This window comes from Comamonas sp. C24C (assembly GCF_053345995.1).
Map to the genome: position 1 here is coordinate 114,531 of NZ_JBKFBC010000014.1, position 41,379 is coordinate 155,909.

The 41,379-nt window shown below is 60.5% G+C and carries 44 protein-coding genes; 32 read left to right on the top strand and 12 right to left on the bottom strand.

Annotation, left to right across the window (positions count from 1 at the left end):
* Nucleotides 1–73: 73 nt before the first annotated feature.
* The 6 genes from ACLBXN_RS21975 to ACLBXN_RS22000 form a co-directional block, all read right to left on the bottom strand.
* Complete coding sequence (locus ACLBXN_RS21975; protein ID WP_003059178.1) at nucleotides 74–373, bottom strand: flagellar protein FliT; 300 nt, start codon at nucleotides 371–373, stop codon at nucleotides 74–76.
* 2 nt (nucleotides 374–375) lie between these two features.
* Nucleotides 376–780 carry a flagellar export chaperone FliS gene (gene fliS, locus ACLBXN_RS21980; RefSeq protein WP_447613561.1) on the bottom strand — a complete coding sequence of 135 codons (405 nt, stop codon included), beginning with the start codon at nucleotides 778–780 and terminating at the stop codon, nucleotides 376–378.
* 95 nt (nucleotides 781–875) lie between these two features.
* A complete protein-coding gene (gene fliD, locus ACLBXN_RS21985; RefSeq protein ID WP_447613562.1) occupies nucleotides 876–2,291 on the bottom strand; it encodes a flagellar filament capping protein FliD in 1,416 nt (471 codons plus the stop codon).
* Between the two features lie 166 nt (nucleotides 2,292–2,457).
* Nucleotides 2,458–3,327, bottom strand: coding sequence for a flagellin domain-containing protein (locus tag ACLBXN_RS21990; RefSeq protein ID WP_447613563.1), 870 nt, complete (start codon nucleotides 3,325–3,327; stop codon nucleotides 2,458–2,460).
* A 278-nt stretch (nucleotides 3,328–3,605) separates the two neighbouring features.
* Entirely contained in the window at nucleotides 3,606–4,457 is an 852-nt protein-coding gene (locus tag ACLBXN_RS21995; RefSeq protein WP_447613564.1) for a flagellin domain-containing protein, read from the bottom strand.
* 245 nt (nucleotides 4,458–4,702) lie between these two features.
* Nucleotides 4,703–7,507 carry an O-linked N-acetylglucosamine transferase family protein gene (locus ACLBXN_RS22000; protein ID WP_447613565.1) on the bottom strand — a complete coding sequence of 935 codons (2,805 nt, stop codon included), beginning with the start codon at nucleotides 7,505–7,507 and terminating at the stop codon, nucleotides 4,703–4,705.
* A 367-nt stretch (nucleotides 7,508–7,874) separates the two neighbouring features.
* On the opposite strand from ACLBXN_RS22000, the gene ACLBXN_RS22005 reads away from it, so the two are divergent.
* The 7 genes from ACLBXN_RS22005 to ACLBXN_RS22035 are packed head-to-tail and all read left to right on the top strand — an operon-like array spanning nucleotide 7,875 to nucleotide 13,940.
* Nucleotides 7,875–8,099 carry an acyl carrier protein gene (locus ACLBXN_RS22005; RefSeq protein WP_447613566.1) on the top strand — a complete coding sequence of 75 codons (225 nt, stop codon included), beginning with the start codon at nucleotides 7,875–7,877 and terminating at the stop codon, nucleotides 8,097–8,099.
* 5 nt (nucleotides 8,100–8,104) lie between these two features.
* Nucleotides 8,105–9,142 (top strand): ketoacyl-ACP synthase III, encoded by a 1,038-nt coding sequence (locus ACLBXN_RS22010; protein WP_447613567.1) that lies wholly within the window; start codon nucleotides 8,105–8,107, stop codon nucleotides 9,140–9,142.
* The gene (locus tag ACLBXN_RS22015; RefSeq protein WP_447613568.1) at nucleotides 9,139–9,900 is read left to right on the top strand and encodes an SDR family NAD(P)-dependent oxidoreductase; all 762 of its coding nucleotides are present in this window, start codon (nucleotides 9,139–9,141) and stop codon (nucleotides 9,898–9,900) included. Before ACLBXN_RS22010 ends, ACLBXN_RS22015 begins: the two co-directional genes overlap by 4 nt.
* The gene (locus ACLBXN_RS22020) at nucleotides 9,897–10,643 is read left to right on the top strand and encodes an SDR family NAD(P)-dependent oxidoreductase (protein WP_447613569.1); all 747 of its coding nucleotides are present in this window, start codon (nucleotides 9,897–9,899) and stop codon (nucleotides 10,641–10,643) included. Before ACLBXN_RS22015 ends, ACLBXN_RS22020 begins: the two co-directional genes overlap by 4 nt.
* A gap of 37 nt (nucleotides 10,644–10,680) precedes the next feature.
* Complete coding sequence (locus ACLBXN_RS22025) at nucleotides 10,681–11,826, top strand: aromatic ring-hydroxylating oxygenase subunit alpha (protein WP_447613570.1); 1,146 nt, start codon at nucleotides 10,681–10,683, stop codon at nucleotides 11,824–11,826.
* Nucleotides 11,816–12,439 carry a UDP-3-O-(3-hydroxymyristoyl)glucosamine N-acyltransferase gene (locus ACLBXN_RS22030; RefSeq protein WP_447613571.1) on the top strand — a complete coding sequence of 208 codons (624 nt, stop codon included), beginning with the start codon at nucleotides 11,816–11,818 and terminating at the stop codon, nucleotides 12,437–12,439. The genes ACLBXN_RS22025 and ACLBXN_RS22030 overlap by 11 nt, the downstream gene beginning before the upstream one ends.
* Entirely contained in the window at nucleotides 12,429–13,940 is a 1,512-nt protein-coding gene (locus ACLBXN_RS22035) for an FkbM family methyltransferase (RefSeq protein ID WP_447613572.1), read from the top strand. The genes ACLBXN_RS22030 and ACLBXN_RS22035 overlap by 11 nt, the downstream gene beginning before the upstream one ends.
* Before the next feature lie 66 nt (nucleotides 13,941–14,006).
* Here the strand turns inward: ACLBXN_RS22035 and ACLBXN_RS22040 are convergent, their stop codons facing one another.
* From ACLBXN_RS22040 to ACLBXN_RS22050, 3 genes are all read right to left on the bottom strand, one after another.
* Complete coding sequence (locus tag ACLBXN_RS22040; protein WP_447613573.1) at nucleotides 14,007–14,636, bottom strand: acetyltransferase; 630 nt, start codon at nucleotides 14,634–14,636, stop codon at nucleotides 14,007–14,009.
* A gap of 83 nt (nucleotides 14,637–14,719) precedes the next feature.
* Nucleotides 14,720–15,892 (bottom strand): DegT/DnrJ/EryC1/StrS family aminotransferase, encoded by a 1,173-nt coding sequence (locus ACLBXN_RS22045; RefSeq protein ID WP_447613575.1) that lies wholly within the window; start codon nucleotides 15,890–15,892, stop codon nucleotides 14,720–14,722.
* Nucleotides 15,889–17,538, bottom strand: coding sequence for an O-linked N-acetylglucosamine transferase, SPINDLY family protein (locus tag ACLBXN_RS22050; RefSeq protein ID WP_447613576.1), 1,650 nt, complete (start codon nucleotides 17,536–17,538; stop codon nucleotides 15,889–15,891). Before ACLBXN_RS22050 ends, ACLBXN_RS22045 begins: the two co-directional genes overlap by 4 nt.
* A gap of 312 nt (nucleotides 17,539–17,850) precedes the next feature.
* On the opposite strand from ACLBXN_RS22050, the gene motA reads away from it, so the two are divergent.
* The 4 genes from motA (at nucleotide 17,851) to ACLBXN_RS22070 (ending at nucleotide 20,895) form a co-directional block, all read left to right on the top strand.
* Nucleotides 17,851–18,711 (top strand): flagellar motor stator protein MotA, encoded by an 861-nt coding sequence (motA, locus tag ACLBXN_RS22055; protein ID WP_003059167.1) that lies wholly within the window; start codon nucleotides 17,851–17,853, stop codon nucleotides 18,709–18,711.
* A gap of 42 nt (nucleotides 18,712–18,753) precedes the next feature.
* A complete protein-coding gene (gene motB / locus ACLBXN_RS22060) occupies nucleotides 18,754–19,815 on the top strand; it encodes a flagellar motor protein MotB (RefSeq protein ID WP_447613577.1) in 1,062 nt (353 codons plus the stop codon).
* A 72-nt stretch (nucleotides 19,816–19,887) separates the two neighbouring features.
* The gene (gene cheY / locus ACLBXN_RS22065) at nucleotides 19,888–20,274 is read left to right on the top strand and encodes a chemotaxis response regulator CheY (protein ID WP_003059161.1); all 387 of its coding nucleotides are present in this window, start codon (nucleotides 19,888–19,890) and stop codon (nucleotides 20,272–20,274) included.
* 3 nt (nucleotides 20,275–20,277) lie between these two features.
* The gene (locus ACLBXN_RS22070; protein WP_447613578.1) at nucleotides 20,278–20,895 is read left to right on the top strand and encodes a protein phosphatase CheZ; all 618 of its coding nucleotides are present in this window, start codon (nucleotides 20,278–20,280) and stop codon (nucleotides 20,893–20,895) included.
* A 198-nt stretch (nucleotides 20,896–21,093) separates the two neighbouring features.
* On the opposite strand, the gene fliE is transcribed toward ACLBXN_RS22070, so the two are convergent.
* The gene (gene fliE, locus ACLBXN_RS22075) at nucleotides 21,094–21,402 is read right to left on the bottom strand and encodes a flagellar hook-basal body complex protein FliE (RefSeq protein WP_003059156.1); all 309 of its coding nucleotides are present in this window, start codon (nucleotides 21,400–21,402) and stop codon (nucleotides 21,094–21,096) included.
* 173 nt (nucleotides 21,403–21,575) lie between these two features.
* Between fliE and fliF the strand changes: the two genes are divergently transcribed.
* The 13 genes from fliF (at nucleotide 21,576) to fliR (ending at nucleotide 32,927) form a co-directional block, all read left to right on the top strand.
* A complete protein-coding gene (gene fliF / locus ACLBXN_RS22080; protein ID WP_447613579.1) occupies nucleotides 21,576–23,282 on the top strand; it encodes a flagellar basal-body MS-ring/collar protein FliF in 1,707 nt (568 codons plus the stop codon).
* Between the two features lie 135 nt (nucleotides 23,283–23,417).
* Complete coding sequence (fliG, locus tag ACLBXN_RS22085) at nucleotides 23,418–24,413, top strand: flagellar motor switch protein FliG (protein WP_003059149.1); 996 nt, start codon at nucleotides 23,418–23,420, stop codon at nucleotides 24,411–24,413.
* The gene (locus ACLBXN_RS22090; RefSeq protein ID WP_447613581.1) at nucleotides 24,406–25,233 is read left to right on the top strand and encodes a FliH/SctL family protein; all 828 of its coding nucleotides are present in this window, start codon (nucleotides 24,406–24,408) and stop codon (nucleotides 25,231–25,233) included. Before fliG ends, ACLBXN_RS22090 begins: the two co-directional genes overlap by 8 nt.
* The gene (gene fliI, locus ACLBXN_RS22095; RefSeq protein WP_447613582.1) at nucleotides 25,230–26,618 is read left to right on the top strand and encodes a flagellar protein export ATPase FliI; all 1,389 of its coding nucleotides are present in this window, start codon (nucleotides 25,230–25,232) and stop codon (nucleotides 26,616–26,618) included. Before ACLBXN_RS22090 ends, fliI begins: the two co-directional genes overlap by 4 nt.
* Before the next feature lie 33 nt (nucleotides 26,619–26,651).
* Nucleotides 26,652–27,116: a flagellar export protein FliJ gene (fliJ, locus tag ACLBXN_RS22100; protein WP_043006453.1), complete on the top strand. Its 465-nt coding sequence runs from the start codon at nucleotides 26,652–26,654 to the stop codon at nucleotides 27,114–27,116.
* 2 nt (nucleotides 27,117–27,118) lie between these two features.
* Nucleotides 27,119–28,435, top strand: a complete 1,317-nt coding sequence (locus ACLBXN_RS22105) for a flagellar hook-length control protein FliK (RefSeq protein ID WP_447613583.1) — start codon at nucleotides 27,119–27,121, stop codon at nucleotides 28,433–28,435.
* Between the two features lie 189 nt (nucleotides 28,436–28,624).
* A complete protein-coding gene (locus ACLBXN_RS22110) occupies nucleotides 28,625–29,179 on the top strand; it encodes a flagellar basal body-associated FliL family protein (protein ID WP_003059136.1) in 555 nt (184 codons plus the stop codon).
* Between the two features lie 15 nt (nucleotides 29,180–29,194).
* Nucleotides 29,195–30,199: a flagellar motor switch protein FliM gene (gene fliM, locus ACLBXN_RS22115; RefSeq protein WP_003065459.1), complete on the top strand. Its 1,005-nt coding sequence runs from the start codon at nucleotides 29,195–29,197 to the stop codon at nucleotides 30,197–30,199.
* The gene (fliN, locus tag ACLBXN_RS22120) at nucleotides 30,189–30,623 is read left to right on the top strand and encodes a flagellar motor switch protein FliN (protein ID WP_003059131.1); all 435 of its coding nucleotides are present in this window, start codon (nucleotides 30,189–30,191) and stop codon (nucleotides 30,621–30,623) included. The genes fliM and fliN overlap by 11 nt, the downstream gene beginning before the upstream one ends.
* A 34-nt stretch (nucleotides 30,624–30,657) precedes the next feature.
* Nucleotides 30,658–31,047 carry a flagellar biosynthetic protein FliO gene (locus ACLBXN_RS22125; RefSeq protein WP_043370718.1) on the top strand — a complete coding sequence of 130 codons (390 nt, stop codon included), beginning with the start codon at nucleotides 30,658–30,660 and terminating at the stop codon, nucleotides 31,045–31,047.
* Nucleotides 31,040–31,789, top strand: coding sequence for a flagellar type III secretion system pore protein FliP (fliP, locus tag ACLBXN_RS22130; protein WP_447613584.1), 750 nt, complete (start codon nucleotides 31,040–31,042; stop codon nucleotides 31,787–31,789). Before ACLBXN_RS22125 ends, fliP begins: the two co-directional genes overlap by 8 nt.
* Nucleotides 31,790–31,896: 107 nt before the next feature.
* Nucleotides 31,897–32,166 carry a flagellar biosynthesis protein FliQ gene (gene fliQ, locus ACLBXN_RS22135; protein WP_003059126.1) on the top strand — a complete coding sequence of 90 codons (270 nt, stop codon included), beginning with the start codon at nucleotides 31,897–31,899 and terminating at the stop codon, nucleotides 32,164–32,166.
* Nucleotides 32,163–32,927, top strand: coding sequence for a flagellar biosynthetic protein FliR (fliR, locus tag ACLBXN_RS22140; protein ID WP_447613585.1), 765 nt, complete (start codon nucleotides 32,163–32,165; stop codon nucleotides 32,925–32,927). Before fliQ ends, fliR begins: the two co-directional genes overlap by 4 nt.
* Before the next feature lie 79 nt (nucleotides 32,928–33,006).
* Here fliR and ACLBXN_RS22145 read toward each other — a convergent pair whose 3' ends face one another.
* Together ACLBXN_RS22145 and ACLBXN_RS22150 are read right to left on the bottom strand one after the other, a co-directional pair.
* Nucleotides 33,007–33,645: a response regulator gene (locus ACLBXN_RS22145; RefSeq protein WP_003059124.1), complete on the bottom strand. Its 639-nt coding sequence runs from the start codon at nucleotides 33,643–33,645 to the stop codon at nucleotides 33,007–33,009.
* Between the two features lie 55 nt (nucleotides 33,646–33,700).
* Complete coding sequence (locus ACLBXN_RS22150; RefSeq protein ID WP_447613586.1) at nucleotides 33,701–34,822, bottom strand: ATP-binding protein; 1,122 nt, start codon at nucleotides 34,820–34,822, stop codon at nucleotides 33,701–33,703.
* Between ACLBXN_RS22150 and ACLBXN_RS22155 the strand changes: the two genes are divergently transcribed.
* The 8 genes from ACLBXN_RS22155 to ACLBXN_RS22190 are packed head-to-tail and all read left to right on the top strand — an operon-like array spanning nucleotide 34,748 to nucleotide 41,361.
* Nucleotides 34,748–34,939, top strand: a complete 192-nt coding sequence (locus ACLBXN_RS22155; RefSeq protein ID WP_167010837.1) for a hypothetical protein — start codon at nucleotides 34,748–34,750, stop codon at nucleotides 34,937–34,939. The two genes, ACLBXN_RS22150 and ACLBXN_RS22155, sit on opposite strands and share 75 nt — an antisense overlap.
* Before the next feature lie 2 nt (nucleotides 34,940–34,941).
* Nucleotides 34,942–35,391, top strand: a complete 450-nt coding sequence (locus ACLBXN_RS22160) for a hypothetical protein (protein WP_003059122.1) — start codon at nucleotides 34,942–34,944, stop codon at nucleotides 35,389–35,391.
* A gap of 42 nt (nucleotides 35,392–35,433) precedes the next feature.
* Complete coding sequence (locus tag ACLBXN_RS22165) at nucleotides 35,434–35,796, top strand: response regulator (RefSeq protein WP_003059121.1); 363 nt, start codon at nucleotides 35,434–35,436, stop codon at nucleotides 35,794–35,796.
* A gap of 32 nt (nucleotides 35,797–35,828) precedes the next feature.
* Nucleotides 35,829–38,021 carry a chemotaxis protein CheW gene (locus ACLBXN_RS22170; protein WP_447613587.1) on the top strand — a complete coding sequence of 731 codons (2,193 nt, stop codon included), beginning with the start codon at nucleotides 35,829–35,831 and terminating at the stop codon, nucleotides 38,019–38,021.
* Between the two features lie 34 nt (nucleotides 38,022–38,055).
* On the top strand, nucleotides 38,056–38,544 hold the full coding sequence (locus ACLBXN_RS22175; RefSeq protein ID WP_003059117.1) for a chemotaxis protein CheW: 489 nt from the start codon (nucleotides 38,056–38,058) through the stop codon (nucleotides 38,542–38,544).
* Between the two features lie 17 nt (nucleotides 38,545–38,561).
* Complete coding sequence (locus tag ACLBXN_RS22180; RefSeq protein ID WP_043006446.1) at nucleotides 38,562–39,476, top strand: CheR family methyltransferase; 915 nt, start codon at nucleotides 38,562–38,564, stop codon at nucleotides 39,474–39,476.
* 24 nt (nucleotides 39,477–39,500) lie between these two features.
* Complete coding sequence (gene cheD, locus ACLBXN_RS22185) at nucleotides 39,501–40,232, top strand: chemoreceptor glutamine deamidase CheD (protein ID WP_012836880.1); 732 nt, start codon at nucleotides 39,501–39,503, stop codon at nucleotides 40,230–40,232.
* A gap of 13 nt (nucleotides 40,233–40,245) precedes the next feature.
* Nucleotides 40,246–41,361 carry a protein-glutamate methylesterase/protein-glutamine glutaminase gene (locus ACLBXN_RS22190; protein ID WP_447613588.1) on the top strand — a complete coding sequence of 372 codons (1,116 nt, stop codon included), beginning with the start codon at nucleotides 40,246–40,248 and terminating at the stop codon, nucleotides 41,359–41,361.
* The last annotated feature ends 18 nt before the right edge of the window (nucleotides 41,362–41,379 follow it).

Sequence of the window (41,379 nt, forward strand, 5' to 3'; positions counted from 1 at the left end):
GTCTGATCGTCGCTGCAAGCAAAAAAGCCCTGTTGCATCGCTGCAGCAGGGCTTTGTTTGAGTAGCTATGCAATCAGTGCATCACATGCGGCTGGCCGTCGAACATATGTTCGAAGCTGGCCAGCCAGGGCTCGGCAAGCACGCGAATCTGGGCATCGTTGCGCAAGATGCGTTGCATGATGCGCGCCTTTTCCTTGCGCAGTTCGGGCGCCAGCTTTTCGTCACGCGAACGAAAGCGCAGCTGCTCGATCAGCACGGCACAAGTGCCCTCATAGCGCGCAACACCGTCCCAGTCCTTGGCCTGAGCGGCCTGCAGCATCTTGGCGCTGCTTTCCTCAATGGCGCGGTAGAAGTCGATCAATGTGTGCTCCATTTTTATTCTTGGGCAGTTTGCCCCATTTCACGCCAAGCCTGAGCTACGGGAGTAATGACTTTCTGCGCTGCATCCAGCAGGCTAGGATCGTTGCGCAGATTGGCCATGGTGATCTGTGTGATGCTGTAGTCATACAGAGATGCCAAGTTCTGAGCGATATCGCTGCCCTGGTTGAAGTTCAGAGAAGCTTTCAGGCCTTCTTCAAGAATTCGGACTGCCTTGCCTATTTGCAGCCCTTTTTCCTCAATTTCACCGCGCAGCATGGCGCCCTTGGCAGCATTCAGTGCAGCTTCCAGTGCGTCGAACAATAATTGGATCAATTGATGGGGCGATGCCCCATCCACTGAGGAGTGAACGCCAACCTGGGCGTAGGCGCTTGCAGCACGGCGGTTGAGCGATGTGTACATGTTCGTTTCCTTGATGTCTTGTTCTTCGGCTGCAATGCTCGAAAATTGAGAGTCACTGGGCGTCGGTTACAGAGACGTGGCCTTCGCTGCTCCCCTTATTTATTCCACTGGGCAACCTGCTGGTTCATGTAGGCGCTTAGTGACGAATAACCGCCTATCTTGGCGTCCAGCGACGCGTATTGAGCGCGCAGGCGCTTTTCCAGTGCGTCGGCCTGGTCGTTGACCCGATCCTGGGACTTGCCGTTGTCCGTCTTGAGGGCTTGCAGGCTTTTGCTTTTGGTGTCGAAGGTTCCATCGAATTCCAGGGCCTGGCGAGTGAAGTCCTTCATGCGAGCGGCCAGGCCTTGCGTATTGGGCTGACCATCGGTACCCACCGTGGCGAAAAGCTTGCTCATGGACTCGGGGTCTTTGAGTGCAGCCTCCAGCTTGGTCTTGTCGCTGGCGGTTGTACCGAATGCCAGCTTGCCGCCCTTCTGGATCTGAATGCCCATGTCCGACAAGCGCTTGAGGGTATCTGCCCCGCCCTCGATAGAGCCCGAGACTACGCTGCGCAGACTGTTGGTCATACCCACTGTCGTGGAGTCACCCTGCAATACGCCAGCCGCCTTGGTTTCGGAGTCATACTTCGTCGAACTCGACAATGCGTCATTGAGCGCGTTGTAAGCGTCCATGAAGGCCTGTACCTTCTTTTTCATCGTGTCGGTGTCCGAAGATACCGTCACAGTGACAGGCGACGTTGTCACCTGATTCACCGTGATATTCAGGCCTGGCAAGGTGTCCTTGAATTCATTGGTGGTTGACTGCACCTTGATGCCGTTGACATCAATCAGGGCGTTCTGGGCATACTGCACGACGGAGCCAGATGTCGCAGCACCATTGAAGTTCAGTGCCGAAAGACTGGCATCTCCACTGGCTGCGACCGTGAAGCCTGCATCTGCGCCTGTGCTGCGCGAGCGCAGCACAAGGCGCTCTCCCTGGGCGTCCTTGAGGACGGAGGCTACAACGCCCGCGCCCTTGCTATTGATGGCCTGAACAACGTCCTCTAGCTTGGCACCAGCTGAGATGTCGATCTCCAGCGGTGTGCCGGGATTGTTGAACTGGGTTCCGTCTTCGTTCCAGGTGCCCATGGTGATGGTGAGCTTGCCTGCGCCGAATTGGGTTCCCGTGGACATGATGCCTGTTGCCACCGATTGACTGCGTGCCAATTTTTCTACCGAAATCACCGAGGACCCAGGCAGTGCGTTGGAGTCTGTCACCGAAACTCCAACGGCCGTATTGGTCGTCGTGGCATTGGTTACACGCCAGGTATCCGCATCGGCCAGCGCTGTGGATGCATCCTGGAGTGTGGACATCAGCGACTTGATTTGCCCAAAGGTCGATATCTTGGAGTCTAGAACGGACGCCTTTTGCTGAAGCGGAACCAGCGACTGCCTTTGCAGAGCCACCAGCTTGGCGATCATTGTCTCGTCTAGGCCGCTGCCGCTGATGCCGGCTGAGCTCAAGGTGGCCATGACCAACCCTTTCTAAGTACTGAATAGCCCGCGCCAAAGCGCAGGAATGCCTTCACGATCACACACCGAATGCCTCAAAGCATTCCCCCGGTATCTTATCGACCGGATAATCCGAATCTTGAGGCTGGTGGGCTGCAGTTTGAGCAGTCCACCAGCCTCTGGTTGATTACTGGATCAGCTTAAGCACCGATTGGGGCAGCTGGTTGGCCTGGGCCACCATCGCTGTACCGGCCTGCTGCAGGATTTGCGTGCGGCTCAGGTTGGCTGTTTCCGCAGCGAAATCGGCATCCATGATGCGTGAGCGGGCGGCTGCTGTGTTCTCTGCAGCAACCTGCAGGTTGGAAATCACGGCCTCAAAGCGGTTTTGTGCGGCACCGAAGGTGGCACGCGTGTTGTTGACCAGGTCCAGCGCGGTATCAATGGCAGCCATGGACAGGCGTGCATCAGGGGCGGAGCTACCGGCGCCCAGCAGTGACCCCAGTGAGCCGCCCAGAGTGGGAGGTGGCCCAGCTTGGATGTCCAGGCCGCCAGCAGCCCCCGTCAGGTTCACCGCAGAGATCGTAATCTGATTGTCGGCTCCGGTATTGGCGCCAACCTGGAATACCGTGGGATTGTCATTGTCCAGCAACTGACGGCCGTTGAAGCTGGTGCTGCCGACGATACGGGCAATTTCCTGGGCCAGTTGCTGGAATTCTTTGTCCAGCGAACTGCGGTCCGTCGTGCCATTGGTGTCGTTGGCTGCCTGCACGGACAACTCGCGCATGCGCTGCAGATTGTCACTGAGCTTGCCCAGCGCGCCCTCAGCAGTCTGGGCCATGGAGATGCCGTCATTGGCATTGCGCATGGCCACATTCATGCCACGTACCTGGGCGTTCATGCGTTCGGCAATGGCTAGGCCCGCCGCATCGTCCTTGGCGCTGTTGACGCGCAGGCCCGAGGACAGACGCTGCATGGTCGTGCTCAGGGAGGATTGCGACGTGTTGAGATTGCGCTGGGCGTTAAGCGAAACAAGATTGGTATTGATGATGGATGCCATGGGCAGCTCCTCGTTAGGCATGAACAATGGCTAACCGTTCGGCGACCTCGAGTCGACAAACGACAGAAAGCACGCCAGGACTTCCAGCTCTGCCTATCTGATGCCAACGATTGTGCGGAAAATCCTTTGCGTCAAAGCGCTGATAAAGCCCATGATGGGGCGCTATTTCGCTGTTCGAACGCTGTGGTTTATCGTCGTTTTGTCCATAAAAAAAGCCCCAGGCTGAGCCTGGGGCTTGGTGCGAGGGCCGGCTTTTCGGGCTTGGCGCTTCCGTGCGATCAGCGCAGCAGAGCCAGGACGCCTTGAGGCAGCTGGTTTGCCTGGGCCACCATCGCTGTGCCGGCCTGTTGCAGGATCTGCGAGCGGCTCAGGTTGGCAGTTTCCGACGCGAAGTCGGCGTCCATGATGCGGCTACGGGCAGATGCCGTGTTCTCGGAGGCCACTTGCAGGTTCGAGACCACGGCCTCGAAGCGGTTCTGTGTGGCACCCAGCACGGCGCGCTCGGAGTTGACCGTATCCAGGGCAGTGTCCAGGTTGCTGATCACGGTGGCCAGGGCGGTAGCGTCCAGGGCCGTGGTGGCGTTGGAGCCGATCGAGGCGCTGGTGATGCCCGTGATGTCGGTGTTCGTGCCCAGGTTGCTTGTGGTGACGGTGATGGAGTCGTTGGCCGAAGTGTTGGCGCCGACCTGGAAGTTGATGGCACCGGCATCGGTGCTCAGGATCTTCTTGCCGTTGAAGTCGGCGCCCTTGATCACACGGTCGATTTCCTTGCCCAGCTCGACGAATTCCTTGTTCAGCGAAACCTGGTCTTTGGCGCCATTGGTGCCATTGCGAGCCTGCACAGCCAGTTCACGCATGCGCTGCAGAGCGTCGGTAACCTTGGACAGGGCGCCTTCAGCTGTCTGGGCCATCGACACGCCGTCGTTGGCGTTGCGCACGGCTACGTTCATGCCGCGAACTTGAGCGTTCATGCGCTCGGCGATGGCCAGGCCGGCAGCGTCGTCCTTGGCGCTGTTAACACGCAGGCCGGAGGACAGGCGCTGCATGGTGGTGGACAGCGAGCTTTGCGAGGTAGCCAAGTTGCGCTGGGCGTTCAGCGATTGGACGTTGGTGTTGATAGACATGGCCATGGTGACAACTCCTAATAAAGTCAATACGTCGCCGCCACGGTGTCCTCACGTCTCGCAAGGCGGGCGGCGGCGGCCCAATCCGACCAGTAGCCGTTCTTTCATCGATTTGCACGGCTTCTGGTGGGCTCAGGACTTTTGTCCCTCTGCTGAGTTGGTTTTCGGAGCCATGGCTGTGAACTTTAGGGGTGTTTGCAAGTTTTTTTGCAGCACGCGATGTTCTTCATGTCTATGAGACTTGGGGTTTGTTACAAAGTCGTTGCGGCAGGAAAGCTCATACCCAGCTCCTCGCGAGTGACGCGCAAGTCTGCAGGCTTCAGTCCTTTGCAGAAGCGGTACCAAGCTTGACGCATTCCCATCGCAACGGAGCGCGCCACAATAATTGCTTGCTGGGGCTCCTGAGCTTGCAGGCGAGACCTCAATGCTTGGCGTATTTCCTGCAGTTGTGGCAGATGTTCCTGCCAATAGGCAGCCAGGTCCAGCAACTGGGCGCGGCTCTCTGCGGCAAAGCCCTCGGCCAGTCCTAGCCGTGCCAGCACCTCTGCCGACTGCCTGCCAGCCAGCAACTCGCCCATCAGCGTCAGCGTGGGAACCCCCATCCAGAGCGCGTGGTTGGTGACCACTCCGCCTGTAAATGGCAAAGTGTCCAGGCAGATGTCTATCTCATGGTGTGCGCGGAGATAATGGTCGAATCCCATATGGGCCACATAATCGACACGGGAGTCATGGACTCCCTCCTGGTCTAGCCAGGCACGAAGATGTTGCGGTGCCTCCGTGTCAGGGCAAGCGCCTATGCGCAATCGGGCTGTCGGCAATCTGCGCATCACCTCGCCCCAGACGGATACGACCTCGCGGTTGATTTTGGACAGGCGGTTGAAGGACCCGAAGGTCAGGTGGCCTTTGCGAAGAGCGGGGAGCGGAGCTACTGGCTCACTGTGAATTCCGCCATCGAAGACATAGGCCAGGGGCACGCACAGCAGATTCTCGGTCAGCTGTATCTTGAGCAATGCCTCATCGAGCATTTGGTCGCTGAGGACAATATAGTCCATGGTTTGCAGGCCGGTGCTGCCCGGATTGCCGATCCAGGTCATTTGCAGGGGGGCCGGTCGTACGGCGAATGCATCGAGCCTGTGGCCGTGCGTATGGCCACTCAGATCGATCAGGATGTCGATGCCGTCAGCCCTCACTAGGCTCGACAGCGAATGTGTATTCATGTCTCGAATCCCACGCCAGAGATGAAACAGACCCTGAAACTCCTTGGTAACTTCGTCGTGAATCTCGTTATTGCAATAGGCAATGCACACCAGGTCGTCGTGCTGGGCCAGCTCTCGCATCACGGGAAGAAAGAACTTGGCTGCCGCATGGTTGCGTAGGTCGCCGGACACGAAGCCCACTCGAAGTGTCTTGCTGGGGACCTGGGGGTTTTCATGACCGGTGTTCTGCGGATCACCGGCGCGTCGTTGCATCAATGCCCCATATTCACGATTCGCTTTACCTACCGAGGTTGCGCTGCTCAGGGGTGAATGAAGCATGGCGAACAGGCGCGCACTGTGAGCGGGCTCGTAGTCCGGGTGCAGCTTCACCAGCTCATCGAGCTGCTGCATGTGACGCTCCGCGTCACCGCAGCGCTCCCAGTAGGCCGCGCGCTGGAACATCAGTTCACGGTTTCCAGGCAGCAGATCCTGTGCTTCGTTCAGGGCGAGATTCAGCCCGGATAGTTCCCGCGTTTCCAGAAGTACCTGGCAGCGAAGCATGTGAGCGCGGGCGCTATCAGGCTGTATGCGTAGCGCGTGCTCAAGTAGCTCCAGAGCCTGCTTCCACTTCTTCTGGGCCAATAGTGTGAAAGCGGTCTCGCAATAAAGCACTGCTTTGTTGGGCTGTAGGTGCAGGGTCTTGCGTAGGCAGGTTTCTGCTTCTGCCAGTCTCCCCCCACCGCACAGCAGCAAGGCCAAGTTCAGCAGCAGCTCCAGGTTGTCGGGCTCGACCTGTAGCCCCATCCGGTAGGCTGTCTCGGCCTGCAACGTCCAGCCTGCTTCGTTCAGCACCTGACCGCTGGCTAGGCACAGCCGTAGATCCTGGGGGCGTTGCTGCATGAGCAGAACCAGAAACTGTGAGCACTCCTGCATCCTGCCAGTCTTTTGCAACACTGCAGTCAAACGCGACAGACTGTCCGTCTCATCAGGGTCTAGCAGTAGCGCATTGACATAGCAGGGGAGGCTGTCTTCGAGGCGATCCTGGGCACACAGGGCGTCGCCCAGATGGCCGAAGGCCTGAGCCCAGTGCGGTTGCAGCGTCAGCGCGGTGCGCAGCGCCTGCTCTGCCTCTGTTGCATGGCCGGCTTGCAGACAGATGCCGCCGAGGTTGAACTGTACCTCTCCGTCACGCGGCAGCAGATCTGCAGCTTGACGCGCGGCATGTAAAGCGGCATCGATGCTGCCATTGGCATGATCGGCCGCAGCTTTGAGTTTCCAAATCAGGCCGATCTTGGGGTGCTGGCGTACCATCGACCCTGCAAGTTGGCTGGCCTCAGCGTACTCGCGCCGAGAAAACAGCTGCATCAGCAGCCGCAGCTGTGCCTCGGGTACCCGGCCCAGGCTCTCGGAGGACGCTGGCCCGGCTTGCGAGGAGACCGGCTCCAGCGGCCAGCGCGCGGCCTGCTCCTCCAGAAACGCTGCAGCCTGTGCCCCCTGCACCAGGGCGACATCCTTCTCCAGTTGCTCTAGTGCGACCTCCTGCATGCCGTTGGACCGTGCCACATTGATCAGCGAGCTCGCCATGTCCAGCAAGCCCTCGCGGATCAGCATGTGGATATACAGGCGCCAATAGCCAAGGTCTGTTGGCTTGGCGCCGATGGCGGCCTCCAGGTAGGGAAGGGCCTCGGCGCTGCGCAACCGATGCAGGCCGAGCAGAAGTCCCAGGCCGTGCATAGCCTCCGCGTGGGCGGGGTCGTGTTTGAGTACCTGGGCATAGACCTCACTGGCTTCATCGAACTGCCACTGATCATGCAGTTGCTGGGCATGGATTAGCAACTCATTCAGATTCATCTTGCTCATGGGGGTGTGTGTTTATGCAGAGCGGCCAATGCGGCGCGCAAATGCTCTCCATGTTGTGGCTGTTGCGGTCTGGATAAGCTCGAGATAAGCAGGGAAAACACGGATTTTCTTCTTGTTTATCCCGATTGATGTGTCTCATGCTACGTAGGTATCGATTTGCCCTTTGCGGGAACCAACTACACTTGCTACCCGCTCCGCCTGCCAGCAAAGGAACTGGTACGGATTTCGAGTCCAGTTCCTTGGTTCGACATTCGAGCGGCTCTGCGAAAATTCACCGGCTCCACTCATTCACAGGCTGAATGTAACGAATTGCTTTTAAATTGCCTGCTTAGGCAGATTACGCAGTTATCTGACAGGTACTATTCACATGCCATCCACTGATCAATTCATTCAAGACTTTCTGGCTGCGGTCGACTTCCAGGAAGCCGTCGAAGTAACTCCCGACACCGAGCTCAAGAGCTTGCCCGAGTGGGACTCTCTGGCCGCCCTGGGCGTGATCGTCATGTTCGACGTTGACTACGGCAAGACCATCACGGGCGACGATCTCAAGAACTGCGCCACCATCGCCGATCTCTACAAGCTGCTGGGATAAACACCATGGCGCTGTCCACTCTGCACAACGTCCGCTTTGCGGGCATGGCCAGTTGCGTGCCCAAGCGCGTGCTCTCCAACCTGGAGGACTGCCCGCCATCGCAACGCTCCGAACGGGAACGTCTGGTGCGCAATATCGGCATTCAGACGCGGCGCATTTGTCCCGAGTGGCAATGCTTTTCAGACCTGGCCCTGGTGGCCACGGAAAAGCTGCTGGATGACCTGCAGTGGCAGCGCGACGAAATCGATGCACTGATCGTCGTCACCCAATCGCCCGACTACCTGATTCCCTCCACCGCCATCATCCTGCAGGACCGCCTGGGCCTGCCGCATAGCACGATTGCATTCGATGTGAACCTGGGTTGCTCGGGCTACCCGTTCGGCCTGCACCTGCTGGGCAGCATGATTGCAGCCGGTGGAGTGAAAAAGGGTTTGCTGCTGGTGGGTGACAAATCCGCTACCGTCATGGACCCCTTATTCTCTGACGCCGGCACGGCAACAGCGCTGGAGTTCGATGCCAGCGCCCCCCCCATGTATTTCGACCTCAACAGCGACGGCAGTGGCTACAAGGCCATCATGCTGCCAGCTGGAGGCCACCGCGAACCCTACGGTGTGGAACATGTGATATCCAAACGAGACGAACACGGCCACCTGCGTTCGCCCGCCGACCTTATACTCGATGGTCCGGCTGTGCTGAGCTTTTCCACCCAGCGCATCCCCCCCGCCGTTGAGCGACTGCTCGGCTACGCCCAGGTGGACAAGGAACAGGTCGATCACTTCATCTTCCACCAGGCCAACCGGATGATCAACGAGACAATTCGCAAGAAGCTGGGATTGCCCGTCGAAAAAGTCCCCAGCACGCTGCATGACTTTGGCAATACCAGCGGCGCTTCACTACCAGTCACGGTGAGCGCGCGACTGCACGAGCAGCTGAATGGGGACAAGGCCCGGTTGCTGCTCAGTGGCTTCGGCATAGGGCTCTCCTGGGGAACTGCCATCGTGAATGTGGACCAGGCATGCTTTCCCGCGATGACCGAAGCATGACTTGCACGGACCCCTTTTCATTGGCCGGCAAGCGTATCCTCATCACGGGCGCTTCATCGGGTATCGGCCAGCAGACGGCCATCTCCTGCGCAAGCCAGGGCGCTCAACTGGTCATTACGGGACGCAATGCTGAGCGCCTCGCCCACACCGCGAGCCAGCTCGCTGACAGAGGCCATATCAGCGTGGTTGCCGATCTCACCCAGTCTCAGGACATCAGCGCCTTGGCCTCTCAGGCAGGACAGATCGATGGCCTAGTCCACGCTGCCGGCATCTCGAAGCTGGTGCCGCTGCGCATGGTCAAGCAAGCGCACTTGGACGAAATGTTCGCTCACAACACCTACGCGCCCATCCTGCTGACGAAGGAACTGCTGGCCAAACGCCTGATCCGGTCCCATGGTTCCATCGTGTTCATCAGCGCCGTGGCATCTCATATCGGCCCGCTGGCCAGCAGCGCGTACTCTGCCAGCAAGGCGGCTTTGCTTGGTGCCATGCGCTCTTTGGGCCTGGAAGTGGCCAAACAAGGAATCCGCGCCAATTGCCTCGCGCCGGGCTATGTGCGTACGCCGATGCTCAACGGGCTGGCGGCGGGCGGCGTGGATACCGAGGAATATGCCAACCTGGCTCCGCTGGGCATGGGTGAGCCGCAGGACGTGGCACTCGCAGCGGTTTTTTACCTGTCCGATGCCAGCAGATGGATCACCCGAAACTACTTCACCATTGACGGCGGCCTGACGGTCCCCATGGATGTCTTTGCATGACGAAATCTGCGCACGACCCATTTTCGTTAAAGGGCAAGACCGTATTGGTCACCGGCGCTTCGTCAGGCTTGGGCAGGCAGATCGCCATTTCCTGTGCCCGCCGCGGTGCCCAAATCATCGCCACGGGGCGTGACCGACAGCGCCTGCAGGACAGCTTTGACCTTCTCGAGGGCACCGGACACCAGCAGATCGAGGCCAACCTGACCGATGCCCAAGAAAGAATCGCCCTGGCAAAGGCAACGCCCCGTATTGACGGCCTGGTGCACTGCGCAGGTCGCCAGATGCTCAGCCCCCTACGCCAGTTGCAGGAATCCCTCATGACGGAGATGTATGCCATACATTTCCTTGCGCCCGTCATGTTGACCCAGCAGTTGCTGATCACAAACAAGCTGGCGCCCGGGGCCTCCATCATCTTCATGCTCTCGACGTCCGCCCACATCGGCACACGTGGTGTAGGCCCTTATTCCGCGATGAAGTCGGGGCTGCTGGGCATTATCCGCTGCCTGGCTGTGGAGCAGGCGCGGCACCGGATGCGTGTCAACGGCATCTCTCCCTCAGTGGTGCCGACTCCCATGTGGGGCGATGCAGGCCAAAACGAGCAGTTGAAGGCACAGGAGGCGCGGCACCCCTTGGGACTCGGCACACCCGAGGATGTGGCACATGCCGCCATCTACTTGTTATCGGATGCCAGCCGCTGGGTGACGGGCACCAGCCTGGTCATGGACGGCGGCGTGGTGCTGTAGATAAACCTTCTTAGCTCTCCCCAAAAAAGGATGCGTCATGCGCTCACGCATGCATCCCAGGTATTACCTGGACACAAATATATTCGAACGCGAGCAACGCAAAATTTTCCGCAAGCTCTGGCTCTTCGCGGGACTAAAGACTCTGCTGATTCAGCACAACGCCTTTATCACCCGCAAGATCGCCGGCTTGCCTGTGGTGATCCAGAACTTTCACGGTGAGCTTCGGGCCTTCGAGAATGTCTGCCTGCACCGCAGTGCCTTGATACAGACCGAGCCGGTGGGCCGCAGGCCCCTAGTATGCGCCTACCACGCCTGGCGTTACGACGAGCATGGCCAAGTGGCACACATCCCCGATGCCGACACCTTGTACCGCCTGAATCCAGAGGAAAAATGCGGACTCAAGCTGAGACGGCTGGCATTGCGCTCCATAGGCAATCTGCTGTTCATCAATCTGGATGCCTCACCTTTGCCCCTGGAAGAGCAGTTTTCCGCGGATTTCATTGCGCTTCTCGAAAGCAGCTCCAACGCCTACGACACGGAAGTCATGGTCACGACTTGGCGCGGCAACTACAACTGGAAGCTTGCATACGAGAATCTACGTGACGCAAATCACCCTCGGTTTGTTCACCCCAAAAGTCTTGCCAAAGTTGTCGATTTTCAACCAAATGTGGATGAGAGATTACTCGAAGAATCATCTCAACCTCTTCAGGATTGCAATAACACTGCTTTACGAAAAGAGCTGAGTCGCTTAAGTTACGGAGGCATAGATGCCATGATAGAAAATATGCATCATTTCTCCTGGCACGATATGGTGGAGCGCTGGGGCGACAAGAATGCCTATTACAATTGGCTCGCCTACCCCAATCTTCACATTGCCAGCGGCAACGGTGGCCACTCATTCACCATTGAACACCATATCCCAATATCTCCTGGCTGTACGGATATGGAGGTCTATCGCTTCACTGCAAAAAAACGACAACCGTTTTCATTCTCCAGCGCCGTGCTGCTCGCCGAGATGCACGGCAGCAAGCAAGTAGTGGGTGAAGATATTGAGGTCATGGAGATGGTGCAGTCCGCACTGCATCCCGAAGCCCCATCACCCACACAAGGTGCATACGAAAGCATGAACCGACTGGTTGAGCGATGGTATAGCAATCTGATGGAGACCGACCATGAAGTGTAAATGGATCATAGGAGCGGGCGCTCCATTAGAAATGGCATACGATATCTGCCGCCAAATCCATCCCGATTTGCATACTGAGAAAATAACCATATCTCAGAATACCAACTACACTTTCAATCTGGACGCACTTGATACGCTTCAGCCAGAGTCGGGAACGGCTTTCGTTGCATTCGATGAGCGCTTTGGCAACTTCAAGCGGATGGAGCTCATGGCGGCAGTCATGGAGCGCGGGCTTTCCCTCCCCCCGCTGATCAGCCCCCGCGCCATGCTTTCCTCAGGCGTGAAGATAGGACCCAACTCGTTGGTTGGAGATGGCACCATTGTGGGTTACGGATGCCGCATTGATTATAACAGCGTCATTCTACCCGGCGTGCATATTGGCCATAGCACTCATATCCGGCCATCCTGTTGGCTGGAAACGGGCGTGAGCGTTGGGAATAATATCCAAATCGGGGCACATTGCACACTGCGCAACGGTGCAATTCTTGCACATGGAATTAAGATAGGCCGTAGTTGCGAATTGGGCTGGCCCCAACGCTATGCCAAAGATATTAGCGCAAAAACCATTTTTGATAATCGCTACGATTCGCCGATTCATACGTATGGAAACTAAATACCTTTTGAGCAATAGAAACGCTCAGCTTTTGCAAAAAATAAATCAAATCGCGGCTCTGACAACAAAATCAAATTCCAATCGCGTAAATGATTTTGACTTTGGTCAACGTCCTGTCTTCTTGCTGGCACCCATGTCATATACAGGCATGCAACATGGTCGGCAACTTGCCGCGAGGCTGAAAAATGTCGTCGCCGCCGTGGACGATCAAACCCTTGAATCAGAAATTCATGGCGCCCCGCGCTGGACAAGTCAAGAATTTCTACAACGAATTCAGAAGTATCCGGACGCCATAGGCATTGACTTCTCTTGCAGCCCTCGCGGACAAGATTTTGTAAAAAAACTGTGTGAATCTGCAGGTATAGAAAAATTTTCCGTCTCCGACCCTGAACCTCCTGTCATTGAAAATTTAGAAAATCGTACTCTAATTTTCATGTCACCTCTCTCGTTTCTTGCAGGAATGCATGCTAAGAATATTGCAGTCCAAAACGGAAACGTAATAGCATCCATTGCCGACAATAGCGATCTTGCAATGATTGATGGTGTTCCGCGTTACGGGAGCGGTCGCCTCAAGGATATTGCAAAAGAGAATCAAAATATTCTTGCCATCGATTTTTCATGTACCCCAAAAGAAAGAGGGTTGGCAGAAAAAATATGCAAACAGGCAGGCATTGAATTGGTAGATGCATGCCTTGCCATTGCACATTACGGCCTGCATTCCGTTTATGAGCCGGCACGGATCTATCGTCAACGCACCTTGTCCCGGTTGAATGATTTTTTGCAATTGGCAGACCGCTTCGAGGACGAATTTAGCAAATTCACCCTTTACAGCAATCTCCTGTTTCGATTGACTTATGACCGAATTTACCTACAGTTGATCTGGTCCACACCAGAAAATGAGTATTTCTCCAGTCATGGAGATGCGAGCACCTTCCAGGTAGGTTCGCGCGAGCATTTTTGCGATTGCGGAGCCTTTCAAGGTCCTATTGTTGAGAAATTTCTTAACGCAACTGGCCACCAATATGCGAGCATTAGCGCATTCGAGCCAGACACTATCAATTTCAAAAAACTTCAAGAGATTTCCTCGTCTGCCCACAATTTTCAAGGCTTCAACAAAGCCGTCTCCAATAAGAGAGACGTATTGCGTTTCAAGCAAACGGGTACTGTATCCAGTCATGCCAGTCCAGATGGCGATATTATCGTAAATACGACCCGACTGGATGACGAACTGGAAACTCTGACACTACTCAAACTGGATATCGAAGGCTATGAAGCCAAAGCGCTGGAGGGGGCATCCAGACTGATAAAGACCCAAAGGCCACGTATAGCGGCCTGCGTTTACCATTATGCACTTGACCTATTGGATGTTTTTGAAAAAATAGATAAACTTGCCGAAGATTATCATTTCAGACTACGCCAACACTCGGCAGCATATTACTATGATCTGGTTCTTTATGCATCCCCGGTGCCAGGGAGTGAGCCACCAGAATGGGCAAAATAAAAAAGACCCGATAATGGGTCTTTTTTATAGTCTTCAATCAAGAATTGAACGATTCAATATCTAATTCTATCGAAATTCAAATCGCTTCGCAGGATTCCCAAAGACTGTCACGCCTGCAGGCACATTCCCAATCACAACGCTGCCCGCGCCAATCACAGCACCATCTCCTATCTTCACCTTGGGCAAGATCGTGGCATGAGGGTGTATGGTCACGTTTTCACCAATTTGAGCCCCTCCACCAACAAATACAAAACTGGCGATTGATGAGTACGATCCGACACTCACATCATATCCTACAATTGTATTGGCCAGAACAATGACAAAATCACCAAGCCGGGCATCCGCCCCCAAAGATACATCATGTTCGAAAAGACAACCCATGCCCATTTGCGAGCGCTCTGACATGTGCAACTTTGGCAAGAGATTCATGAAATAAGCGCCCTGCTCTAATAATGGACGGGAATACTTCCGTCGCTCCACAGGATTTCCCAGCGCGCAAATGAACATTTGCGAAGGCTCACCACGAAAGGTCATGGGATCACCAACAATTGGTAGGTCGGGAACCTGCATCAACCCAGGGCGCCCATCAAGAAATCCCTTAACAATCCAATCCCTACCATGGGCTACATCGCCACGTGCCGTGGACGCCATATTGCGGCCAAATCCGCCCGCATTGATGATGTAAACGTCTTTCATTTCAGCGCTTTCACTCTAAGAACTATCCAGGGAACGCAGTGTAAAAGCTCGGGCGGTTCACCTTTTGGACCCTCGCGCAGGCATCATGCGCTGCAGCTCGTCCATTGCGCCACGGCCGCAAACACGCGCTGTTGCTGGTCGCCGGTCATGTCCAGAAAGAAGGGCAGGCCCAGCAGAGTCCGGGACAGTCCCTCTGACTGTGGCGTAGGCAGAATTTCGCAATGCGGCCGCAGGGCAGGCATATCCTGCAGCAGCGGCTGATACCAGCGACGCGTCATGATGCGCTGCGCCTGGCAGGCATGCTCCAAGGCCATGCGCGCGGATTCGTCGGGCAGATGAGCGCAGAGCAGGGTGGGAGCCATCAATGGACCACCGACATCGCAGGGCACCTGAAAGGACACGCCAAGCCCGGCTTCCCTGCCCATTTGAATGATCTCGCGCACTAGGCTCGCATGCAGCCTGCGCCTTTCCAAGGCATGCTCTTCCCACACCTGCAGCGATGCCAGGCCGATGGCCGCATGGTATTCGCTCATCTTGGCATTGGTCCCTACGCTGGCCAGTGATCCCAGAGGCAGGTCGGCCCGGGGGTCCAGGTTGATGCCGAAATTCGAAAGCTGGCGCACGCGCGCGGCCAGGCCGGGCCGTGTGGAGACGACCAGGCCGCCCTCGCCTGCGGGCAGGCTCTTGGTGGTGTGCAGGCTGAAGACCAGGGTGCCCTGGGTGCCCTGCAGCCACTGGCTGCCATAGGCCGCAGCCGCGTCTATGACCACGGGCAGGCCGGTGTCCTGTTCGAATTGCTGCCAGGCCTGCATGTCATGAGGCATGCCGAAGGTCGCAACAGGCAGCACGGCGTCCACGGGGATCACGGCGCAGGCAGCCCGCGCAATGTCGGGCGTGAGCAGCCAGCAATCGGGATCCACGTCGGCCAGCACGGGGACATGGCCGGCCCGAACGACGGCCGTGGCCGTGGCCACGAAGGTGAATGCAGGCAGCAGCACGCGTGATCCCGGCGCCAGGTCCAGCGCCTGGAGCACCAGTTCCAGCCCCAGTGTTGCGTTGGACACGGTGGTCAGACCATCCATGGGCATATCGAACCGTCGCGCGAACTCGGATTCCAGCTCACGGACCAAGGGGCCGAAGTTGGAATAATGCCGCGCTGCATGCATGCGCTCCAGCCAGGGCATCAGCACCTGGGGCGAAGGCATATCGGGCACCAGCAGCGGCACCCATTCCTGCGAGACGTGATCGCCGTTCATGCCTGCGCTTCCGCTTGCGCCTGCATGGCCTCCAGGTCGGTATCGACCGTGAGGATGCGCTGGTCGCCGCGCAGCCAGTTGAGCCACATGAGGCGGTAGGCCTTCTCCAGCTCCTGGGTCCGCGCGGGATAGTCCATGAGAATGCTGCTTTCCAGCTTGGCGCGCGCCGCCAGGCGCTGCTGCTGTAGGCACTCGGGGTCGGCCATCAGATCGAGCGCGGCTTGCACATAGCCGTCCACGTCGTTGGCGATCACACCGCCAAAGCCCAGCCCCTGCAGCGTGCGCGCGGTCGCCGCATCCACGGCGCGCTCGGCATCCAGGGCCACGATGCTCAGGCCCATCCACAGCGCATGCAGGGTCGTCGTGCCACCCGATACGGGCGAAGTATCCAGTGCCACGTCGGCGATATGCCCTAGTTCCATGAAGCGGTCCAGCGACTGCTGGTGCAGCACGGACACGCGGTCCAGCGGCATTCCTGCGGCTTCCACCCGCGGCTGCATGTGGGCTTGCGCGGCATCTGGGTCCTGCTCCTTGACCATGATGATCAGACGCGCGTCCTGGCGTTCGTGCAGGATGCGGGCCCAGACTGCCAGCATCTCGTCGGTGATCTTGGCGGAGTTGTTCAGGGAGATCAGTGTGGGAAAGCCATTGCGCAGCATGGGCGGCTCTTCGCAAAGTGGCGAGTACTCCGGAGGCGCATAGCTGGCCATACAGGCCAGTTGAAACAGGTTCTCGGAGTAATACGGAGCATGACTGGGCGGCGCGATACCTGCATCCACCAGTCGGTAGTCCATGGCCTTCATCCCCAGTGTATGCATATAGCCCAGCCAGGTCACCTGCATGGGTGCGGCGCGGCGGGCGAAGACTTCCAGGCGGTGGCCCAGGGTGAATCCGGAAAGGTCTACCAGCACGTCGATTCCGTCGGCGCGGATTTGTTCGTAGAGCTGGTCGTCGGTCTGGTCGACTGCATCGTGCCAGTGCGGCACCAGGGCGCGTAGCTTCTCGGTCATCTTGTCGGGGCGGCCGCTGGAATAGACGTGGATTTCGACGTTGTCGGGGTTGTGGTGTTCCAGCACGGGCCGCATGAAGAAGGCCACCGAGTGCTGGCGGAAGTCGGCCGTGACATAGCCGACCTTGAGCTTCTTGCGCGGATTCCGGTCACGCGGGGGCAGTGGCTTGGCGTTGCGGGTCAGCGGGTCGGCAAAGCGCCGGCTCCAGTCGCGCGCTACTTCCAGGGATTTGAGCGGGTCGCTGCTGGTGTGGGAGTGGATGTAGGCCCGCGTCATCCAGTGCGTATTCTCGTTCTTGGCATGTCTGCAGGCGGCATCAATGAGGTTACAGGCCTCTTGGCGGCGCCCCGTGCTGAACATGGCAAGGGACAGTAAACGCTGGGCATTGGGCATGCGCGGCTCGATCTCCAGCGCCATCTGCAACGCATCGATGGCCTGAGGCCAGATGCTCATGCGGATATAGACGAATCCAATATGCAGCCAAACCTGGGAGTTGCGGGAATCCTGCGTCACTAACTGCGCAAGGGCCGAGAGAGCTTCCAGAAAGCGAGCCTGATCGACCATGCCGCGAATGCAGGACAGCTCCGTAGCCAGATTTCGAGATGGCAGGGGATCTGAATTGATGGCAGGGGACATGCTGGTGACTTGGTTGCGTGGAGAGAATTGGGGGGCTACAGCTAGCTGACCAGCCTGGGAGTGCGCTGGATGGCTTTTGCCGACAGTAGCGATATGAGCTTGCGCAAGCGTTTGGCTGATCGCCTTGGTCGATGGATGCTGAAATGTCCCTCAAGAGGATTGTGGATTGGCCGATATCTTGGGTTGTGCCCTCTTTTGAAGATGTTAATTGCTTGCTGCTCCCAATGAGCATGTCTCATTCCAGAAAGAAGAGCGTATTTCTAAGTCTGTTCTGACTTTTTTAGTTGAACGGATCTGACAGAATTTTTCGTCATGCTTGTCCTCATCGGTTATATCGTCGCCTTCGGCTGCATCTTCGGCATGTATGTGCTGCACGGCGGCAGCGTGGGCGTTCTTGTCAAGGCGCTGCCGTTCGAGATGGTGACCATTGGCGGTGGCGCCCTGGGCGCTTTTATTGTCAGCAACCAGCCCAAGGTGCTCAAGGCCACGGCCAAGGCGATCCCTTCGGCGCTCAAGCCCTCGCGCTATAACAAGGCGCGCTATATGGAAGTGATGGCGCTTCTGTATGAGCTGCTTCAGAAGGCGCGCAAGGAAGGCCTGATGTCGATCGAGTCCGATGTGGAAGATCCGCAGTCCTCGACAGTGTTCCAGAACTATCCGCAGCTGATGGCCGACCACCATGTCGTCGAGTTCCTGACCGACTATCTGCGCATGATGGTGTCGGGCAATCTCAACTCGCATGAGATCGAGGCGCTGATGGACAGCGAAATCGAAGCCCATCATGCCGAGGCCCATGCGCCGGTGATGGCACTGAATCGTCTGGCGGGCGCGTTGCCGGCCTTCGGCATTATTGCGGCCGTGCTGGGTGTGGTGAACACCATGGCTTTCGTGGGGCAGCCCCCGGCGGTGCTGGGCGGCATGATTGCCTCGGCGCTGGTGGGTACCTTCCTCGGGATCTTGCTGGCCTATGCGCTGGTGGAGCCCATGGCTGCGCTACTGGAGCAGCGTGCTCAGGATGCGGCCAAGGAGTTCGAGTGCATCAAGGCGACGCTGCTGGCCAGCATGCAGGGCTACAACCCGGGCACGGCCATCGAGTTCGGCCGCAAGGTGCTGTTCTCCACCGAGCGCCCAGGCTTTCTGGAGCTGGAGTCGCACGTCAAGGGCAAGAAGTGATGAGTGCGCCCTCTCGCCAGGATGTTGTGATGGAGCGCTGCCATGGCTGACAAGAAGTTGCAGCCCATCATCATCAAGCGCGTCAAGAAGACCGCCCATGCCCACCATGGTGGCGCCTGGAAGATTGCCTATGCCGACTTTGTGACGGCGATGATGGCCTTCTTCTTGCTGATGTGGCTGCTGGGCTCGACCGCTCAGGGCGAGCTGCAGGGGATTGCCGCGTATTTCAATTCACCACTGAAGGTGGCCATGTCGGGTGGCAGTGGTGCGGGCAACAGCTCAAGCATCGTGCCGGGCGGCGGCAACGACCTCTCCAAGGTGCACGGCCAGGTGCGTCGTTCCGAGTCCGAAGACAATGCCAACCGCCGCTCCAGCCAGACCATGGGGCGGGCCGATGAGTCCGCGCGCGACGCCCAGCGTCTGCATGCGCTCAAGGCCAAGGTGGACACCATGATTGCCAACAATGCGCGCCTGAACGAGTTTCGCTCGCAGATTCGCACGGAGATTACGCATGACGGCCTGATGATTCAGATCGTCGATGATCAGAACCGACCCATGTTCGACAGCGGCAGTGCCGTGGTCAAGCCTTATATGCGCGACATCCTGCGCGAGATCGGTGCGGCTATGGGCAATGCCGAAAATCGCATCAGTCTCTCGGGTCACACTGATGCCGCACCCTACGGCAATGCCGATCGCGGCTACAGCAACTGGGAGCTGTCGGCCGACCGCGCCAACGCATCGCGCCGGGAACTGGTGGCGGCCGGCATGCCGCTGGACAAGCTGGCGCGCGTGGTGGGCATGTCCAGCAGCGATCTGCTGCTGCCCGAGGAGCCGCGTGCCGCACAGAACCGCCGCATCACGATTACCGTGCTGACCAAGGAGGCCGAACGCCGCGTGCTGGGCAACGACAAGGAGCGCAGCATGGAGCGCGTGGCCAGTGCCGAAGAGGCGGCCAGCACGATCAACCAACCCAAGGCCCGTCGCGCAGCTCCCAGCGCTGTCGACAGGCAGTCTCTGGATGCCAAGGAAGAGTTTGTTGTAACAAACCCTGAAGTTGCTACCGAGGCTGTCGAAAAGCCTGACAATGCACGTCCAGCGCCATGAGGTTGACAAATTGTTACCATCACGGCGTGAAAACTTGTTCCCACGCACCTATTCCGACCGAAAGGGCCTCTCGTGGCTAATGCCCTGCGATTTTTGATTGTTGACGACTTCTCCACCATGCGCCGCATCGTGCGCAATCTGCTCAAGGAGAGTGGCTTTGCCGATGCCGATGAGGCCGAAGATGGTGTGGTGGCCATTACCAAGCTGCGTGCTAGCAAGTTCGACTTTGTGGTGACCGACATCAATATGCCGAACATGAACGGCTTTCAACTGCTGACCGAAATCAAGCAGGATGAAAAGCTCAAGCATCTGCCGGTGCTGATGGTGACCGCCGAAGCCCGCAAGGAAGATATCGTGGCTGCCGCCCAGGGTGGTGCGGCCGGCTATATCGTCAAGCCCTTCACCAAGGCCACGCTGGAAGAGAAGGTCAATCTCATCATCAAGAAACTCGACCTCTGAGCCATGAGTAGCGACCAGGCTTCCGCCAACGTCCACTACAAGATTGGCGTGCTCACGCGCCAGTTGCATAACTCGCTCAACGAGTTGGGCTATGCGGATCGTTTGCGCGGCAGTGCAGGGGAGCTGCCCGATGCGCAAAGCCGCCTGTCCTATATCGCCCGTCTGACGGGCGAAGCTGCCAACAAGGTGCTGGGCCAGGTCGAGGTGACGCAGAACCGCCAGGATGCGCTGGCCGAGCGCACCCGTGCCATGCGTGCAGAACTCATCAAGGATCCCGTGGCCGCAGTGGCCAGGGGTCGCGTGATGAATTACCTGCAGGAAGTGGAAGAGGGTACGGAGCAGACCAATAGCCATCTGACCGAGATCATGATGGCGCAGGACTTTCACGACCTCACCGGTCAGGTGATCGCGCGCGTGGTGGCCCTGGCAGCCGATCTGGAGTCGCAGCTGCTGGAGCTGCTGATCCAGACCTCGCCGGATGTTGCGCAGGCTCCTGTCCTGGCGCCTGTGGAAGCCTTGCAGCCCAAGCTGGCAGGCCCGGTGGTGGATCCGGAGAAGACGGCAGACGTGGTGACCTCGCAGTCCCAGGTGGATGATCTGCTGGCCAGTCTTGGCTTTTAAAAAAATATAGCTACCTGCGCTTCATAGATAAGCGCTTGCGCCCGAAAAGCCTGATCTTTTGAATGGATCGGGCTTTTTTATTGGGCGCTGCCAGGCGGGCAGGGTGGGCAGGGCGCAAAAAGCCCGCATGTCATCACAACATGCGGGCAAGCCTTGGAGGGCAATCTGCCTTTTGAGCGATGTGTGGCGTCGCGCCGGTCACACCTGCATATTCATCACGTCGGAGTAGGCCTGCACCAGGCGGTTGCGCACATGCAGCGTGGCCTGGAAGCCGATCTGCGACTTTTGCATGGCCACCATGGTCTGCTCCAGGCTGACCGCGGGGTTTTCCAGCTGTACTTCGCGCTGCAGCTGGCTGGAATGGTTTTGAGCGGAGCTCACCGATTGCAGTGCATTTTGCAAAGCCTGGCCAAAGCCGCCGGCCACGGGCGCGGTGCCGGCGCTGCCGACCTTGGTGAGCTGGTTGCCCAGTTGGGCGGGATTGATTGCTGGGATCTTCAGGTCCATATCTTTATCCAACAGGCTTGGTGAGTTGGAGGTGATCGTAGGTTTTTCGCTTGATCGCAGACGGGCAATAAGTGGGTGAATCGGCTCGCTTATCGGAGGAACGCCTTGGGCCCGAGTCCGAATAATCCACTGGACGCTAGACCTCGTGTGGGGTCTGACACCATGGAATCAAGATGTCTGCTGTAGCTGAAGTACCTGTCCCCAATGCCGTGCCCGGTGCCACGTATGCACCCCGCCCTGCGCTCGCGCAGCGCTGGAGTGCGCTCGACCGTGGCCAACGTCTTCGCTGGGGCGCGCTGGCGGCCCTGGTCGCCGTCGGTCTGGTGGCGGCGGCGGTGTTCTATCGCCAGCCCGATTACAAGCTGCTGTTCTCCAACGTCAGCGACAAGGATGGCGGAGCCATCGTGGCGCAGCTGACGCAGATGAACGTGCCCTACAAGTACAGCGAGGGCGGCGGCGCCATCCTCATCCCTGCGGACCGTGTGCACGATGTGCGCCTGAAGCTGGCCACGCAAGGCCTGCCCAAGGGCTCGGTGACGGGCTTCGAGCTGATGGAGAACAGCAAGTTCGGCATCACCCAGTTTCAGGAGCGCCTCAACTTCCAGCGCGGCCTGGAAGGTGAACTGACCCGCTCCATCCTGGCGCTCAATGCCGTGCAAAGTGCCCGCGTGCACCTAGCCTTGCCCAATCAGAACGGATTTTTTCGCGAGCAGCAAAAGCCCTCGGCTTCCGTGCTGCTGAGTTTGCACCCCGGCCGCATGCTGGACCGTGCGCAGATCGCGGGCATCGTGCATCTGGTCGCATCCAGCGTTCCCGAGATGGAGCCTTCGGCCGTGAGCGTGGTGGACGACACCGGCAAGCTGCTGTCGCAGTCGCCTGACGGCAATGCCGGCGGCGTGGACATGCAGCAATTCCTCTACACCCAGCAGGTGGAGCAGCAATATGTGCGCCGCATTCTGGACATTCTGGAACCCGTGGTCGGCAAGAACAATGTGAAGGCCCAGGTTTCGGCCGAGCTGGACTTCAGCCAGACCGAATCGACGTCCGAGCAGCATCGCCCCAATCAGTCCACCGACGGCGGTGCTGTGCGCAGCCAGCAGGTGATGGAAACCAATGGCGAGAAGACGGCCACTCCACCTACCGGCGTGCCTGGCGCGACCAGCAACCAGCCACCTCAGAACTCTACGGCGCCCATCAACGGTGCCAATCCTGCGCCGCAGGCCGCTGGTGCCGGCCAGGGCAACGCCCAGGGCAACAAACGCGAGTCCATCACCAATTACGAAGTCGACAAGACCGTCAAGGTCACACGTGGCAGCACCGGCACCGTCAAGCGCCTGACAGCTGCGGTGGTGGTCAATGCACCGCTGGCCGCTGCGGCTGGCACCGATGCGGCGACAGCGGCAACGGCAGCTGCAGTCAGCTCCGGCCTGCGTCCCCTGACGGCCCAGCAGCAGGAGCAGTTGCTCACGCTGGTGCGTGAAACCGTGGGCTATAGCGCCGATCGCGGCGACTCGGTGAATCTGGTCAGCGCTCCTTTCATGGACAGCGGTGCCGCGCCTGCCGAGCTGCCGATGTGGAAGGACCCCGAGATTCAGGCCATGGCCAAGAGCCTGGGTGTACCGATTGCGCTGGCGCTGTTTGGTGCCCTGGTACTGCTGGGCCTGGTGCGCCCCTTGCTCAAGGGACGCAATACCAGCCCCGGCGGCCAGCTCAATGCCATTGAAGCCGAGGCGCTGGATCGCCCCGCTCTGCCAGCACCTGCGAAGGAGCTGTCGCCGACCAAGGAGCAGGAACGACTGGATCAGGCCCGTCATCTGGCCAAGCAGAACCCGATCGCGGTGGCGAACATCGTGAAGACATGGATTAACGGTGAGGGGTGACGAAGTCACCCCATGAGGCGCGTTGCGCCTTCCCCCTCTCTCTTTGGGAGGGGGACGATGCCCTCGCTGCGGGGGCGGCCCTTGCTCGGCATCCCTGGCATGGGACGGTTGAATAACTAGTAGAGAGTTTTGAATATGGACGATAGAGGTCTGAACGACGCTGCCATCTTGCTGGTCTCCCTCGGTGAGGAAGAGGCGGCCGAGGTGTTCAAGCACCTCACGCCCAAGGAAGTGCAGAAGCTGGGCGAGACGATTGCCCGCATGCGCGGCGTGACGCGGGAAAAGGTGGATTTCGTGATCGACCGCTTCACCAGCGATGCTGCGTCGCAGAGTCTGCTGGTCGACGATGCCAGCGACTATGTGCGCTCGGTGCTCAAGCGTGCCCTGGGCGATGACAAGGCGGCGCTGCTGATCGACCGCATCATGCAGGGCGGCGATATCTCGGGCATTGAAAGCCTGAAGTGGATGGACCCGCTGTCGGTGGCCGAGCTGCTGCGCGGCGAGCATCCGCAGATCGTGGCCGCGATTCTGGTGCACCTGGAGTATGAGCAGGCTGCGGCGGTGCTGATGCAGTTCCCCGATCGGGCACGCAGCGAGGTCATGCTGCGCGTGGCCACGCTGGAAGGCATTCAGCCCACGGCACTCAAGGACTTGAATGAAGTGCTGTTCAAGGTGCTGGCGGGTGGCGACAAGGTGCGCAAGACCTCGCTGGGCGGCGTCAAGACCGCAGCCGAAATGCTCAATCAGATGGGCGGCAATGCCGATGTGGCGGTGCTCGATACCATCCGCAACTACGACCCCGAGCTGGCGCAGAAGATCATGGACAAGATGTTCGTCTTCGACGACCTGGTCAAGCTCGACGACCGCTCGGTGCAGCTGGTGCTGCGCGAGGTGGTGTCCGAGACGCTGATCGTGGCGCTCAAGGGCGGTTCCATGGAGGTGCGCGACAAGATTCTGGCCAACATGTCCATGCGTGCGGCCGAATCGCTGCGCGAGGACCTGGAAGGCCGCGGCCCCATGCGTCTGTCCGAAGTGGAAGCACAGCAGAAGGAAATTCTCAAGGTCGTGCGTCGTCTGGTCGAGGAAGGCCAGGTAACCATCGGCAGCGGCCCGGAGGACAGCTATGTCTAAGGGCCAGCCTCCGCGCTCGCACTCGCGCTTTATCCCGCAGGAAGAGATCGACGACAGCACCGTGGTGCAATGGCGCTTCGGTGCGGTGGACGCGCAAAGCGGTGGTGTCTTTGCGCCCGCCCAGCCGGCGGCCTTCATCCCGGCGGGGACAGAGCAATTCAACGGCTTTTCCCCCTCTATTTCCCACCAGCCGCAGCCACAGCCAGAAGCGCAGGCTGTGGAGTCGGTGGAGCCAGCCGCCCCGGCTTTCGACGAGGAGCAGCTGCAGCAGATGCTGGAGCAGGCACGCGCCGAGGGCCATGCACAGGGCCTGGCCGAAGGCCGCACCCAGACCCAGCAGCAATGGCAGCAGCACCTGGACGACCATATCAATGGAGCGGGCCGCGAGAGCGTGCAACGTGTCGACGGCGTGTTGCAAGGTCTGGACGACAGCTTCAAGCAGCTGCAGTCGGGCATGGCCCAGGAGCTGCTGAACCTGGCTTGCGACATCGCACGTCAGGTGGTGCGCCAGGAGCTGCGCAGCCAGCCCCAGGCCTTGCTGCCCGTGATTCGCGAAGCACTGGACATGCTGGTCGAGGAGAGCCGCCCGGTGACCGTGCGTCTGAACCCTGCCGATTTCGAGCTGCTCGACGAAGCCCTGCGTGCCGAGCATGGTGCGCACAGCCGCATCCAGTGGCTGGGCGATGCCTCGATTGCCCAGGGCGATGTCAAGGTGGAGTCGGGCGGTGCCGAGATCGACGGCGGCCTGGACAAGCGCTGGCGCCGTGCCGTGGCGGCTCTGGGCCTGGTCTCCACCTGGTATGACGGAGACAAGGCATGAACCCCTGGCAGCAGTTCATGAGTCAGGCGCGTGCACGCTATGCCGAGCCGGTGCCGCTGGAATGCCAGGGTCATCTCACACGCTTGACCGGCATGGTGCTGGAGGCCTCGGGCCTGCGCGTGCCCGTGGGGGCGCAGTGCCATATTCATCAGCGTGGGCAGGAGCCGGTGCTGGCCGAGGTGGTCGGCTTTGCCGGCGAGCGCGCCTTTCTGATGCCTGCGGGCGATATTCAGGGGCTGTCCAGCGGTGCCATGGTGACGCCGGCAGCCCCCTTTGTTTCCGTACCCCAGCTGGGCGTGGTGGAGACCGAGAAAGTCAGCCAGACAGTGGGCGTGCTGCGCCTGCCCATGGGGGATGGCTTGCTGGGACGGGTGGTGGATTCGCAAGGCATTCCGCTGGACCATGGGGGCGAGCTGGGTAGCGTGGTGCCCGAGGTGCTGGATCGCAACCCCATCAACGCCATGGACCGGGACCCCGTGCGCGAGTCGCTGGATACCGGTGTCAAGGCGCTGAATTCGCTGCTGACCGTGGGGCGCGGCCAACGTCTGGGCCTGTTTGCGGGCTCGGGTGTGGGCAAGTCCGTGCTGCTGGGCATGATGGCGCGTTACACCCAGGCCGATGTGATCGTGGTGGGCCTGATCGGCGAGCGTGGCCGCGAGGTCAAGGAGTTCGTCGAGGACATCCTGGGCGCCCAGGACCGCAGCCGTGCCGTGGTCGTGGCCGCTCCCGCCGATGCGCCGCCGCTGCTGCGCATGCAGGGTGCCAGCTACGCCACGGCGATTGCCGAACATTTCCGCGACAAGGGCAAGCATGTGTTGCTGCTCATGGATTCGCTGACCCGCTATGCCATGGCCCAGCGCGAAATCGCCCTGGCCATCGGCGAGCCGCCGGCGACCAAGGGCTATCCGCCGTCCTGCTTTGCCAAGCTGCCTGCGCTGGTGGAGCGCAGCGGCAACGGCCTGCACGGCGTGGGCTCGATCACGGCCTTCTACACCGTGCTGTCCGAAGGAGACGATCAGCAGGATCCGATTGCCGATGCGGCCCGCGCCATTCTCGATGGCCACGTCGTGCTCTCGCGGGCGCTGGCCGAGACCGGACATTACCCGGCCATCGACATCGAACAGTCGGCTTCGCGCGTCATGCACAACGTGGTCTCGCGCGAGCATTTCGAGCTGGCACGTCGCTTTCGCGCCGTTTATTCGCGCTATCAGAAGGGGCGCGATCTGGTGCAGGTCGGCGCCTATGTCCCAGGCTCCGATCCGCAGCTGGACGAGGCAATTGCGCTGCAGCCCGCCATGACCGGGTTTCTGCAGCAAAGCATGTTTGAAAGCTCCAGCATGGAGCAAAGCCTGGCCGGCATGGCGCAAGCCATGCAGCGGGGCTGAGACTAAACGGGTTAGCCAGAGGGAGAGTCGCAGATGTCGTCCTTGAATGCCTTGAACGTCGCCATTGAAGCCGCAGAACGCAAGCGCGATGCGGCCCGCACCGCCCTGCAGGAGCGCCAGCGCGCTCAGCAGGCGGCGCAGGCCCAGATGGATCAGCTGCAGGGCTATGTCCTGGAGATGCAGGCGCGCTGGGGGGCCCAGGAAGGGCTGGCCGTGCAGCCAGAAGTCATGCATCACCAGTACCAGTTCATGGAGCGCCTGCAGCACGCCATCGGCTTGCAGACCCGTGTGGTGGCCGATCAGGACATTCGGCTGGAGACTGCTCGTCAGGCCCTGCTGGCGGCCGAGCTGCGCGTGACCAGTCTGCAGAAAGTGGTGCAGGCCCGCCGCCGCGATGTGGCACTGGCCCAGATGCGCCGCGAGCAAAAAGATACCGACGAACGCGCCACCATGGCCTTTTTTCGACGCAGCTTCGGCCTGCAACTTCAGGAGGCCTGAGCATGGCGGAAACCAGAATTGATGGCCCACGCGGCGGCGAAGCGCGCACCGGCAAGGCCATGGCACAGTCCATGAGCTCGGCCAAAAGCGCTACGGCCGCGGCAGGCGAGCCTGGCCAGGGCTTTTCATCGCTGCTGGCATCGCTGGACGGAATCGTGGCTGTCGGCCTGCCGCAGACAGCGCTGCAGCCTGCCGAAGTGCCCGACGTGAAGCTGGCGCCAGGCGAGCAGGATGCGCTGCTGATCGCTCAAGGCCATGCACCGTGGATGAGCCTGGTAGGGCAGACCGCCCAGCTGGATGGGCAGGGGGACGCCGATTTGCGCCAAGGCGTGGCCACCGACTTTCTTTCAGGCAGAGGCCATGCCGCGCAACTGGCCCATCGCCAGGCTTTGCAGCCCGGGTCCGAGCAGGCACATGCCGCATTCATGGGCAAGGATTTACATTCAAATCAGTCTCAAACGTATACGGTGCAAGCGCAAGCAGCTATGAATTCTGATGAGGCTGCCTTGCAGCCGCAGCAGAATTCAGCCGCGCAGGGGCAGGACGGCGAGCACAGCGCACTGGCTTCGGTGACTGAAGAGGCGCCTGCTGCGCGCATCGAGCCTGCCGTGCACAAGGCGCAGGCAGTGCCGCAGCAAGGCATCAGCCTGCAGGGCATGACGGCCGTGCAGCCGCAGGCCCTGGAAGGTCTCAAGGATTTGCTGCGTGCGGCCCGCTCGCCCCAGCAGGATGAAGCTGCGCCACAGGGCAAGACGGCAGCAGTGCAGGGCGGGGCCGACTTGCAGGCCGCAGCCGCCGCCGTCGGGGCAGCCATGGGGGCGGCGAGCGCCGGCATGCAGGGCGGCGGCCAGAACAGCTCTGACTTCGGCCAGAGCCTGGCAGGGCAGGATGCCGCACCTACAGAGCGCGAGCAGGAGGTGTCCGAGCAGGTTGCCTTCTGGGTGCATCAGAAAACGCAGAATGCTGCGCTGTCTATCCAGCATGAGGGCAAGGCTATTCAGGTCCAGGTGCAGCTGAAAGGCCAGGAGGCGCATGTGCGCTTTGCCGCGGGCGATGAGCAGGCACGTCAGCTGCTGGCCGACGGTCAGGCTCAGCTACGCGAGCTTTTGCAGGCCCAGGGGCTGAATCTGAGCGGCGTCAGCGTGGATGCGGGCGGTGCCGGCGCCCGGCCCGGGGGCGACAGCCAGGGCGAGGACGCCCAGCGCGGCCAGGCCAGGGTTTCCCGGGTCTCGGTCAATGCTGCCGAACTGCCCATGGGCGCGGCCAGCGCACGCAATGGCGCGCGGCCGCTGCAGTCCGGTGTAGACCTTTTCGTGTAAATGATCAGAGTCGGTTCACGGAAACAGTGAGCCGGACATGGTGCGAAACCCGGAATGAAGCCGGGTTTCGCGCTTTTATTCGGGCAATGGTCGACAGGGCGGGCGGCGAATAATTCAGGCGTGGATCTTCCGTGTCGCGGCAATGGCTGCGGGGTGGATGCAGTCCCCCACTCTTGAGGAATACCCGCCGTGTCAGCCAATCCCAATGCCGCCCCTGTCGCACCTGCTCCTGCCAAAAGCAAGAAGCTGATCGTCATCGTGGCCATCGTTGCCGTGCTGGCCATTGTGGCTGCCGCGGCCTATGTGCTGATGATGCAGCGCCAGCACAGCAGCGCCGATGGCGAAGAAGAAGTCAGCGCCAAAGCCACAGTGCCCACTTTCCTGCCGCTGGACAATATGGTGGCCAATCTGGCCGATCCCGGTGGCGACCGCTTTGTGCAGCTGGGCATCACGCTGGAGCTGTCCGACGAAAAGACGGCTTCCACCGTCAAGCAATACCTGCCCAGCATCCGCAACGGCATTCTGATGCTGGTGTCCCAGCGCACGGCCGACGAGCTGCTGGCGCGCGAGGGCAAGGAAAAGCTGGCCGCCGACATCCTGACCGAGGTCTCGGCGCCGCTGGGCTTCGGCCCGAGCGCCAAGAAGCGCTCGCGTGACGACGAGGACGCCGACGAAGACAGCCCGCGTGCCAATCGTAAGGGGCCTGTGCGTCGCGTGCTGTTCTCCAGCTTCATCATTCAGTAAGCAGGGAGGGAGTGCATGAGCGATTCTTTTCTCTCCCAGGAAGAGGTTGATGCTCTTCTTGAAGGCGTTACGGGCGAAAGCCAGCGTTCCGAAGTGGTGGAGGTCGATCTCGGCCAGGTCCGCAGCTACGACATCTCCAGCCAGGAACGCATCGTGCGTGGGCGCATGCCCACCATGGAAATTGTCAACGAGCGCTTTGCCCGCAACTTCCGCATCGGCCTGTTCAACTTCATCCGCCGCAGCCCCGAGGTTTCCGTCGGCACGGTGACGGTGCAGCGCTACAGCGCCTTCCTGCGCGAGTTGGCCGTTCCCACCAATTTCAACATCATGGCCATTCGCCCGCTGCGCGGCAATGGACTGATCGTCTGCGACCCCTCACTGGTGTTCGGCGTGATCGACACGCTGTACGGCGGCACGGGTCGCCTGCAGACCCGCATCGAGGGGCGCGACTTCTCGACCACCGAGCAGCGCGTGATCAACCGCATGGTCAATGTGATCTGCGAGGAATACAAAAAAGCCTGGCATGGCATCTATCCGCTGGAGCTGGCCTATCAGCGCTCGGAAATGCAGCCGCAGTTCGCCAACATCGCCACACCCAGCGAAATCGTGGTCTCCACGGCCTTTCAGCTGGAAATCGGCGATATCTCGGGCTCCATCCACATCTGCATGCCTTATGCGACGCTGGAGCCGATTCGCGACGTGCTGTATTCGTCGACTCAGGGCGATGCCATCGAAGTGGACCGCCGCTGGGTCAAGGTGCTGACGCGAGAGATTCAGGCCGCCGAGGTCACGCTGGTGGCCGAGCTGGCACGTGCCGATGCCACGGTGGAGCAGCTGCTGGCCATGCGCCCGGGTGACTTTATCGAGCTCGACCGCGAGCCGCTGATTCGCGCCTCCATTGGTGGGGTGCCGGTTTTCGAGTGCCAGTACGGCACGCACAACGACAAATATGCAATCCGCGTGGAACGCAGCCTGCGCGGCGGCGAGACCAGCTGGATGGGAGAGAAGCATGGCAATTGACGACAACAACAAGCCCGCGGGTGACGATCCGTTCTCCGGCTGGGCCGAGGCGCTGGAAGAACAGCGTCAGCATGACCAGGCCGTCGAAGGCCCCGACCTGTCCGACCAGGGCGGGCCGCTGGCTGGCGACGCCGCTCGCAGCTATGGCGATGTGCCGGTGCACGATATCAACATGGTGCTGGACATTCCGGTTCAGCTGTCCGTGGAGCTGGGCCGCACCAAGGTGCCCATCAAATACATTCTGCAACTGGCTCAGGGCTCGGTGGTGGAGCTCGATGCTCTGGCCGGCGAACCCATGGATGTGCTGGTCAACGGCTACCTGATCGCCCAAGGCGAGGTGGTGGTGGTCAACGACAAGTTCGGTATCCGTCTGACGGACGTGGTGACACCGTCCGAGCGTCTGCGCCGGGTCAGCCGTGGTTGAGAACACGGCCAACTCTGCGGCTGCGGCCCCCTCCATGTGGCCCACGCTGCTGCTGGTCGTCCTGTTCGTGGCGGTCATGGCGGCATTGCCCTGGCTAGTGCGCCGTCTGCAGCAGAAAAACCTCCTGCCGCGCGGCATGGGCATGGCCCGTGGAGCCTCTGCCGTGCCGGCGCAGGTGCTGGGAACGCTGGCCATTGGCCCGCAGCAGCGGGTACTGACCGTGCAGCTGGGTGAAGGGGAGCAGGCCGTGCGCCTGGTGCTGGGCGTGACGGCGCAGCAGATTCAATGCCTGCATGTGCTGCAAGACCCGTCCGCGACTTTGCAATCGGCTCCTGCAGCCCATTCACCTGCCGTCTCATCGTTCACCGACTCGCTGATGCGCGCGCAGGCCGATGAAGCGGCCCGGAATTCTGGAAATGTCTAAATTCGTCTCTCGTGCTGCTGCAGCTGTTCTGCTGGCGATGCCCCTGATGGCAGCCGCCCAGGGCGCGCCCGCCAGTCTGCCGCTGCTGGTAGGCCAGGGCGCGGGTGGCAACAGCTATTCGGTGCCCATCCAGACATTGCTGTTCTTCACGGCGCTGTCCTTTCTGCCCGCCATCCTGCTGCTGATGACGGGTTTCACCCGCATCGTCATCGTGCTGAGCCTGCTGCGCCAGGCGCTGGGCACGCAGTCTGCGCCGCCCAATCAGGTGGTGATCGGCCTGTCGCTGTTTCTCACCATGTTCGTGATGGGACCCACGCTGGACAAGGTCTATCAGGACGCCTATCTGCCCTATACGCAGAACAGCATCAGTTTTGAGCAGGCCATGGAAAAGGCCGAAGCCCCGATGCGCGGCTTCATGCTCAAGCAGACGCGCCAGTCGGACTTTGCGCTGTTCAAACGCCTGGCCAAGCTGGATGCGAATGTCACGGCGGAAACCGCTCCTCTGCGGGTGCTGGTGCCGGCCTTTGTGACCAGCGAGCTGAAGACGGCCTTCCAGATTGGCTTCATGATCTTCATTCCGTTTCTGATCATCGACATGGTGGTGTCTTCCATTCTCATGTCGCTGGGCATGATGATGCTCTCGCCCGTGCTGGTGGCCCTGCCGTTCAAGCTCATGCTGTTTGTGCTGGCCGATGGCTGGAACCTGATCATCGGCTCCCTGGCGGCAAGCTTTGCTACATGAGATACCGTCCTGAGGCGCTTGCCTAGGCAGCCCTTCCTCGGTGTCTCGCACATTGAGCCGAGGCGCTTGCAAGCGTATTGGATTCGTTGAATTTTTAAGAGAACGTCATGACCTCTCAGTTTGTTCTGACCTTTGGCCGCGAGGCGCTGACCCTGCTGCTCATGATTTCCATGCCGGTGCTGGGCGTGGTCATGGGCGTGGGCCTGCTGGTGAGCGTCTTTCAGGCCGTGACCCAGGTGCATGAGGCGACCTTGGCCTTTGTGCCCAAGCTCATTGCCGCCGTGCTGGTGTTTGCCGTGGCCGGGCCGTGGATGCTGTCCACGCTGGTGGATTTCATTCGTCGCACCATAGAGAGCATTCCAGGTTCGGTGGGATGATTTCCTTTAGCGAAGCCCAGATCGCCGCCTGGCTCTCGCCGCTGATCTGGCCGTTTGTGCGCGTGCTGGCGCTGTTCACCGCGGCACCTGTGTTTTCCCAGAAAGCCATTCCCATGCGACTCAAGGTCGGGCTGGCTTTCCTCGTTGCGCTTTGCGCGCAGCCCGTGCTGGGCGAGCAGACGGTGGTCAGCATTGCCTCGGCCCAGGCGCTGGGCACGCTGGTGCAGCAGGTGGTGGTTGGGCTGTCCGTGGGCTTTGCCGTGCGTCTGGTAATGGCTGCCATCGAAGTCGCCGGTGAAGTGGTGGGTCTGCAGATGGGCTTGAACTTCGCGTCCTTCTTCGACCCGACCAGCAATGCCCAGCTCAGCGCTGTGGCGCGTTTCCTGGTGCAGATCGCCACCTTGCTGTTCATCGTCATCAACGGCCATCTGCTGGTGCTGATGGCGGTTCTCAAGAGCTTCGAGGCTTTTCCCGTCGATGGCAACTTCCTGCAGGCCATCTCCCAGATGCGGATTCACGAGATGGGCGGCGCCATTTTCTCCAGCGCTTTCTGGATTGCCCTGCCCATGATTGCCATGCTGCTCTTCGTCAACCTGGTGCTGGGCATCATCTCCCGGGTTGCGCCGCAGATGAATATCTATGCCGTGGGCTTCCCGGTCACCTTGACCGTGGGGTTGCTGGGCCTGACTGCGACCCTGCCTTTGCTGGAGCAGCCCCTGGTGGCCCTGCTGCAAAAGGGCATGGCAGTCTTTGGGGTCTAAGGCGATCGACTATTCTTTTTATAGCGTGATGCGCTTTTTGGGAAAACGCTGAAGCCGGGTTTGGCTTTCGGCCAGCAGCTCAGGGCGTATCGATCAGCCCATTCTTGATGGCATAGGCGGTCAGTTCCGCATTGCTGCCCATGCCCAGCTTCTCCAGCACGCGTGCCCGGTACACGCTCACCGTCTTGGGGCTGAGCATCAGCTCCTGTGCAATCTCGGTCTGGCGCTGACCGCTGGCAATCTTCAGCAGCGTTTGCATCTCGCGCTCGGACAGGGTTTCATGCGGCACGGGGGCGGCAGGCTGGGCCAGACTGTCGGCCAGCATCTGGGCCACCTCGGCTGTCAGGTATTTGCGTCCGCTGTGGACGGTGCGCACGGCGTCGATCAGCAGCACCGGATCTCCCGCCTTGTTGGCATAGCCGGCCGCGCCGGCCTTGATGCTGCGCAAGGCGTACTGGTCTTCGGGATACATGGAGACCATGATGACGCGGATCTGCGGGTGCGTTTCGCGCACGCTGGCCAGTACTTCCAGGCCGCTGCGGCCCGGCATATTGATGTCCAGCAGCAGCACATCGCAGGTGGCATCGCGCAGTTGCTCACGCAGCTCGGCATAGCTGCCGGCTTCTGCAGTGACGCTGATGTCCGTCGCCTCTGCCAGGGTGTCGCGTATGCCCCGGCGCAAAATGGCATGGTCGTCGCACAGCACCACGTGAATCAAGGTCGCTCTCCCAGGAAGTCAGATGGCAGACCGGGCAAGCGCGTGATTGGGCGGCTCATGCCTGGGTCTCTGCCAGAGGAATGGTGAGAATGATAGAGGTTCCTCGGCCGGGGTGGCTGCTTACATCCAGCCAGCCCTGAATAGTTCGCGCGCGCTCACTTAGTCCGCGAAGGCCGAAGGAATGCGGTTTGTTGCGCTCATCCTGGCTCAGGCCTATGCCGTTGTCTGTTACTTCCAGTGTCAAAAAACCCTCGTGGTCGGACAAATCCAGGGTCACCTGGCTGGCTTGTGCGTATTTGCTGATATTGGTCAAGGATTCTTGTGCCGTACGGTAGACCACAACCTGCTGTGCAGCCGCTATTTCCATATGCTCGCGGCTGGTGTGCAGCTGGGCGGGTATGCCGGTGCGGCGCTCGAAGTCCTGGGCCAGCCACTGCACGGCTGCCACCAGTCCCTGGTCCAGCACGGGCGGGCGCAGGTTCTGCATGATGCGCTGGCTGGCGCCCAGTGCGTGCTCCAGCATCTCCAGCGCCGATCTGGCATGCTCGCGCTGCTTGCCTTCGGGGCTGTTGCGGATCAGCCAGGCCAGATCGAACTTGACGGCAGTGAGCGAGCCGCCGATGTCGTCGTGAATCTCGCGCGAGATATTGGCGCGCTCCTGCTCGATGCTGGTGTGCAGGTGTTCGGTCAACTCGGCCAGGCGCTTTTCCGACTCGGCCAGCTGCAGCGCGGCACGGCGGCGGGCCAGTCGCGCCTCATGGACTTCCATGGCGCGCTTGATGACATGGGGCAGGCTGTTGATCTGATCCTTGAGCAGATAGTCGCTGATCCCCAGGCGCATGATGTCCACTGCGGCGGACTCGCCGATGGCCCCCGACAGCAGCACGAAAGGGGGGGCGTCGGCACGGTTTCGCACCAGGTCCCAGACGTCGAGCGCCGTGAAGCCGGGCAGATGATAGTCCGCCAGTATCAGGTCGAATTCCTGCGTCTCCAGGGCGTCGCTGACCTCCTGCAGACTGTCCACGGCCGTGAGCGTGCAGGGTAGCTGACCGCGCTTGAGGCTCAGGCGTGCCAGCGCCTGATCTGCGACAGAGTCTTCAATATGGAGGATTTTCAAGGTCTGATTCCGGAATTGAATATCGCCAAGGAGGCTATCATTGGATACATTTTGGAACATCGAGGGCTGTTGTCGTCAGGTCGTGGCAGTGTGGTCACGGGAGACGGACTGCTGATCGGTTCATTTCGTGGAGCATGGCGGCAGGGCCGTCATGATGGTTTTACGCAGTTGGAGTAACAATGCAGACGATGCAAAACCCTTCGGGTGTGCCTGCAGTTGCCGTGCCGGTGATGGTGGCTGCGGAGCTGCAGGATGCCTTGCTGGTCACGCTGCGTGATCTGCAGCGTCTTGAAGGGCTGCTGGACCATGCCACGCACAATCTGCTGGAGCGCTTCGAGCAAGTCAATGGGCAATTGTCGCAGCCGGCCTTGCCTGATTCCACTGCGCTGGCAACAGCACGTGAGTCGTTGCGCCTGGCTGTGACCGAGCTTCAGTTTCACGACATGTCGTCTCAGCTGATTGCCCATATGGCACACACCTTGCAAGCCTGTGCTTTCAGGCTCGGGGCTGCCGCCATGGGTAGGGACGAGGACGAGGCGGAGTCCGCCATCAGTCTGCCAAACCTGCCCGAAAAGCCCAATCCCGTCACGCAAAGCGAGATGGATGCCGGCTCCGTGGAGCTGTTTTGAACTTCTACCCTGTTTTCCGTTGCCCGTCTGTTGGAGCTGTACATGCGATCGATTCTGGCTGTTGATGATTCCCCCTCGATGCGAAAGATGGTGTCTTTCACATTGAGCAGTGCTGGTTTTAAGGTGGTGGAAGCCGTCGACGGTGTGGATGCGCTGGAAAAAGCACAGGCGCAGAACATCGATCTGGTGCTGGCCGACCAGAACATGCCGCGTCTGGACGGTATCGGCCTTACACGCAAACTGCGTGAAAACCCGAAGTTCAAGGGCACGCCCATACTCATACTGACCACGGAATCCAGCGATCTGATGAAGCAGGCGGGCCGCGCTGCAGGTGCCACAGGCTGGCTGGTCAAGCCCTTCGATCCCAATCGATTGATCGAAGTTATTCAAAAAGTGCTGCGTTAAGCCGATAACAACGAATCACAGCAGGAAACACCATGGCGGATACACACCAGGATGGCGCAGGTTCGGGCGCAGACTTCGACCTTAGCCAGTTCTATCAAATCTTTTTCGAGGAAGCCAGCGAGAACCTCGACCAGATGGAGCAGATGCTGCTCAGCCTGGACCTTTCGGCCGCCAATGATGAAGAGCTCAACGGTATCTTCCGCTGCGCCCACTCCATCAAGGGCGGTGCGGCGACCTTTGGCTTTTCGGATGTGACCGAGCTCACGCACCGCATGGAATCCCTGCTGGATCGCCTGCGCCGCCACGAAATCACGCCCATCCCCGAGATGGTCGATGTGCTGCTGGAGTCGGCGGACGCCAGCCGCAGCCTGCTGGCACGTCACCAGTCGGGCGACGAGGGCGAGCCGGTTTCCACGGCGGAGCTCGTGGTGCGCATCGAGGCCCTGGCCCAGGGTCTGACCGAAATTCCCCAGGTCAACCGCGGCGCAGCGGCTGCCGAGCCGGTGCAGCAGGCGGCCGCGGCCGTTGCGCAGCCACCTGCTCAGGCGCCGGCCCCGGTCGCTGCCCAGGCGGTGGAGCCGGGCCCTGCGATCGGTACCGAGCCGCCCGAGGGCGCGCGCGAGCTGACGATCGAGATCGGCCCGCTGTCCCGGCTGGAGCTGGGCGACGCCATCAAGGAGCTGTTTCGCGACATTCCGGGTCTGGGCACGATCCAGGACCAGGCCAGCGCCAAGGCCGATCACCGTCTGTTCAAGGTCAGAACGGTGTCCACCGATGACGAGCTGCGCGATCTGTTTGTCTTCCACGTCTCCAAGGAGCAGGTGCAGATCAGCGAGGCGACTCTGCCGCAGTCCGCGGCCGAGCCCGTGGTCGAGCCGGAAGCCGTGGTGGATGAAGAGGCCGCCATGCCGCCCCACAATCTGCCGGCCGAAGAAGCCTACGGCTTTTTTGCGGGTGCTCCGGGAAGCCCCGAGGCTCAGCAAAATCAGGAGCATGGCGCGCTTGCCGGCGCTGGAGGTGTAGCGCAAAAGGCCGCACCCAAGGCTGCCGCAGCGCATATGGAGTCCACCAGCATCCGTGTGGATGTGAAGAAGGTGGACCAGCTCATCAATCTGGTGGGCGAGCTGGTCATCACCCAGGCCATGCTGGCGCAGAACAGCCAGGGTCTGGACCCGACGACCTATCAGCAGCTGCTGGCCGGTCTGGCCGACCTGGATCGCAACACGCGTGACCTGCAAGAGTCCGTGATGTCGATCCGCATGATTCCCATGTCCACCGTGTTCAGCCGCTTTCCGCGCATGCTGCGCGATCTGGCGGGCAAGCTGGGCAAGAAGATCGATCTGGTTACGCTGGGTGAGGCCACCGAGCTGGACAAGGGACTGGTCGAAAAGATTACCGATCCGCTGACCCATCTGGTGCGCAACAGCGTGGACCACGGCATCGAGATGCCGGAGGACCGTATCGCCGCAGGCAAGTCCGAACATGGCACGCTGACGCTGGCGGCATCCCACCAGGGCGGCTCCATCGTCATCGAGGTGCGCGACGACGGCAAGGGCATGAATCGCGAGAGGATTCTGAACAAGGCCCGCGAGCGCGGCATGGATGTCTCCGACAGCATGCCCGACAGCGAGGTCTGGCAGCTGATCTTTGCGCCGGGCTTCTCGACGGCCGATGTGGTCACCGATGTCTCGGGCCGCGGCGTGGGCATGGACGTGGTCAAGCGAAACATCACCTCGCTGGGCGGCACGGTGGAGATCGAGTCCGTCGCCGGCGTGGGCATGAAGGTGGCGGTGCGTCTGCCGCTGACGCTGGCCATCATGGACGGCATGTCCGTCGGTGTGGGCGAAGAGGTCTATATCCTGCCGCTGTCCTCGGTGGTCGAGTCCTTCCAGGTCAAGGCCGACGATGTCAATACCGTCGCCAATGGCACCCAGCTGGTCAAGGTGCGCGACGAATACATGCCGGTGATTGCGCTGGAGCGCACTTTCAAGGTGCCGCGCGCCGACGAAAGCCAGACCAGCAACATCATGGTGGTCGTCGAGGCTGAAGGCAGTCGCGTGGCGCTGCTGGTCGACGAGTTGCTGGGCCAGCACCAGGTGGTGGTGAAGAACCTGGAAAGCAATTACCGCAAGGTGCCCAATGTATCGGGTGCCACCATTTTGGGCGACGGATCCGTGGCGCTGATTCTGGATACGGGCGCTCTGGTGCGCCGTACCCGCCACTGAGGCAGCCAACCCGAACAACGCAGAGAGAGCCGACATGAACATCATCAACAAGACTGCCGAAGGCGTGGCCACCGGGGCCCGCGAATACCTGACCTTCCGCCTGGGCGAGGAGGAGTACGGCATCGACATCCTCAAGGTGCAGGAAATCCGTGGCTACGAGCAGCCCACGCGCATTGCCAACGCACCCGAGTTCATCAAGGGCGTGGTCAATCTGCGCGGCACTATCGTGCCCATCGTGGACATGCGCCTGCGCTTCAACTGCTCAGAGGTGGAGTACAACGCTTTCACCGTGGTCATCATCCTGAACCTGCGCAACCGCGTGGTCGGCATCGTGGTGGACTCGGTCAGCGATGTGATGGAGCTGGCTGCCGATGCCGTGCGTCCTGCGCCCGATATCGAAAGCGCCATCGACAGCGGCTGCATCCTGGGCCTGGGCTCGGTGGGCGAGCGCATGCTGATCCTGCTGGACATCGAGAAGCTCATGGGCAATGTCGACATGGGCCTGGTGGCCTCTGAAGCCTGAACGCGCCAGAGGTCTGTGTGCTGAACCTGGGACGTAACGCTTCATTCGCAGCCTCTCCTGCCAGGCCTGAGCAGGATGATGAGGCGCTGCCGGGCGGCATGTCCGGTCCGCTGGCGCAGGGGCGCGAGTTCGTCTGGTCCAACCGCGACTTTGCCCGCGTCCAGGCCCTGATCTACAAGCGTGCCGGCATCAGCCTGCATGATGGCAAGCATGCCATGGTCTACAGCCGTCTGTCGCGCCGCCTGCGCGAGACCGGGCATGAGAGCTTCGTCAGCTATCTGGACTGGCTGGAGAGCATCAACGACGGGCCTGAATGGCAGGAATTCGTCAACGCGCTGACCACGAATCTGACCTCGTTCTTCCGCGAACAGCATCACTTTGACATCCTGGCCCAGCATCTGCGCAGCCATAAACCCGGCGGCAATGGCTGGAAGGTATGGTGCAGCGCGGCCTCCACGGGAGAGGAGCCTTATTCCATCCTGATGACGGCAGTGGAGAGTCTCGGTGCCTCGGCCAGCTTTCAGCTCATGGCCAGCGACATCGACTCGCGCGTGCTGGAGACCGCCTCGCGCGGCGTGTACCGGGCAGAGAATCTCAAGGGCGTGAGCACCGAGCGGCTGCACCGCTTTTTCCTTCGCGGGCGCTCGGCCAACTCGGGCATGGTGCGGGTCAAGCCGGAGCTGCGCCGCATGGTGGACTTTCTCAACGTCAACCTGATCGCCGGCGATTGGCCGTTCCGGGAGACCTTCGACATCGTCTTCTGCCGCAACGTGATGATTTATTTCGACGCACCGACCCAGCGTCGCGTGCTGGAGCGAATTCATCATGTGATGCGTCCGGGCGGGCTGCTGTTTGTCGGTCATGCCGAGAATTTCAGCGATTCGCGCGATCTGTTCGCGCTCAAGGGCAAGACCGTCTATGAGCGCCAATGAAGCTGAAGGGCAGGGCTGCAAGTCATGAGGAATCTGAGCTCTCCGCTGGATCTGCCAGGTGCTGGCGCTGCCAGACCCCTGCGCGGCAACAGCTTCGTGCCCCAGGGCTATCCTGATCCGGCCATGCCGGCGCCGGTCTCATCGCTGGAGCAGCTCAAGCGCCAGCCGCGCCAGCCGGGCGAGGCCTCGTTCTTCTACTACGACCCGCACTTCCAGCTCAATTCGGCAAAGGTGTTGCCGGGCGAGTACTTTGTTTCGCGCGACGAGATGGCCATCGTCACCGTGCTGGGCTCCTGCATCGCGGCCTGCCTGTGGGATCGTTTCATGCGCATTGGCGGCATGAACCACTTCATGCTGCCCGACGGCGACAGCAGCGATGTCTCGGGGCGCTATGGTTCGTACGCCATGGAACTGCTGATCAACGAGATGCTCAAGCTGGGCGCACGGCGCGAATCCATGCAGGCCAAGATTTTTGGCGGCGCCCAGGTCATGGCCAATTTCACGACCATGAATGTGGGCGAGCGCAACACCAGTTTTGTGACAGAGTATCTGCAAACCGAGCGCATTCCCATCGTCTCCGAGGACGTGCTGGATATCTACCCGCGCAAGGTGGTGTTTTTCCCATCCACGGGCAAGGCCATGGTCAAGCGCCTGGCACACGCCCATCCCGAGGCATTGGTGCAGCAGGAAATCACTCGCGGCAACGCGGCTGCGGTGGCACGCAATACGGCGGGTGGCTCGGTGGATCTGTTTTGAGGAAGGTTGAGCGTTGTTAAAGCCAAAAATCCGGGTGATCGTGGTGGACGACTCTGCGCTGGTGCGCAGTCTTCTGGCCGAGATCATCAATCGCCAGCATGACATGGAGTGCATCGGCTCGGCCAATGACCCGTTGATCGCGCGTGAAATGATCCGCGATCTGAACCCCGACGTCATCACGCTGGATGTGGAAATGCCCCGCATGGACGGCATCGATTTCCTCGGGCGGCTCATGCGCCTGCGACCCATGCCGGTGGTGATGATCTCCACGCTGACCGAGCGCGGTGCCGAAGTCACCATGCGCGCCCTGGAGCTGGGTGCCATCGATTTTGTGGCCAAGCCCCGCGTCGGCGTGGCCAACGGCCTGCAGGAGCTGGCCAGCCAGATCGTGGACAAGATCCGCGTGGCTGCCGTGGCCCAGGTGCACCGCCTGCCGGTGGTGCCGCACGGCGTGGCAGCGGCAGCGAGTACGGGCGCCAAGCCCGCAGCGCCCCGTGCGCCGGCGGCGCCCAGCCTGCTGGGTCGCATCTCGACCGAAAAAATCATCGCCATCGGCGCTTCCACGGGTGGCACGGAGGCGATCCGTGAGGTGCTCACCCATCTGCCGGCCGACTGTCCGGCCATCGTCATCACCCAGCACATGCCGCCGGGCTTCACCACCAGCTTTGCGGCTCGGCTCAACAGCCTGTGCCAGATGACGGTCAAGGAAGCCGCGCACGGCGAGCGCTTGTTGCCCGGCCATGCCTATATCGCTCCCGGCGGCAAGCATTTCTCCATCACGCGCAGCGGTGCCAACTATGTGGCCGTGGTCGATGATGCGCCGCCCGTCAACCGTCACAAGCCCTCGGTGGAAGTGCTGTTCAAGTCGGTTGCCGCCAGCGCCGGGCGCAATGCCTACGGCATCATGCTCACCGGCATGGGGGCCGATGGCGCCACAGCCATGCGCGAGATGCGTGATGCCGGCAGCTACAACCTGGTGCAGGACGAGAGCACCTGCATCGTCTTCGGCATGCCCCGCGAAGCCATTGCCCATGGTGCGGCCGACGAGGTGCTGCCTCTGCCGCAGATCGCTCATGCCCTGCTGACCAAGCTGCGTGGCGGCTCGGACCAGGTACATCACCGTATCTAGGATTGCATAAAAAGAGAG

Bases quoted from the DNA above. Each gene is read 5' to 3' on its own strand.
- ACLBXN_RS22165 (WP_003059121.1), top strand. From the start codon at position 35,434: ATGCGATCGATTCTGGCTGTTGATGATTCCCCCTCGATGCGAAAGATG.
- fliJ (WP_043006453.1), top strand. From the start codon at position 26,652: ATGTCGTCCTTGAATGCCTTGAACGTCGCCATTGAAGCCGCAGAACGC.
- fliD (WP_447613562.1), bottom strand. From the start codon at position 2,291: ATGGCCACCTTGAGCTCAGCCGGCATCAGCGGCAGCGGCCTAGACGAG.
- fliS (WP_447613561.1), bottom strand. From the start codon at position 780: ATGTACACATCGCTCAACCGCCGTGCTGCAAGCGCCTACGCCCAGGTT.
- ACLBXN_RS22030 (WP_447613571.1), top strand. From the start codon at position 11,816: ATGAAGTGTAAATGGATCATAGGAGCGGGCGCTCCATTAGAAATGGCA.
- fliI (WP_447613582.1), top strand. From the start codon at position 25,230: ATGAACCCCTGGCAGCAGTTCATGAGTCAGGCGCGTGCACGCTATGCC.
- ACLBXN_RS21995 (WP_447613564.1), bottom strand. From the start codon at position 4,457: ATGGCCATGTCTATCAACACCAACGTCCAATCGCTGAACGCCCAGCGC.
- fliE (WP_003059156.1), bottom strand. From the start codon at position 21,402: ATGGACCTGAAGATCCCAGCAATCAATCCCGCCCAACTGGGCAACCAG.
- fliR (WP_447613585.1), top strand. From the start codon at position 32,163: ATGATTTCCTTTAGCGAAGCCCAGATCGCCGCCTGGCTCTCGCCGCTG.
- motB (WP_447613577.1), top strand. From the start codon at position 18,754: ATGGCTGACAAGAAGTTGCAGCCCATCATCATCAAGCGCGTCAAGAAG.
- fliM (WP_003065459.1), top strand. From the start codon at position 29,195: ATGAGCGATTCTTTTCTCTCCCAGGAAGAGGTTGATGCTCTTCTTGAA.
- fliQ (WP_003059126.1), top strand. From the start codon at position 31,897: ATGACCTCTCAGTTTGTTCTGACCTTTGGCCGCGAGGCGCTGACCCTG.
- ACLBXN_RS22160 (WP_003059122.1), top strand. From the start codon at position 34,942: ATGCAGACGATGCAAAACCCTTCGGGTGTGCCTGCAGTTGCCGTGCCG.
- ACLBXN_RS22150 (WP_447613586.1), bottom strand. From the start codon at position 34,822: ATGTTCCAAAATGTATCCAATGATAGCCTCCTTGGCGATATTCAATTC.
- fliG (WP_003059149.1), top strand. From the start codon at position 23,418: ATGGACGATAGAGGTCTGAACGACGCTGCCATCTTGCTGGTCTCCCTC.
- fliP (WP_447613584.1), top strand. From the start codon at position 31,040: ATGTCTAAATTCGTCTCTCGTGCTGCTGCAGCTGTTCTGCTGGCGATG.
- ACLBXN_RS22050 (WP_447613576.1), bottom strand. From the start codon at position 17,538: ATGTCCCCTGCCATCAATTCAGATCCCCTGCCATCTCGAAATCTGGCT.
- ACLBXN_RS21975 (WP_003059178.1), bottom strand. From the start codon at position 373: ATGGAGCACACATTGATCGACTTCTACCGCGCCATTGAGGAAAGCAGC.
- ACLBXN_RS22070 (WP_447613578.1), top strand. From the start codon at position 20,278: ATGAGTAGCGACCAGGCTTCCGCCAACGTCCACTACAAGATTGGCGTG.
- motA (WP_003059167.1), top strand. From the start codon at position 17,851: ATGCTTGTCCTCATCGGTTATATCGTCGCCTTCGGCTGCATCTTCGGC.
- ACLBXN_RS22020 (WP_447613569.1), top strand. From the start codon at position 9,897: ATGACGAAATCTGCGCACGACCCATTTTCGTTAAAGGGCAAGACCGTA.
- cheD (WP_012836880.1), top strand. From the start codon at position 39,501: ATGAGGAATCTGAGCTCTCCGCTGGATCTGCCAGGTGCTGGCGCTGCC.
- ACLBXN_RS22035 (WP_447613572.1), top strand. From the start codon at position 12,429: ATGGAAACTAAATACCTTTTGAGCAATAGAAACGCTCAGCTTTTGCAA.
- ACLBXN_RS21990 (WP_447613563.1), bottom strand. From the start codon at position 3,327: ATGGCATCCATCATCAATACCAATCTTGTTTCGCTTAACGCCCAGCGC.
- ACLBXN_RS22125 (WP_043370718.1), top strand. From the start codon at position 30,658: ATGTGGCCCACGCTGCTGCTGGTCGTCCTGTTCGTGGCGGTCATGGCG.
- fliN (WP_003059131.1), top strand. From the start codon at position 30,189: ATGGCAATTGACGACAACAACAAGCCCGCGGGTGACGATCCGTTCTCC.
- ACLBXN_RS22005 (WP_447613566.1), top strand. From the start codon at position 7,875: ATGCCATCCACTGATCAATTCATTCAAGACTTTCTGGCTGCGGTCGAC.
- ACLBXN_RS22155 (WP_167010837.1), top strand. From the start codon at position 34,748: ATGGAGGATTTTCAAGGTCTGATTCCGGAATTGAATATCGCCAAGGAG.
- ACLBXN_RS22025 (WP_447613570.1), top strand. From the start codon at position 10,681: ATGCGCTCACGCATGCATCCCAGGTATTACCTGGACACAAATATATTC.
- ACLBXN_RS22045 (WP_447613575.1), bottom strand. From the start codon at position 15,892: ATGAACGGCGATCACGTCTCGCAGGAATGGGTGCCGCTGCTGGTGCCC.
- ACLBXN_RS22090 (WP_447613581.1), top strand. From the start codon at position 24,406: ATGTCTAAGGGCCAGCCTCCGCGCTCGCACTCGCGCTTTATCCCGCAG.
- ACLBXN_RS22105 (WP_447613583.1), top strand. From the start codon at position 27,119: ATGGCGGAAACCAGAATTGATGGCCCACGCGGCGGCGAAGCGCGCACC.
- ACLBXN_RS22170 (WP_447613587.1), top strand. From the start codon at position 35,829: ATGGCGGATACACACCAGGATGGCGCAGGTTCGGGCGCAGACTTCGAC.
- fliF (WP_447613579.1), top strand. From the start codon at position 21,576: ATGTCTGCTGTAGCTGAAGTACCTGTCCCCAATGCCGTGCCCGGTGCC.
- ACLBXN_RS22040 (WP_447613573.1), bottom strand. From the start codon at position 14,636: ATGAAAGACGTTTACATCATCAATGCGGGCGGATTTGGCCGCAATATG.
- ACLBXN_RS22015 (WP_447613568.1), top strand. From the start codon at position 9,139: ATGACTTGCACGGACCCCTTTTCATTGGCCGGCAAGCGTATCCTCATC.
- ACLBXN_RS22010 (WP_447613567.1), top strand. From the start codon at position 8,105: ATGGCGCTGTCCACTCTGCACAACGTCCGCTTTGCGGGCATGGCCAGT.
- ACLBXN_RS22175 (WP_003059117.1), top strand. From the start codon at position 38,056: ATGAACATCATCAACAAGACTGCCGAAGGCGTGGCCACCGGGGCCCGC.
- ACLBXN_RS22000 (WP_447613565.1), bottom strand. From the start codon at position 7,507: ATGAGCAAGATGAATCTGAATGAGTTGCTAATCCATGCCCAGCAACTG.